This window comes from Pseudomonas protegens, from assembly GCF_013407925.2.
Taxonomy (GTDB): domain Bacteria; phylum Pseudomonadota; class Gammaproteobacteria; order Pseudomonadales; family Pseudomonadaceae; genus Aquipseudomonas; species Aquipseudomonas fluorescens_AP.
In genome coordinates this window covers 3,386,216-3,443,322 of record NZ_CP060201.1, presented here as the reverse complement: position 1 = coordinate 3,443,322, position 57,107 = coordinate 3,386,216, and the positions used below count along the sequence as shown (strand labels likewise).

Below are 57,107 nucleotides of genomic sequence, written 5' to 3'. Positions count from 1 at the left end.
AAGCAGGAACGCCAGCAGGCCCGCCGCATCGTCGGCATGAATGCGATTGCCATACAACGGCGGATCAATCGCCACCCGATACCCGCGACGCACCTGGGTCAGCAGCCATTCACGGCCCGGTCCGTAGATGCCGGTGAGGCGCACCCGCGTTGCAGGCAGCCCACTGTTCAAGGCCACCTGCTCGGCTTCCAGCATCAAACGGCCTGAGTAGCCAGTGGCCAGGGCCGGCGAATGCTCATCGACCCATTCGCCGCCCTGCTGCTGGTAGACACTGCTGCTGGACACGAACAACAGACGCTTGGGCTGCTGGCCATGCTGCTTGAGCCAGCTCAGCACATGCTGCAGGCCCTCGACATAGGCTGCGCGATACCCCGCCTCGTCATGCTCGGTGGCCGCCGCGCAGTACACCAGATAATCCAGGGGCGCCTGCGGCCAGTCCTTCGGGCATTGCTCGCTGAACAGGTCACCGGCGACGCCAATCACTCCCTGAGGCAGGCGCGACACCGTGCGGCGCAAGCCATAAACCCGCCATTGCTCAGCCAGCAGTTGAGTCGCCAGGCGACTCCCGACATCACCGCAACCGGCGATCAAAACAGAGGGGGAGGACATCAGAAAACTCCTTTCAGAAAGACCAAGACTAGCCTCGGCTTTGGATGAACGGCTAGCAATCGAGGAAAAATAGTTACTGTATTACTTTTGTTAACAAGAATTAATTGCAATAATAACCGCCCATTTGTTCTCGGCCCAGCGAGGCCTAGAAGGACATTTAACCCTTTCCTCTTCTCAGGTCCGGCCAGCATGACAAGCAATCCACTCTCCGCCTCGCCAACCAAACGCCCAAGCCCACTGCGCGCCGTAAGCGCGGTTGCTGCGCTGCTGTGCAGCCTGCTGCTGGCTCCGACCGCAGCCTTCGCCGACCAGCACGCCCCGGCCACCGCGCCCGCCGCCAGCGCTCCGACCGCCGAACACCCCCAGACCGAGCCGGCAGCCCCCCTGACCACCGCGCCAGCCGCCGACCCGGCCCAGGCCGAAGGCCTTCCGGCAGCGGGCCAAGACACCCCCGAAGTCCTCGAAGCCGACAACAGCCTGGGCATGGCCCACGACCTGTCGCCCTGGGGCATGTACCAGAACGCCGACATCATCGTGAAACTGGTGATGATCGGCCTGGCCATCGCCTCGATCATCACCTGGACCATCTGGATCGCCAAAGGCTTCGAACTGCTGGGCGCCAAGCGTCGCCTGCGCAGTGAAATCGCCGCCCTGAAAAAGGCCACCACCCTCAAAGAAGCCAGCGCCTCCGCCGCCAAGGAGGGCACCCTCGCCCACCTGCTGGTCCACGACGCCCTGGAAGAAATGCGCCTGTCGGCCAACAGCCGTGAGAAGGAAGGCATCAAGGAACGGGTCAGCTTCCGCCTGGAGCGCCTGGTGGCGGCCTGCGGCCGCAACATGAGCAGCGGCACCGGGGTGCTCGCCACCATCGGTTCCACCGCGCCCTTCGTCGGCCTGTTCGGCACCGTGTGGGGCATCATGAACAGCTTCATCGGCATCGCCAAAACCCAGACCACCAACCTTGCCGTGGTTGCCCCGGGCATCGCCGAAGCCCTGCTGGCAACCGCCCTGGGCCTGGTTGCCGCGATCCCGGCGGTGGTGATCTACAACGTCTTCGCTCGCTCCATCACCGGCTATCGCGCCCAGGTGGCCGACGCCTCGGCAGAAGTCCTGCTGCTGGTCAGCCGCGACCTGGACCACCAGCCAGTCGAGCGCTCCACACAACCGCACATGGTGAAAGTGGGGTAATCAGCCATGGGCTTGCATTTGAAAGAAGGCGCAGGCGACGACCTGGCCGAAAACCACGAAATCAACGTCACGCCGTTCATCGACGTGATGCTGGTATTGCTCATCATCTTCATGGTGGCCGCCCCGCTGGCCACCGTGGACATCAAGGTCGACCTGCCCGCCTCCAGCGCCAAACCGGCGCCGCGCCCGGAAAAACCAGTGTTCCTCAGCGTCAAGGCCGACCAGCGCCTGTTCATCGGCGAAGAGGAAGTCAAGGCCGAAGCCCTGGGCGCCATCCTCGACGCTCGCACTCACGGCAAGAAGGACACGACCATCTTCTTCCAGGCCGACAAGGGCGTGAACTACGGCGATCTGATGAGCGTCATGGACAACCTGCGGGCCGCCGGCTACCTGAAAGTCGGCCTGGTCGGACTTGAGACGGCAGCCAAGAAATGATCACGACGCGCCAAAGACTGACGCGTTACAGCGGTAGCCTGGCGGTGGTGCTGGGCGTCCATGCGCTGGCGATCCTCCTCGCCCTCAACTGGTCCAAGCCACAACCAATACCCATTCCGCCCCAGGCCATGGTGGTGGAACTGGCGCCTGCCCCTGTGCCGCCTCCACCGGCACCACCGAAAGTGGTGCCTACGCCACAACCGCCTGCGCCGGTGGAAGAACTGCCGCTGCCCAAGCTCGCCGAAGCGCCGAAACCAACCATTTCGGTGCCCAAGCCGGCCAAGCCAAAGCCCAAGCCACAGCCGCCAAAGCCCGTGGTCAAGCCCGAGCCGCCCAAGGAAAAGCCTTCCGAGGAAAAGCCCAGCGACGCCCCGGTCACGCCCTCCCCGTCCCAGCAGCCCGCCCCCGCGACCGCTGGTCCGTCACCGGCCCAGGCCGCCGCCAAGGCCAACTGGCAGGGACTGGTGCAGGCGCATCTGGCCAAGCACAAGCGCTATCCGAGCGAGGCTCAACGTCGAGGCAAGGAAGGCACCAACTCCCTGCACTTCGTGGTTGATGCCGAAGGCAAGGTGCTGTCCTACGAGCTGACCAGCCGCTCGGGCAATGCGGATCTGGACCGGGCCACCCTGGACATGATCCGCCGCGCCCAGCCACTGCCCAAACCGCCGGCCGATATGCTCACCAATGGCACCGTGGAAGTCACCGCGCCCTTCAACTACGAAATCGACAGAAGCCGCGGTCGCCGCTGATACCCCGCCAAGGGCACCTGCAAAGGTGCCCTTGGTGTTTGCCCAGCCCGAAGCAGGCATTGGCGGGTGTCGCATTCCACCCTCCGTCTGATAACGTGCGTCTATCGATTGCAGCCGTTATGCTTGGCCGCAACCTCATGGACGCCCGCTATGACCCTCACAGAATTACGCTACATCGTCACCCTCGCCCAAGAGCAGCACTTCGGCCACGCCGCCGAGCGTTGCCATGTCAGCCAGCCGACCCTCTCGGTCGGCGTGAAAAAGCTTGAAGACGAACTCGGTGTGCTGATTTTCGAGCGCAGCAAGAGCGCGGTGCGCCTGACCCCGGTCGGCGAAACCATCGTCGCCCAGGCACAAAAGGTCCTGGAACAGGCCCAGGGCATTCGCGAACTGGCCCAGGCCGGCAAGAACCAGCTGACCGCGCCGCTCAAGGTGGGCGCCATCTATACCGTCGGCCCCTACCTGTTCCCGCACCTGATTCCCCAGCTGCACCGGGTTGCGCCGCAGATGCCGCTGTATATCGAAGAGAACTTCACCCACGTACTGCGCGACAAGCTGCGCAATGGCGAGCTGGACGCGATCATCATCGCCCTGCCGTTCAACGAAGCCGATGTCCTGACCCTGCCGCTGTACGACGAGCCCTTCTACGTGCTGATGCCCAGCGGCCACTCCTGGACCAAGAAGGAAACCATCGACGCCAACCTGCTCAACGACAAGAGCCTGTTGCTGCTGGGCGAAGGCCACTGCTTCCGCGACCAGGTGCTGGAGGCCTGCCCGACCCTGACCAAGGGCAACGACGGCGCCAAGCACACCACCGTGGAATCCAGCTCCCTGGAAACCATCCGCCACATGGTCGCCTCCGGCCTGGGCATCTCGATCCTGCCGCTGTCGGCGGTGGACAGCCACCACTACGCCCCTGGGGTGATCGAAGTCCGTCCCCTGACCCCGCCGGTGCCGTTCCGCACCGTAGCCATCGCCTGGCGCGCCAGCTTCCCGCGGCCCAAGGCCATCGAGATCCTCGCCGACTCGATCCGCCTGTGCTCGGTGGCCAAGCCGCCCGCCGCGAGCTAAGCAAGCGCAATGACTGAGCTGTCGAAAGTGCCGGTCACGGCACTCAAGGGCGTCGGCGAAGCCATGGCCGAGAAGCTGGCCAAGGTCGGCCTGGAAAACCTTCAGGACGTGCTGTTCCACCTGCCCCTGCGCTACCAGGACCGCACCCGCGTGGTGCCGATCGGCGCCCTGCGCCCGGGCCAGGATGCGGTGATCGAGGGCACCGTCAGCGGCGCCGATGTGGTCATGGGCAAGCGCCGCAGCCTGCTGGTGCGCCTGCAGGACGGCACCGGCGGCCTGAGCCTGCGCTTCTACCATTTCAGCAACGCGCAGAAGGACGGCCTGAAACGCGGCACCCGCGTGCGCTGCTACGGCGAAGCCCGGCCCGGCGCCTCGGGCCTGGAGATCTACCACCCGGAATACCGCGCCATCAGTGGCGACGAACCGCCGCCGGTGGACCAGACCCTGACCCCCATCTACCCGCTGACCGAGGGCCTGACCCAGCAGCGCCTGCGCCTGCTCTGCCAGCAGAGCCTGGCCCTGCTCGGCCCGCGCAGCCTGCCGGACTGGCTGCCGGAGGAACTGGCCCGGGACTACCAGCTGGCGCCCCTGGACGATGCGATCCGCTACCTGCATCACCCGCCGGCGGACGCCGATGTCGACGAACTGGCCCTGGGTCACCACTGGGCCCAGCACCGCCTGGCGTTCGAGGAGCTGCTGACCCATCAGCTGTCCCAGCAACGCCTGCGCGACAGCCTGCGCTCCCAGCGCGCCCCGGTGCTGCCCGTGGCCAAGAAGCTGCCGGCCCAGTACCTGAAGAACCTCGGCTTCGCCCCCACCGGCGCGCAACAGCGCGTGGGCAACGAGATCGCCTACGACCTGAGCCAGCCGGAGCCCATGCTGCGGCTGATCCAGGGTGACGTCGGCGCCGGCAAGACCGTGGTCGCCGCCCTCGCCGCCCTGCAGGCCCTGGAAGCCGGTTACCAGGTGGCGCTGATGGCGCCCACCGAGATCCTCGCCGAGCAGCACTTCATCACCTTCAAGCGCTGGCTCGAACCCCTGGGCCTGGAAGTCGCCTGGCTGGCGGGCAAGCTCAAGGGCAAGAACCGCGCAGCGGCCCTGGAACAGATCGCCGGCGGCGCGCCGATGGTGGTGGGCACCCATGCCCTGTTCCAGGACGAGGTGCAGTTCAAGAACCTGGCCCTGGTGATCATCGACGAACAGCACCGCTTCGGCGTCCAGCAGCGCCTGGCCCTGCGCCAGAAAGGCGTCGGCGGCCGCCTCTGCCCGCACCAGCTGATCATGACCGCCACGCCGATTCCGCGAACCCTGGCGATGAGCGCCTACGCCGACCTGGACACCTCGATCCTCGACGAACTGCCCCCCGGCCGGACCCCGGTCAACACCGTGCTGGTCACCGACAGCCGCCGTGTCGAAGTGATCGAGCGAGTGCGCGCCGCCTGCGCCGAAGGGCGCCAGGCCTACTGGGTCTGCACCCTGATCGAAGAATCCGAAGAGCTCACCTGCCAGGCCGCCGAAACCACCTTCGAAGACCTCTCCAGCGCCCTGGGCGAACTGCGCGTGGGACTGATCCACGGCCGCATGAAACCGGCGGAGAAAGCCGCGGTGATGGCCGAGTTCAAGGCCGGCCACCTGCAACTGCTGGTGGCCACCACGGTGATCGAGGTCGGGGTCGACGTGCCCAATGCCAGCCTGATGATCATCGAGAACCCGGAACGCCTGGGCCTGGCTCAGTTGCACCAGCTGCGCGGCCGGGTAGGGCGCGGCAGCGCCGCCAGCCACTGCGTGCTGCTCTACCATCCGCCGCTTTCACAGATCGGGCGGCAGCGCCTGGGCATCATGCGAGAAACCAACGACGGTTTCGTCATCGCCGAGAAGGATCTGGAACTGCGCGGCCCCGGGGAAATGCTCGGCACCCGCCAGACCGGCCTCTTGCAGTTCAAGGTCGCCGACCTGATGCGCGACGCCGATCTGCTGCCCGCGGTACGCGATGCCGCCCAGGCATTGCTGGAACGCTGGCCGGATCACGTCAGCCCGTTGCTGGAACGCTGGCTGCGCCATGGCCAGCAATACGGCCAAGTGTGAACCACCACTCAGTTAGTGAACCCTCGCCATAACCAAGCTGGTTATACTCGACAAATTGTAGAAAAACGGATACCAGACCATGACAGAAGTTGCCCTCGACATTGCAACCCCACACGCTCCGTCTGTTATCCGGTTGCTGCTCGGCAAGCTGGCCATCAGCTACAACGAAGTGCTCGACCAGCCGGGTCTGCCGGCTGCGCGCAAGGTCCAGGCGGTGCTGCTGGACGACGCCGTCGGCGCGCTGATGGTGCTGTTCCCGCAGAGCCAGCTACTGGACCTCAACCGCCTCGCCGAACTCACCGGCCGCCGTCTCACCGCAGTGTCCACCGAACGCCTGGAGCGCATGCTCGGCAAGCACAGCCTGAGCCTGTTGCCCGGCCTGCCGGCGCTCACCAGCTCGCCGTGCCTGTACGAAGAAAGCCTGCTGCGCGAACCCAGCCTGCTGATCAATTCCGGCGAACCCGGGGTGCTCCTGGAAATCACCAACGAAGCCTTCAAGAGCATGCTCAACAAGGCCAGCGCCGGGCATTTCGGCGAGCCCCTGAGCAGCATCCGCCCCAACCTCGACCGCCCGGACGATGACCGCGAGGAAATCACCCAGGCCATGCAGGCCTTCACCGCGCGGCGCATCCAGCAGCGCCTGGAAGCCACCATCGAGATCCCGCCGCTGGCGGAAACCGCGCAGAAGATCATCAAGCTACGGGTCGACCCCAACGCCACCATCGACGACATCACCGGCGTGGTGGAAACCGACCCGGCCCTGGCCGCGCAGGTCGTGAGCTGGGCGGCCTCGCCCTACTACGCCTCGCCGGGCAAGATCCGCTCGGTGGAAGACGCCATCGTCCGCGTGCTGGGCTTCGATCTGGTGATCAACCTGGCGCTGGGCCTGGCCCTGGGCAAGACCCTGAGCCTGCCCAAGGACCAGCCGCAACAGGCCACGCCCTACTGGCAGCAATCAATCTACACCGCGGCGGTGATCGAGGGCCTGACCCGCGCCATGCCTCGCGCCCAGCGTCCGGAAGCCGGCCTGACCTACCTCGCCGGCCTGCTGCACAACTTCGGCTACCTGCTGCTGGCCCACGTGTTCCCGCCGCACTTCTCGCTGATCTGCCGGCACCTGGAGGTCAACCCGCACCTGTGCCACAGCTACGTAGAGCAGCACCTGCTGGGCATCAGCCGCGAACAGATCGGCTCCTGGCTGATGCGCTACTGGGACATGCCGGACGAGCTGTCCACCGCCCTGCGCTTCCAGCACGACCCGAGCTACGACGGCGCCTTCGCCGAGTACCCCAACCTGGTGTGCCTGGCGGTGCGCCTGCTGCGCAGCCGGGGCATCGGCTCCGGCCCCCACGAAGAGATCCCCGACGCCCTGTTCGAGCGCCTGGGCCTGAGCCGCGACAAGGCCGAAGACGTGGTGAGCAAGGTACTGGAAGCAGAAGTGCTGCTGCGCGAACTGGCTTCGCAGTTCAGCCAGGCCTGAGCCCATTCGCCGGCAAGCCGGCTCCTACACCCGACTTGTAGGAGCCGGCTCGCCGGCGAAGCCCCACCCTCAAGCCTTGGGCTTGGCCTTTTTCGGTTTCAAATACTTGGTCAGGCCCTGGAACCAGATCACCAGCGCCGGGTTGCCCTTGATCTGAATCGACTTGTCCTGAATCCCGGTCATGAACGCCAACTGTTTGTTCTTCGCCTGCATCGTGGCGAAGCCGTAGGCGGCGTCCTTGAAGGCAATGGCGAACGCAGGCTCCGGGTAGAACCCCGAACGACTGGTAATGCGCTGGTCCTTGACGAAGAAATGTCGAGCAACCTTGCCGTCGAGGGTCTGCAGCTGGAACACCAGCTCCTTGTCGCCCAACTGTTGCTGGAAAGCGGGATTGTTGCGGCTGGCCTTGCCCATCAACAGGCCAAGCATCCAGAGAAGAAAACGAAATTTCATGCACGGCGCCTCAGTGGAATTGTTAGGTGGCCGGCGCAGTTTAACCTGTAACCCGAAGAGCGCCAGTCGATCTGGCCAATTACTCGGAGATCGACTGGCGTTCAACGCTTATCGCGACATCTTGTCAGACAATCACTGACTCAGACGTTAGGGCAAGGCACCGGTGCCCAGTCACCCAGGTCCGGGTTCTTGCACATGCTGTTGACCTGGGTCTGGCCTGTGCTGGCGACTTTGCTGCTCTCGGCCTGCTTGGTCTTGGCCTGCTGGATCGACTTCTCGGTGCTCACCGCTTCCGCTGGCACCGTCGGCAGCTTGGGTTGCTTGACCTTCTGCACCGGCTGCTTCTTCTTGCCACCGCTGGTGGTGGTCACCGGAGTGGTATCGGCGGTGGCGACTTTCACCACGTCGGTACGCTGCACGCCCACCTGTTGCAGATCCTGCTCGTAGGCCTGGTTGTACTTGTTCAGGTCTTCGCTGGCCCGGCCGTTCACCGCGGCGATCAGGTCGTTGGACTCTTTCAGGCCGCTGACGATTTCCGCCAGGCGCTTGCGCCCTTCCACGTCATTGATGCTGTTGGCCTTGCGCGCGCTGATCAGGCTGTCGAAGGCACGCTGGTAGCAGGTTTGCGAGGCACGGGCGTAGGCCGTGCTGCGGTCGATGTCGGCCGCGCTCTTGTTGACGTCGGTGGCGTAGGACGCGATGCGCTGATTGTCGTCGGCGATCTGTTTCTGGCGCTCGGTGTAGTAACCGGCGGCGCCACCGGCCAGGGCACCGCCTGCGGCGCCGATGGCGGCGTTGCGGCCACGGTGGTCGCCGTCACCGGTCAGGGCACCGAGCAAGGCACCGCCAGCGGCGCCCAGGGCGGCGCCGGTCACCACCGACTTGGTCATGTCCGAATCGGTGGCGCGCAGGTGCTGCACCGGCTCGTAGCAGCTCGGGTAGTACTCGACCTTGGTGGTCGAGGCGACCTTGGACACCGGAGAGGTCGCGCAACCGGTCAATACGGTGCTGAACCCGGCGGCAACCAACAGCAGGTGACGCTTGGATGTTGAAGCAAATGGCTTGCGGGAAAAAAGCATGTTGATGATCTCGATTAGTGTTGACCTACTCGGCGCGACACCAGGTCGCCCGAGCTCCTCCAGGCTCGACAGACAACGGCCGGTCATGACTTCTGACCGGTCGATGCGAGCAGTTCCTTCAAAATCGTCGCCGGGTCGGCTCGCCGTTGCTGGCGATAATCCCCGACATGGCGGACGAATAACGTAGCGCGCGTCACCAGGCTCTTGCCGAGCACCGGCTTGCGATTGAGCTCTTCCTTGATCCGTTGAAATTGCGCCTGGATCACCGCGTCGGTGTAACGGGTGCCCGTGGCCAGGTTGTCGATGTAGATCGCCACCGCCCCGTCCAGCGCGCTGCGGCCGTTGTCGATGGCTTCGGCGAACAGCTTGGCGCTGGGTTCGTCCTTGGCATCGATGGCCTGCTGCTGGCTCTTCTTCAGGTTGGTCAGGCGGATGTTGTAGTTATTGATGGTCTCGGCCACCAAGGCCGACGACTGGATCAGGTTGCCGGCCGCTTCCTCGCGCTGCTGGGCGATCAGCGAGACGTTGCGCTTGAGCTCTTCGTTGACCAGCCCCAGCTCCGCCTGCAGGCGCGGATCGACACTGGCGGCAATGATTGCGTCCAGGCGCTTGGTGGGGTCCTGGGCCTCATCGATGGCATCGGTCAGGGACGCCAGGCGGCCCTCCTTCTGCCACTGGGCGAACAGTTCCTTGTAGCGCGAACGCGGGGCCGACAAGGCGCCGATGGCCACCCGAAAGCCCGTGGTTTCGTTGCTCTGCTCAGTGCCGTCGGCGCCGAACAGCGGGTACTCGCGACGCATCCCGGTGAACAGCGTGCCCTCGCCTTCCAGGTAATTGCCGCCCTTGACCACGAAGCCGCCGTAGGTGCCCTGGCGGCGCCCGGCGCGCACCAGCTGGAAGGATTCCTGGACCATCTCGGCGGCGTTGCCGATCACGTCGAACAGGCCGATGGGGTTGGGCAGCTTGGTGCCGATCGGCATCAAGCGCGCCGCCTGACCGGTGCCGCCGGCCACCTGGTTGAACACCGCCCAATCCGCCAGCGGGCCGTCTTCCTCGCTGCCCTCGACCCGCCGCGGGAACAGCCGCCCTTCCAGCTCCTGGCGACTCACCGCCTGACCGCCACGGGCCGCGTACTCCCACTCCACCTCGGTGGGCAGGCGCACAAAACCCAGGCCGCCGTCGTCGGAGGAACTGCCACGGCCGCTGACCGGCAGCAGGTCACGGTGATGCTTCATCAGCCAGGCGCTGTAGACCGCGGCGAAGCGCTCGGCCTCGAAACGCGACAGCTTGACCTTGGGCAGGCGCCCCTGCAGGCCGTCCGGCGCCTCGCAGGCCGGGGCCGGCTCGCCGCTGGCCAGGGACTGGGCCTGAGCCATGACCTGAGCGTACTGGCGGGCGGTGACCTCGTACTTGCCGATGAAATACAGCATCGGCTTGAGGGGCACCCCGTTGCCGGTTTTCGGCAAGGCCGGGCCGATGGTCTTGCCCCAGGCCGAAGGCAGGTCCTTGAGGGTGAACTGACCGTTGATGTAGTCCCGGCGATAGCCGGAAATGAACGACTGCTGATAGCCGCTTTCACCTTCGCTGAAGGGGTAGCCGAGGTTGACCTCGCGGTCGTCCAGGGTGCCCTGGGCCAGCACGTAGACGTAGCGGAACACCATCTCGCCGTCACAGGGCAAGGGCAGGCTGACGTCGTCGGGCAACGGCTTGGGGTTGTCCATCTTGTTCGCCGGTTCTTCGGCCCACACGGCCCCGGCCAGGGTCATGGCCAGCACGGTGCTGATCAACTTATACATCGCGAATTCCTTCACAGGCTTCAATGCGCGACACCCGCCAGCCGCCCAGCGCGGCGGCCAGGGTGCTGACGCCCAGCGTCGCCAACAGGGCCAGCCCGTAATGGGCCGGCAGCAGGTGGCTGGCGTACTCGCCGGGCACCTGCATGAACAAATGATTCAGCCCGGCCTGGGCCAGGCCATACAGGGCGCCACTCAACAGCGCGGCAAACCCGGCGCTGTACAGCGCCTGGGCCACCACGAACAGCAACAGCGCGCCGGTGGAAAACCCCAGCAGGCGCAGCACCGACAACTCCCGGCGCTTGCGCTCCACCGCCGCCAGGGCCCCGGCGAAGATCGCCGCGAAGGCGCCGGCCAGGGCCAGCCCGGCGATCACCCAGAACACGATGGACAGGTTGCGGCTCAAGGACTGCACCTGGGCGATGGTCTGCGCCTGGGTCGCCACCAGCAGGCCGCGCTCGGCGAAATACAGCCGCAGCGGCTCGACGTCATCCAGATCGCGGGCATACAGGCGAAACGCCGGGTAGACCCGCTGCGCGGAGGCGGCCTGGGCCTCGCCGAGCCAGCCCAGGGCTGCCACGGCGCGACCGTCGCGGTAATCCTCGGCGGCCTCCAGCAACGCCAGCGGAGCGAACAGCGCGTCCCGGGCAAAGGCTTCCAGGGGCAGGATGCCTTCCACCTGGACCCGGGTCCGCTGCACCTCGCTGCGCCCCGCCACCTGCCGGCCAAAGCTCGCCTGCAGCCAGTCCCCCGGCCGCACCCCGAGCTTCTCGGCGGCGGTGCGGCTGAGCAGCACGCCGTTCATGCTCCGGGGGGTGGACAAGCGCCCGAGCAACGGGTCGCCCACGGCGGTCGGCACCATCTCCACGGTCAGGCCGATATCCCCGGTGCCCCGGGACAGGTCTGCGGTGGCGGCAATCTGCCGGGTGCGCGGCAAGGCGAAGGCCACGTCCGGGCGCTGGCCCAGCTCGGCAATGAACTGGGCGCTGAAGCGTCCGCCGCCCAGGGGAATGATCTCGCGCACCGCCGGGTCCTGTTCCAGGCGCTCGGTGAGGCTGGTGACCAGCCCGAACTTGAGCCCGAACAGCACCAGCAGCGGCGCGATCACCGCCACCAGGGCCAGCACCGAACAGGCCGACAGCCAGGCGTCGGCGCGGTAGTCCTGCCAGGCCAGTGCCGCGGTCAGAGAGGCACGCATCAGCAGGCCTCCCCCAGGGTCGCGGTGACCCCGCCGTCGGCATCGCGCCGGCAAGCAATGCGCCGCACCTGCAAACCGTTGGCCCGGGCCAGCACCTCATCGTGGGTGGCGATCACGCAGCACACCCCCTGATCGCGGGATTGCTGCACCAGCAGTTGCATCACTCTTTGCGCGTTCAAGGGGTCCAAAGCCGCCGTCGGCTCATCCGCCAGCAACACCTGCGGGCCGTGGGCCAGGGCTCGGGCGCAACTGACCCGCTGGCGCTGGCCCACCGACAGGGCGGCGGGCTTCTTGTGCAGTTGATCGGCGATCTCCAGGCGCTCGGCCAGGCGCCGGGGAATGCCGTCGTCGGCCAGCCCCAACAGTTTGCGCGGCAGGCCGATATTCCCGCGCACGTCGAGAAAGCCCAGCAGGCCGCCGGTCTGCAGCACATAGCCCAGGTGCCGGCTGCGCAATTGCGCCAGGGCACTGTGGCCCGCGTCGCGCCAGATCCCGAGGATGTCGATGGGGTCTTTGGCCGGGGCGAATTCAAAACGCGCCGCCGAATCCGGCGCCAGCACCAGCGCCAGCAGATCGAGCAGCGTGCTCTTGCCGCAGCCGCTGGGGCCGACCACCGCCAGCTGGTCGCCCGCGCGCAGTTGCAGCCGGGGGATCTCCAGGCTGTAGCGTTGGCGACCCTCGCCGCGGCTCTTGCGTACCTGCGCCAGATCGAGCATCACGGCAGCGTCGACAACGGAACGCGGTACAGGGCATCACCCGGCTCGGCATCGCCGAAGCGCACCCAGTTGGCCAGGTCGTTGTGGAAGGTTTCGTAGAGGCGGATCTTCGAATCCAGCTCGTCGATGAAATCTTCCTGCTCGGCCACGCTCAACGACAGCCACAGGTCCTGGGTCATGTTCAGCGACTTGCTGCGGTACGGCAGGCCTTCCAGGTATTCGCCGAGCACGCCGCCGTCGGCCAGGTTGCCGCCCTTGCGCAGGGCCGAGGGGTCGCGGCTCATGTAGGCGCTGGCGCTGGCGATTTCCTGAAAGAAATCCTTGGGCGAGGTCTGGGTCTTGCGCGCCGCATCGACGATCAGTTTCAGCGACTGCTGCAAGTCGTTGAGCTGCAACTTGGTGAGCATCACGCAGACCTGGAACGCCGGCAGCGCCGGGTTGGTCAGGTCGCGGTCGGCGGTCCAGGCGCTGACCAGCTGCGGCGCCTGACTCGCGGATTTACGACCGAGAAAATCCATGTGCATGGCGTAGCCGATGGCTGCCGATTTCTGCGCGATACTCGGCGCCGCCGCCAGCAGCGGGACTTCCTGGTGCTGGTTGCTGCGCACCTGATGCACCAAGTCGGCGAACACCGTGCCGATCTCGTCGACCCGCTCGCCGAACTTGCGCACATCGCCGCCGGGCACCGGAATGTACAGGTCGCCGATCTTCGGGTTGGCGTCGGCGGTCAGCACCCGGTACTGGGTTTCCGCCTGGGCGTGGTTCTTCTTGCCGGCATCGGTGCGCAGGTGCAGGGCGTAGATCTTGATCTGCTTGCCCAGCGCCGCCTGGCGCACTTCCGCCTCGTTCATCTGGGTACGGCTGTAGGGATCGTTCTTGCGCAGGGCCCCGGCATCGCTGACCAGCAGGATCAGGCGACCGCCATAGCCCTTCCAGTCCATGCCTTCCACCGCCTGCATCACGCCGGCGAAGGCGTCTTCGTTGAACGAGTGGCTGGAGACGTTGGTGGCCTTGACCTGGCTCACCAGCTCCTGGAAGCGCTGCGGGTCGCGGCCCTGGTCCAGGGTCACCAGGGTCTTGGTCACGTACTCCAGGCCCGGGGTCTTGCTGGTGTTGTTGCGAAAGCCCACCAGGCCGAAGCTGACGCTGTCCAGCTCGCCGCGCTCGGCGATCTTGCTCTGCAGCTCGTGCACCACGTCGCGCACCTGATCGATGTACGGCTGCATCGACACCGAGGTGTCCACCACCAGCACCACCGCGGTGCGGAAGGCATCGGCGGCGGCCGGCGGGCTGTTCGCCGGCAACGGCTTGCCGCTGCTGTCGCTGATGCTCTGCGGGCTGTTGCCCGGATCGATCGAGGCGACGTTGAGCAACTGCACCGGCTGGCCGTTCTCGTCGAAGCTTTCCTTGGAATCGAAGATCGGCAGCAGGTAGAACTGCTCCTGGGGCACCGCGCTGGCATTGGGTTCCAGGGCCAGCACCTGCTGCTCGTCCTGGGGATTCTTCTGCGCCCTGAGCAGCAGGTTCTTGGCCGCTGCCGGGTCCGCCAGCAGGCGCTCCAGCTCGCTGGCCTGACGCACGAACATCACCGGCGCGCGGCCAGAACGCTCGGTGAATTTCAGCACCAGGCTCTGCTTCCAGTCGCTGACCTGCTCGGCCGGCAACCAGCCGGCGCTGCGGCCGTCACTGGCGGCGCCCAGGCGCAGCCAGGAGCGGCCGTCGAGGTTCTTGCGCTGGTACACATAGAGCACCGAGAACGCCGGCACCGGCTTGTCCGGCGTGGCCCCCGGGGCGCTGGAAAAACTCGCCCCCGGCTTGCTCAGCACCCGCTGGAACAGGGTCTTCTTGCCCGGCATCAACAACGGCCGCTGGCCGCCATCGACATCCGCCGCCAGCGCCTGCTCCACCGGCGGCGCCACCACCGCAGGCGGGGTGCCGGCCGTCGCAGCGGTCTTGGGCACCGGCGCCGGGCTGTCGCCGGACAACCACCAGTACCCCGCACCCGCCACGGCCAGGGCCACCGCCACGGCAACCCCGGCCAGGGCCAGCACCGGGCCGCGCCGCTGTTCGGAAGCGCCACTGCCGGCGGGCGGCAGATTGGCGGTGCGCGGCGGCGCCGGTGGCTCCTCGGGCGGCTCGCGGCGCGGCGCCTGTTGCGGAATCTCGATCGACACCGGGGTCAGCCCGGCCAGGTCGTTGCCCTGAAGTACAGGCTGAGTTACAGGCTGGGGCGCAGCCTGGGGTGGCAGCGGCAACGGCTGGATCAGCGTCGCCTCCACATCGGCCGTCTCCGGCGGCAGGTTGTCCAGGGCCGCCAGCAAGGCCGCCGCGTCCGGGTAGCGTTCCGCCGGGTCCTTGGCCAGGAGCTTGCGCAGGATGTGCTGGTAGCGCCCGTGGTGCAGCGGCAGCTCCGGCAGCGGCTCGGTGAGGTGGGCCAGGGCCGTGGACAGGGCGTCGGTGCCGTTGTACGGCAACTCGCCGACGAGAATCTCGTACAGCACCACGCCCAGGGCATAGAGGTCGGCGCGACCGTCGATGTCCTGGCCCCGGGCCTGCTCCGGGCTCATGTAGCTCGGCGTGCCCACGGCAAAACCGGCCTGGGTGAACTGGGTGCGGTCGTCCAGCGACTTGGCAATGCCGAAGTCCGAGAGCACCGCCGTGCCATCGGCGCGGAACAGGATGTTGGCCGGCTTCACATCACGGTGCACCAGCCCCTGGGCGTGGGCATAACCCAGGGCCGAGGCGATCTGGCGGATGTAGGTCAGACCCTGCTCCGGGGTCAGCCCGGCGGCGATGCGCTCTTTCAGGGTGCCGTTGGGCAGGTACTCCATGGCCATGTAGTACAGCTCGCCGACATTGCCGATGTCGTGGATGGTCACGGTGTGCGGGTGCGACAGCCGCGCCAGGGTCTTGCCCTCGCGCAAGAAGCGCTCGCAGAAGCTCGGGTCGGCGGCCAGCGCCGCGGCCATCACCTTGAGCGCCACCTTGCGCTCAAGCGAACGCTGGGTCGCCAGGTACACGCTGGCCATGGCGCCTTCGCCAATCTCGCCCTGGATGTCAAAGCCGGGAATCAGAATGTCCATGGTCAGTGTCCTGCGGCCTTGATCACGATGGCGGTGATGTTGTCCGGCGCGCCCCGGGTCAGGCCCAGGTGTATCAGGCTGCGCACCACATCGTTGGGCTCGCTGTGGCTCAGCACGTCGCGCAGTTCGAAGTCTTCGGCGGTCTTGTTCAGGCCGTCGCTGCACAGCAGGAAGGTGTCGCCGTCCTCCACCTGCAGATCGACCTGGGACAGCTGCAACTGGGCTTCGACGCCAATCGCCCGGGTGACGATATTGGCCCGCGGATGCACCCGCGCCTCGGCCTCGCTGAGCAGGCCGCTGTCCTGCAGGTCCTGGACGTAGCTGTGGTCCCGGGAAATGCTTTCCAGTTGCTCGTCCCGCAGCCGGTACAGGCGACTGTCGCCGGCCCACAGGCACACGCCGCGAGCGCCGCGCACCGCCAGCAGGACCACAGTGCTGCCCATCATGGTCACCCCGCGATTGGCGGTTTCCTCGCGCACCGCGGCGTTCACCGCGGCCAGGCCATTGCGCAGCGCGGCAACGTACTGCTCCAGGCTCTCGGCCGCCGGCACCGCCCGCAGGCTGTCGACGATCAGGCTGCTGACATAGTCCCCGGCGGCGTGCCCGCCCATGCCGTCGGCCACCAGCCACAGGCCGGTTTCCGGGGCTTCGAGCCAGGCGTCTTCGTTGATTTTCCGCACCATGCCGACATGGCTGTAGCTGGCGGACTGGTAGGACAGTTGCGGCGCAGAACCCATTTAGACGGCACCCTCTTGTCCGAGCAAAAATTGCGCAAATTCATTGGTCGGCGGCAGGCCCTGGCAGCGCAACAGCATCGGGCTGATGTCCTGCGAACCGCGCCCCCACCAGGCACTCGATCCCGCGCAGGCCTGGGCCGCGAGTACCGCGCCCCGGGCCTGTGGATCGCTGACGTAAAACCGCTGCAGGCCGGCGTAGTGGCTGCCTTCGATCCGGCTGGCCGGGCTTGGCGCGCCCAGGGCCTGCAAGCCCTCTTCCAGGGCCTCGAAACGGGCGCCCTCTTCCAGGGTCGCCAGCAACAGCTCTTCCACCTGTTCGAACCACTGCTGCGGGCCGCTGATCAACGAAGCCAGGTCAGCCTCGGGCGCCAGCAGCGCGGCCACGGTCAGGGGGAAATAACGCCCCACCCGATCGATGCTCGGCATCACCACGCCCACCGCCGCCTGGGGCCCGCAGACCCCGGGGGCCAGGGCAAAACGCCACAGCGGGCTGACCAGGTAGGCGTTGAGCCACTGTTCGCCCAGGGCGTTCTGGCTGGCCAGCAGACCCGCCGCCAGCCAGCTGTCCCAAGGGCCGATAAAACTCTGCGGCAGGCCACGGCTGACAAAATCGCCGCGGCTGGCCAACTTGCCGTACAGGCCGACCACCGTCATAGCCGCTCCGGCAGGCTGAAGCCGCTGAGCACCCGGCTCTTGAACGGGTTGAAGGCACTGCTGGCGCGCAGCTCGTAGGAAATGCTCGCGCCATCCACCCGCAGCCGCAGGTTGAAGCGGTCCGGCGAATTGGTCGCGGTCAGGTCCGATTGCTCCAGCAGGCGGAACCAGGCCCAGGGGCCGTCCAGGGTCACCCCGGAACGCCCGGTGGCCGATGGCGGCATGATCGACAGGCGCACCACGCCGATGCTCCCCGGGTTCGGCCATTGCATGGCCACCGGCCGGCTCGGGCCGTGGTCGTAGCTCAATTGCTGGCCGTCCAGGTCGAGCAGGAACTGGCTGATGTTGGCGTCCATGGCCACCGGCTTGAGCTCGAAACGCACCGCCGGCTGGGTGCCGCCGCTGGAGCGGAAGAACGCATCGCGGATGTTCGCCGCGCGCTGGAAGGTTTGCAGCACGCCGGGGGAGATCCCCAGTTTCTGCGCCGCCCCCGGCTGCCAGCTCCAGGTGCTGGTCGAGGTGTTGACGTAAGGCTGCAGGTATTTGCGGAAGTAGTTGTCCATCACCCCGCCGGTGCCGAAGAACTGCCCGAAGTCTTCCAGGGTCGCGTCCCGCGAGCTGCCCGGCGACAGCGGATAACGCCCGCTCAGGGACTGGCGATAGACGTTCACCACTTCGCTGACCCAGGCCGCATTCAGTTGATTGCGCACCCCGCCCATCATGGTGTTGGTGGTGGAACCGACCACCGACTTGACCAGCCCCTGGACCAGCGGCGGCTGACGCTCGGCGGTCAGGCTGACCCGCGCCGCCGCGGCGCTGGCCTGGTTCTTGGCCTCGCCCAGCAGCGCGTCGCCGCTGGCCCCGACCATGGCGCTGACCTGTACGTACAGGGCGTTCATGTCCGCCAGCAGGCCGTCGATGGCCGCCGGCTCGCCTTCGCCCTTGCTTACCAGGCTGTTGAGCTCGGCAAAGTGCGCGCTGACCGGATCTTCGCTGCTGGCCACGGCCGCCGGATTGCCCGCCTGCTCCTGGCCCAACAGCGAACCCAGGCGCTGCTTGAGCTGATCGACGCCGCCCTCGACCTTCTGGCCCTGGGCCGCCAACAGGCGTTCCTCCTGTTGCAGGTCGGTTTCCTTGGCCACCGCCACCAGCAGTTTCTTCAGCGGCGAAGTGGGCCCGGACAGTACCCGCAGCACGTCGGCGGCCTGGGCCACGCTGGTGATCGGCACAAAGTCGATGTCCGCCAGCAAGGCGTCCCACTGGCGCAGGTAGTCCTGGAAGTACAGGCGGCGCACGTCGGCGGCGAGGCTGGCGACGTTCTGCTGGTCGGCCTGATCGCGACCCAGCACCCACTGCTCTTCGGCCAGGGTGCCGGCCTGGTTGAGGCTGGCCAGGAGGAAGCCCTGGCGGTAGCCCTTGGCGGTGAACAGCCCGCTCAGGGGTTCGCTCAACGGCTTGCCGCTCTTGCGGGTGAACACCAGCGCCGCGTCGCGGCCACCGGCTTCGCTGAGGCGGAAGTCCGGCACACCGTCCGGCAGCTTGGCGCGCTTGACCCGGTCATACACGCGCTGGGCCACCGGCAGCTGTTGCAACTGGCGGCGCAGGTCGTCGATCAGGCGCTGGTCCAGCCGCGCATTGGGTGGCTGTTTTTCGAACAGCGCCTGCAGGTGCCCGGTCAGGGCCTGACGCTGATCCGGCGGCAGATCGCGGGCCAGGGTGCGGTCCCAGTCCAGGGTGATCCAGGCCTTGATGAAGTCCGGGTCGTAATGCTCGCTATCCGCCAGCATCAGGTAGGCCTTGAGCCCCTCGTAGAGGAAGTCCGAGTTGCCGCCGCTGTGCAGCTGCTCCTCGATGCGGGTCATCAGCCGTGGGGCGAACACCGCCACCAGCAGCTTGCGATAGACGCTGGCGGCCTCGGCTTCGAGCATGTCGCCCTGATACAGGCCCAGGCCCTCGGCCCAGCCCGGCGCATCGCCAGCCAGATGACGGGTGGCGTTGAGCAGCGGCAGCACCGCCAGCACATCGCGCTGGGCCGAGCTGAGGTTCTGCACATCCTGGCGCACCGGCGCGACCCGCTGGTCGACCTGGGCGATGTAGGCCTGGTTGGCCCGGTAGCTGATGATCCATAAGGTGCTGACCACCAGCACCAGGGCCACGGTGGCCGCCAGGGCGCCGCGGGCGATCCATTTGCGCCGCCGCTCGACCTTGGGGTTGACCCCCACCAGCCCGCGCTCGGCAAAGGCCACCGCGCTGAACAGTTTTTCGATGAAGTAGCTGCGCCCGGTGCCGGTCTGCCGCGCCAGATGCTGGCGGTCCAGGTTCATGCTCTGGGCCATGGCGCCGATCAGCCGGTCGATGGGGCTGCCTTCCTGGGTGCCGCTGGTGAAATACACCCCGCGCAGCAGCACCCGCTCTTCGAAGGCGTTGGGTTTGAACACGCCTTCGAGGAAGCCCTGCAAGGACTCCTTGAGCGCGGCGAATTGCTGCGGGAAGCCATAGATCAGGTCACGCCGCGCCGGGTCGCGTTCCTGTTGCAGGCGCTCCACCAGACGCTCGTTGAGGCGCTGCTCCAGGGCCGCCAGTTCCGCCGGCAGTTGGGCCAGGGGGCTGTCGCCGCTCTTGCCGTCATCCAGGGCGAAGGTCATGCCCCAGACCTGGGCCCGCTCTTCCTTGCTCAGGGAATCGAAGAACTCCATGAAACCCGGCACCAGATCGAGCTTGGTGAGCATCAGGTAGATCGGGAAGCGCACCCCCAGCTGGGTGTACAGCTCCTGGATCCGCAGGCGGATCGCCGCGGCATGAGCCGCGCGCTCCGCTTCGCTGCCCAGCAGCAGGTCGGAAAGGCTGATGGCAACAAAAGCCCCGTCGATTGGCCGCCGCGAGCGCTGGGTTTTCAGCAGATCGAGGAAACCCAGCCAGGCCGCCTTGTCCACCGTGGCGTGGCTGTCCTGGGTGGTGTAGCGCCCGGCGGTATCGAGCAATACCGCCTGATCGGTGAACCACCAGTCGCAGTTGCGGGTGCCGCCCACGCCGCGCACGGCGCCAGCGCCCAGCTGCGCGGCCAGGGGGAAATGCAGGCCGGAATTGACCAGCGCGGTGGTCTTGCCCGAGCCCGGCGGGCCGATGATCACGTACCACGGCAGCTCGTAGAGGTTGCGCCGCTCGTCACCGCCGAGCTTGGCCTTCTTCAACAGCGCCAGGGCTTCGTCCATGCGCTGGCGCAGGGCCGCCAGTTCTTCGGCGGTGGCCACGCTGTCCGGGTCCGGCGGGGTATCGGCGGCCAGGCTCTGCAACACCTTGGCCGCGTGCCGGCGGGCCTGGATGATGCGAAACACCCGGTAACCGATCCACAGCGCGAAGATCACAATGATCAACGCCCAACGCCGGCCTTCCGGCACCAGGAACTCCAGCAGCGGGCCAATGAACCAGATGATCAGGCTCAGGGCGATCAGCCCCAGCAGCGGGATCACCCAGCGAATCACAAAACTGAAAAACGCCTTCACTCGACCCCCTCCGCCAATACGCTGATTTCGACCCGACGATTACGCGCCCGCCCTTCGGCGGTGGCGTTGCTGGCCAGCGGCTCAGTGTCGCTGCGGCCTTCGGCGCTGAAGCGCTCCGGCTGGCCGGTCTTCGCCGCAAGGATCTGCAGCACCGATTCGGCGCGGGCCTGGGACAGCTTCCAGTTGGACGGGAAGCGCAAGGTGGCGATCGGTCGGTTGTCGCTGTGGCCGGTGATGCGCACCTGGCCCTTGACCTTGCGCACCGCGTCGGCGATGCGCAGCATCAGCGGCTGGTAGTCGTCGAGGATGCTGGCGCTGGCCGAGGCGAACAGCTCGTCGCCACGGATGGTCACCACCGAACGGTCGACGGCGTCTTCCACCGCCACCCGCCCGGCCTTGATGTCTTCGGCAAGAAAGCCCGCCAGGCGCGGACGCTCGACGATCTTCGGCTGGATCACCGGGCGGTCCAGGGTCTGCACCGGGATCTCGCCCAGGGCATGGATGTTCTTGAACACCGGCTCGGCGTCCGCCGCCAGCTTCAGGCGCAGGCCGAACAGCAGCGCCAGCAGCAGCGCCACGCCAATGGCGATGCCGACCCAGGGCGGCATGAACTGGGCCAGCCGGTCACGGGCCACGCTGACCCCGCGCCAATGCGGCGACAGCTCGCGCTCATGCTCGCCACGGGCACTGCGAATGGTCGCCGCGGTGCGCTCGCGCAGGGCTTCGAGCTGGCTGCGGCCGTCGATCATCACCCGATAGCGGCCTTCGAAACCCAGGCACATGCACAGGTACAACAGCTCCAGCAGGTACAGGCGCTCGCGCGGGCTTTGCAGGCAGTGTTCCAGCAACTGGAAGACCTTCTCGCCGCCCCAGGCTTCGTTGTGCACGGTGATCAGCAGGCTCTGCTTGCCCCAATCGCTGGTGCTGCCCCAAGGGGTGCTGAGCACCGCTTCATCCAGGGCGGTGCACAACGCATAGCGGGCCAGCAGCACGTCGTTGCGCGGCACGCCGGCGGCTTCCGCGCGCTCTTCGAACTGGCGCAGGTAGGCCAGCAACTGCGCCCGCAGGCTGGCCGGCGCCGGGTGCGCCAGGGTGCTGCGCAGCCGGGTCAGCAAGGCCAGCAGCGGACCGGCGGCGCTTTCCAGCGGGTTCAGGCCCCGAGCCTGACCGGCCGGCAGCGGCGCCGCCGGCATCGCCAATGAAGGCGCCGGCGCGGTCGCCGGACGCCCGGACTCGGGCGCGCGGCCACCGGGGCGCGGCATGAATTGGGTGCGGTCATTGGCCGGGGACGGCTGCCCTGCCGAATCGTCGAAAGGATGCATCGCGACTTATCCTCGAATGGCCCAGAAGGCCAGGTTCAAGCCCGGGAATTCCCCGGCGACGTGGAACGCGAAGCCGCCGGAATGAACCAGTTGCTTCCAGTGCTCGCTGCCACGGTCCAGCTCGTAGTAGGTGGAGCCCGCGTGATACGGCAGTTGCCGTGGCGCCACCGGCAGCGGCAGCAGGCCGATGCCCGGCAGCTGCAGGTTGACCAGATCGCGGATGTGCTCCACCGAGCCGACCTTGCTCTGCTGGGCGAAACGCCCGCGCAGGGTTTCCCCGGGCACATCGGCGCGCACCACCAGGATGAAGCTGGCGCTCTCCAGCAAGGTGCGGTCGGCCAGCATCGCCACGTGCACGCCGTAGGCTTTCTCGACGATCGGGATCGGCGTCGCCTTGCTGTCGATCAGCATCGACAGCGCTTCGCGCAGGGCCTGCATCACCGGGGCGAAGCTCAGGGCCAGCTCGTCGTGCTGGTACTGCGGGAATTCGGCCGGGCGCCGCGCCGTGATGTTGGAGAAGGTCGAGAACTCACCGGCCAGGCTCACCAGCTCGCTGTACAGGCGCTCGGGGTGCAGCGGGCTGATCTGGTTCAGGTGGCTGACCAGCGGCTGGGCGCGGTTGACCAGTTGCAGGAGCATGAAGTCGGCGATTTCCGAAGCGCCGCCGGCGCCCGACGCCACCACCCGGCCAGCCAGGGCCTCGCCACGCTGGTGCAGCAGGCCCAGCAGCTCGCTGCGAAAGGCGCTCAAGGGTTTGGACGCGGCCACATCCAGCAGCGGCGGTATGTAGCCGTCATCCAGCACCAGGGCCCGGTCGGCGCGCTTTTCCTTGATCCGCACCACGCCGATGGCGGCGTAGTCGCTCAGGCCGTCCGCAGCCGTGAGCAGGCGCAGGGCCCGGGAGCCCACGGTCACCGGCGCACGGTTTTCGAACGGCGCGTTGTCGTCGCGCACTTCGCGCACCTGGCTCAGGTAGCGGGCGCCGCCCAGCTCCTCGCCTTCGCCCACGGTATCCCGGGCACCGGCGCGCTTGAGCGGCAGCGCCAGGTACACCAGGCCGTCGCGCAGGTGGTCGTCGATGCTCAGCGGGCTCGGTGCGAGGTCGTCATGGGGGATGTTGAACGGCGTGCCGTCGGGCAGCAGGCCACGGGCGCTGACGATGGCCAGCTTGCCCTGGGCCAGCAGGCCCTGATCGATCCGCAGTTCGGAAAAGCCCCAGGCCCCCGCCGACAACGGACGGCTGCGGGCGTCGATGAGGTTTTCCAGGTAACGGTCATGCTGCTGGAAGTGCTGGGTTCCAATGAACATGCCTTCCGACCAGACCACGCGATTGTTCCAGGACATGGTTGCTCCGATTGCCTATTGGGCAGGGCTGGATGGGGACGCCGCGAGCTCGGCGCTGACTGCGCGGACATCGAGGCCAATCTGATAGCTGTTGTTCAGGTGCGAGGCGGTATTGACGCTGACCCGCCACAGGGCCTGGTCCACTTCGCGATAGCCCACCAGCAGGCCGACCTGACGGGTGGCCGGGTCCAGGGTGCGCTTGAGGCTGAACTGGTCGCCGGGCTTGACCAGCACTTCGTCCTGGTCGATCAGGTCCGGGCCGAGGGTGGCCGGGGCCCGCTCCGCCAGGGCGAAGTAGTCGGCGCGCATGAAGGTGGCCGGGTTCTTCAGTTCGAAGATCCGCACCCGCACCGGCGTGCCCTGGCCGTCAGGGCCGGGGTTGAGTCCGGCCACCGCCTGGAAATGCAGCTCCACGGTGGTGGCGCCCGGCTGGGCTTCCTTGGCCGGCTCGGCAGGCGCCGGGGCGTCCTTGGCACAGGCCGCCAGTACCAGCATGGCGACCAATGTCAGCAATCGTTGAATCATCCTGCGTCCTCAATGACGTATCAGCTGTCCGTGTATCCGTGGGTTCGGGGGGGTTCCAGGCGCGCTCAGGAGCGGCGCAGGCGCTGGGTGTGTTCTTCGTAGGCGCGACTGAACTCGCGACCGAAAAGGTCCTGGAAGTCGTCCTGGGCCTCTTGGGAAATCTGCTTGTAGAGCGCGGTGAACTGCTGCCAGTTCTGCGCCTGGCGCGAACCGCTGAACAGGTTGCCCAGGCCACCGGGACGGGCCATGCGCGCTTCCAGTTCGGCCGGTTCGAAACGCCCCAGCAAGTGCTTGATGGCCGCTTCCACGCCGGCCATCACGGCCAGCTGGTGGGCCCGCAGGTCGTCGAAGCTGTCCTGCACCGCCTGGTCCGGTGCCATGAACGCCTGGTTGCTGTGGCGCAACAGCAGGAGCATGGCTTCGTCGACATTGGGGGCGAACTTCAGCGGGTTGTTTTCCACCGGGCGGATCATGGTCTGCTGCATGCGGAACTCGCCCTTGAGGCTGCTGCGGGCGCGCAACACATCGATCAGGCCCTCGACCATCAAGCGGTAGCTGCGCCCCAGGCTCTCCATCTGTGCCTGGGCCTGCTGCGGGTCGATGCGCAACTGGTCCAGCCCGGCGCCGCGCAGAAAGGCTTGCAACAGGTCGGCCTGCGGCGCGACCGGCGCCGGGGCGGGTGCCGCGACCGGGGCTTGCGGTGCCGCGGCCGTGGGCAGCGGAGCAACCGGAGCAGCAGGCACCTGCGGCGCCACGACCTCGAACGGCTGCGGCTGCGGCTGCGGCGGTTCTGCACTGAACATGCCGATGCCGGCAAACGGGTCCGGCGCGGCCTGCGGCACGGGCGTCGAAACCGGAATCGGAGCCGGCGCTGGAGCTGCAGCCGGGCGCGCCGGCGTGTCGCCGAACAGGTCCCAGTCTTCCGGAATCAGGGCCCCACCCTGGGGAGCCAGAGGCGCTGGCGCTTGCACGGGCTGGGGCGCGGCGGTGGGCGTCGGCGGGCGAAAATCGTGCTGCTCGGCGGGCACATGGTCCGGCTGAGTGGCCGGAGGCGTGGCGCTCGGCGTCAGGAAGTCGAACAGGTCGGGAAAGGTGTCCTGGGCCGAGGCGCCCTGGAAATGCGCCACGGGCGCCATGGCGAGCGGCTCGATCGGGGTCGGGGCTGCCGCCTGTCGGCCCATCAACGCTTCGAAACTGTTGGAGCTGTCCCCGGAAAAGGCCTCAGCCTGCGCACGATTGAGGCTGAAATCGATCCGCGCGCTGATCTCGTAATCGCCAATGCGAATAACCTCGCCATCTTCCAGCGGCTCGCTGTTACCCCGGCGCATGCGAATACCGGCACGGACTAACTCCACACCGTTAGTACTGTTATCGGTCAAGTAATAACGGCCATTCTTGTATTGGATGACACAATGTCGCGCCGAAACTAAGCGCTCGGGATCAGGAAGTACCCAGTCATTATCGGAACTGCGGCCAATTGCCATCACACCCTGATCCATTAGTTTCTCAGGGCATTGACCAGGGGTGATCTTGTGATAACTAGTGATAGTCAAACACAGCGACATCTCGCCTCCTTGCTGTACTTCCGCGTGCGAACCGGTGCCGGGAAAAAAGTTCCGTAAAAAAATGAAAAGTCCGCAAAAAATCCTTTAAACAGCACCGTTCACAGCATGATCGCTCAACTTAAACCACACAGATGACAAACACACCGCGCCCCGCCTCATTCTGACTCACCGGTCAAGGAACTAAGTAAGTCGACATAACAGTGTCACGCGGGGCGAATAGCTTACCTTGACAAGCCACAACTACTACACCAAAAATGCACAACTTCTTGAACACGGATGATGGCTCAGCAATATCAATGAGTCCATGTTTACCAAGAAATGTGCACGAGTTCACAAACAACTAGTGCATTAATTGCCTGACTGTCCTGCAGGCTGATAGGGAGATCGAACCAGGTGGATGTACCGATGTTGCTCGCCGCGATTTCAGCAACTTCGCCTTGTGGCGAAGATCTGGAATATGACGCGGATTTCTTGCACTTGGAGCGGGCCGCGCAAGGTCAGCCCGAGCGCAGCATGGGCGACTCGATCCTCCCGGCCGAACCGCCGGACTGGCGCAGCATCCAGCAGCAGAGCCTGGACTTGCTGGCCCGCAGCAAAGACCTGCGCATCACCCATTTTCTCGTGCAGAGCACCCTGGCCCTCGAAGGCCTGCCGGGCCTGGCCACCTGCCTCGAACTGATCAACGGCCTGCTCCGCGATTACTGGGCGGACCTGCACCCGCGCCTGGACGCCGATGACGACAACGACCCCACGGTGCGCATCAACGCCCTGGCCGGCCTCGCCGCCGACACCACCATCGGCCTGCTGCGCGAAGCCCAGCTGACCCGCTCGCGGACCTTCGGCCCGGTGACCGTGCGGGCCGCGCTGAACGCCGCCGGCCTGCAGCATTTCTCCGGTGAGAGCCTGGGCTCCGATCACCTGGCCGGCGCCCTGCAAGACAGCGACCCCGAACACCTGGAGGCCATTCGCACCGCCTTGAGCAACGCCCGCTCGGCCGTCGAAGCCATCGAAAAGCAGGTCAGCGAACAAGTGGGTTCCGCCAGCGGCGTCGACCTCAGCGCCCTCAAGCAACCGCTGCGCCTGGCGCTGCAGGTGCTGAGCCAGCACGCCCCGCAAACCAGCGAAAGCCCGGTCGACGAGCCCGCCGACGCCCCCGTCAGCGAGGCCGGCAACGCGCCCGTGGCACCAGCCGCAGCGCGGATTTCCGGCGAGATCAACAGCCGCGACGACGTGCTGCGCAGCCTCGACCGGCTGTTGGCCTACTACAGCCGTCACGAGCCTTCGAGCCCGCTGCCGGTGTTGCTCAACCGGGCCAAGAATCTGGTCAACGCCGACTTCGCGGCCATCGTGCGCAATCTGATCCCCGATGGCATGTCCCAATTTGAAAACCTGCGCGGCCCCGAATCCGACTAACCCCGAAGCGGCCGAACAGTATCGTCAGCGGCAATCACCGACCGACGCCAACACCGTCGCAGCAGCGACCAGGAGCACAACGTGGCGAAGCAAAGTTCTCAAAAGTTCATCGCGCGCAACCGCGCGCCCCGGGTGCAGATCGAGTACGACGTCGAACTCTACGGCGCCGAGAAAAAGGTCCAGCTGCCCTTCGTCATGGGCGTGATGGCTGACCTGGCCGGCAAGCCCGCCGAGCCCCTGGCGCCGGTGGCCGATCGCAAGTTCCTGGAAATCGACGTCGACAACTTCGACTCGCGCCTCAAGGCCATGCAGCCTCGGGTGGCCTTCCACGTGCCCAACGAGCTGACCGGCGAAGGCAACCTGAGCCTGGACATCACCTTCGAGAGCATGGACGACTTCAGCCCTGCCGCGGTGGCGCGCAAGGTCGATTCGCTGAACCAGCTGCTGGAGGCCCGCACCCAGCTGGCCAACCTGCTGACCTACATGGACGGCAAGACCGGCGCCGAAGAAATCATCATGAAAGCCATCAAGGATCCGGCGTTGCTCCAGGCCCTGGCCAGTGCGCCAAAGCCTGCTGACTCCGAGCCGAACGCGTAACTCAGGACCAACGATCATGACCGAATTGATGCGTGACAATCAGGCCCAACCCGGCGCCACCGAGCAGGCCAGCGAATTCGCCTCGCTGCTGCTGCAGGAATTCAAGCCCAAGACCGAGCGCGCTCGCGAAGCCGTGGAAACCGCCGTGCGGACCCTGGCCGAGCAGGCCCTGGCGCAGACCGACCTGGTGTCCAACGACGCCATCAAGTCGATCGAATCGATCATCGCCGCCATCGACGCCAAGCTCACCGCCCAGGTCAACCAGGTGATCCATCACCCGGAATTCCAGAAACTGGAAAGCGCCTGGCGTGGCCTGCACTACCTGGTCAACAACACCGAGACCGACGAGCAACTGAAGATCCGCGTGCTCAACATCTCCAAGCCGGAGCTGCACAAGACCCTGAAGAAGTTCAAGGGCACGGCCTGGGACCAGAGCCCGATCTTCAAGAAGATGTACGAAGAGGAATACGGCCAGTTCGGCGGCGAGCCTTACGGCTGCCTGGTGGGCGACTACTACTTCGACCAGTCGCCACCGGACGTGGAACTGCTGGGCGAGCTGTCCAAGGTCTGCGCGGCCATGCACGCCCCGTTCATCGCCGCGGCCTCGCCGACCGTGATGGGCATGGGCTCGTGGCAGGAACTGTCCAACCCGCGCGACCTGACCAAGATCTTCACCACCCCGGAATACGCCGGCTGGCGCTCCCTGCGTGAATCGGAAGACTCGCGCTACATCGGCCTGACCATGCCGCGCTTCCTGGCGCGCCTGCCGTATGGCGCCAAGACCGACCCGGTGGAAGCCTTCGCCTTCGAAGAGAACACCGACGGCGCCGACAGCTCCAAGTACACCTGGGCCAACGCCGCCTACGCCATGGCGGTGAACATCAACCGCTCGTTCAAGCATTTCGGCTGGTGCTCGCGGATCCGCGGCGTGGAATCCGGTGGCGAGGTGGAAAACCTCCCGGCCCACACCTTCCCCACCGACGACGGTGGCGTGGACATGAAGTGCCCGACCGAGATCGCTATCTCCGACCGCCGTGAAGCGGAACTGGCGAAGAACGGCTTCATGCCGCTGCTGCACAAGAAGAACACCGACTTCGCCGCCTTCATCGGCGCCCAGTCGCTGCAGAAACCGGCCGAGTACGACGACCCGGACGCCACCGCCAACGCCAACCTGGCCGCGCGCCTGCCGTACCTGTTCGCCACCTGCCGCTTCGCCCATTACCTGAAGTGCATCGTGCGCGACAAGATCGGCTCCTTCAAAGAGAAGGACGAAATGCAGCGCTGGTTGCAGGACTGGATCCTCAACTACGTCGACGGTGACCCGGCGCACTCCACCGAAACCACCAAGGCCCAGCACCCGCTGGCCGCGGCGGAAGTGGTGGTCGAGGAAGTCGAAGGCAACCCGGGCTACTACAACTCGAAGTTCTTCCTGCGCCCGCACTACCAGCTCGAAGGGCTGACCGTGTCGTTGCGCCTGGTATCCAAACTGCCGTCCGCCAAGGGCGCCTGACCCATAACCGACTCAAACCTGGCGCCGCGACCATAGTCGCACGAGGTCCCCAGGGCCTCGCGCAGCGGCGCCAGACGCTGAATCAACATCGTGGCAAGTGCCACACAGGGAGAAAACATGGCTGTTGATATTTTCATCAAGATCGGTGACATCAAGGGCGAGTCCATGGACAAAGCCCACAAGGACGAGATCGACGTGCTGAACTGGAGCTGGGGCATGTCCCAGTCCGGCAACATGCACGTCGGCGGTGGCGGCGGCGCGGGCAAGGTGAACATCCAGGACCTGTCGCTGACCAAGTACGTCGACAAGGCCTCGCCGAACCTGATGATGCATTGCTCCAGCGGCAAGCACATCGACAAGGTGCGCCTGACCGTGCGCAAGGCCGGCGGCGAAAGCCAGGTCGAGTACATGATCATCGACCTGGAAGAAGTGCTGATCACCTCCCTGAGCACCGGCGGCTCGGGCAGCGATGACCGCCTGACCGAAAACATCACCCTGAACTTCGCCCAGGTGATGGTCGAGTACCAGCCACAGAAAGCCGACGGCACCAAGGACGGCGGCCCGATCAAGTACGGCTGGAACATCCGCTCGAACACCAAGCGCTGATCCGCTGCGGTCGCGCCGCGGCGGCGAAAGATCCGGGCCATGCTGCATGCGTAGCCCGGGTTGCGAGGACGCTGTCCTCGTTCGCAGCCTGCGGCAGCGGCTACAGGGGTGAGCGCCTGCGCCCCTTTTCGTGACGTCATGCCTGCGCCATCCGATCCTGGAGCGAACCCTTTGGTAACCGACATCGCCGCCCGCGATCGCTTGCAACCCTCTTTGCTGGATCGTCTGACCGACGATGAGCCCGGCAACCTGAAAGAAAGCCCGGACAAACGCGTGCTGTCCCTGAGCCAGCTCAAGGCCTCGGTGCTGCGCGACCTGGCCTGGCTGCTCAATACCACGTCGCTGCTGGAAGCCGATGCCACCCTGCACACCCCCGCCGGTACTTCGGTGGTCAACTACGGCCTGCCGGCCCTGGCCGGGTACAGCGCATCGAGCATCGACATCCCGGCCCTGGAGGCGCTGATCCACCAGGCCATCGCCACTTTCGAACCGCGCATCCTACGCAGCACCCTGCGAGTCCGCGCGCGCACCGCGCCCGGCGAGATGAACCACAACGCCCTGAGCTTCGAGATCGAGGGCGATCTGTGGGCCCAGCCGATGCCCCTGCGCCTGCTGCTGCAAACCGACATGGACCTGGAATCCGGCCATGTGCGAGTGGTGCACGCCGATTCCCGGAGGCGCCCATGAATCCGCGCCTGTTGGAGCTGTACAACCAGGAACTGCACCACGTGCGCGAAAGCGCCGCGGAGTTCGCCAAGGAATACCCGAAGATCGCCAGCCGCCTGACCCTGTCGGGCATGGACTGCGCCGACCCCTATGTCGAGCGCCTGCTGGAAGGCTTCGCCTACCTGACGGCCCGGGTGCAGCTCAAGCTCGATGCCGAGTACCCGACCTTCACCCACAACCTGCTGGAGATCGCCTACCCGCACTACCTGGCGCCGACCCCGTCGATGACCGTGGTGCAATTGCAGGCCGATCCCGACGAAGGCTCCCTGAGCAGCGGCTTCACCCTGGAGCGCAACACCAGCCTGCGCGCCGCCCTGGGCCGCGACACCCAGACCTGCTGCGAATACCGCACCGCGCACCCGGTGACCCTGTGGCCGCTGCAAGTCACCCAGGCCGAGTACTTCGGCAACCCGGTGGCGGTGCTCGGGCGCCTGGCCGCCAGCGAGCCCAAGGCCAAGGCCGGGCTGCGCCTGACCCTGCGCACCGGCGCCGAGCTGCCGTTCAACAGCCTGGCCCTGGACAGCTTGCCGCTGTACCTCAACGGCAACGACGAATTGCCGTTCCGCCTCTACGAACAACTCTTGGGCAACGCCTGCGCGGTGTACGCCCGGGCTCCGGGTGGCGACTGGGTCGAGCGCCTGCCCCAGGACGCCCTGCGCTCTCGCGGTTTCGACGACCGCGACGCGGCGCTGCCGGTGGTGCCCCAGGCGTTCCAGGGCTACCGCCTGCTGCAGGAATACTTCGCCCTGCCCAACCGCTTCCTGTTCGTCGAGTTCGCCCAGCTGGGCCGCGCGGTGCAACGTTGCGCCGGCCAGGAGCTGGAACTGATCGTGCTCTTCGAGCGTTTCGAGCAGAGCCTGGAAGGCAGCGTCGGCGCCGCCCAGTTCGTGCCCTTCTGCACCCCGGCGATCAACCTGTTTCCCAAGCGCCTGGACCGCATCCACCTGTCCGATCGGGTCAACGAGCACCATGTGATCGCCGACCGCACCCGGCCGATGGATTTCGAAGTGCACTCGCTGACCGCCATCAGCGGCCACGGCACCGGGCCGGAACAGCCATTCCTGCCGTTCTACGCGGTGCGCGACCCGTCCCGCTACGGCCGCGACCAGGCTTACTACATCGTGCGCCGCGAGCCGCGGGTGCTGTCCAGCGACCAGCGCCGCAACGGTCCCCGCTCGACCTACATCGGCAGCGAGTCGTTCGTCAGCCTGGTGGACAGCCGACAGGCGCCCTATCGCCACGACCTGCGCCAGCTCGGGGTCAGTGCCCTGTGCACCAACCGCGACCTGCCGCTGTTCATGAACGTGGGCAGCGGCAAGACCGACTTCACCCTGGCCGACAGCGCCCCGGTGCAGGCCATCCGCTGCCTGGCCGGCCCGAGCCGGCCCCGCCCCAGCCATGCCCACGACGGCAAGGCCTGGCGCCTGATCAGCCAGCTGTCGCTGAACTACCTGTCTCTGGCCGAACAGGGCCAAGGCGCGGCGGCCCTGCGCGAGCTGCTGCGGCTGTATGGCGACAGCAACGACGCGGCCCTGCAATTGCAGATCGAGGGCCTGCGGGACGTCAGCAGCAAGGCGGTGACAAGACGCCTGCCGATGCCCGGGCCGATCGTCTTTGGCCGGGGCCTGGAGATCACCCTGGAATTCGATGAAAACGCGTTTCGCGGCACCGGGGTGTTCCTCCTCGGTGCGGTCTTCGAGCGCTTCCTGGCACGTTACGTGTCGATCAACAGTTTTACCGAGACGGTGATCCGTACCACCGAACGCGGCGAGATCATGCGATGGAAAGCCCAGCCCGGACGGCGTCCGACTCTTTGAATACGCTGACGGCGATGCACGCCGAGCCCTGGGAGTACGACTTCTTCCAGGCCTTGCGGCGTATCGAATGCCTGTCGCCGCAACTGCCGCGCTTCGGCCACTCCCTGCGCCTGGCGGACGATCCGCTGCGCCTGGGCCAGCAGGCCGACTGCACCTTCGCGCCCTCGACCCTGGCTTCGGTCACCCCCGGCAGCGAGGGCGCGGCGACGCGCCTGGAGCAGTTCTTCTTCGGCCTGGGCGGGCCCAACGGCCCGCTGCCGCTGCACATCACCGAGTACGTGCGCGAGCGCCAGCGCAACAACGCCGACAGCACCAGCAAGCGCTTTCTCGATGTGTTCCACCACCGCCTGCTGAGCCTGTTCTACCGGGCCTGGGCCGAAGCCCGGCCGACGGTGAGCCACGACCGCCCGGACGACGACTACTGGTCCGCGCGCCTGGCCGCCCTGAGTGGCCGGGGCATGCCCAGCCTGCTCAAGCAGGGGCTGATCCCCGACACCGCCAAGCTGCACTACAGCGGCCACCTGGCGGCCCAGACCCGCTACCCGGATGGCCTGCGGGCAATCATCGGCGAGTACTTCGGCCTGCCGGTGGCAATCGAGGAATACGTCGGCCAGTGGCTGGAGCTGCCGGATCGCAGCCGGCTCGGGGTGCAGTCCCACCAGCTGGGCGTGGACTTCTGCCTGGGCAGCCACGTCTGGGACCGCCAGCACAAATTCCGCATCCGCCTGGGTCCGCTCAAGCTCGACGAGTACCTGGGGATGCTGCCCGACGGCCAGCAGTTCAAGGAACTGGTGGCCTGGGTCGCCGAATACCTGGGGCATGAACTGGACTGGGACCTGAACCTGGTCCTGCAGAAGGACCAAGTGCCCAAGCTGCAACTCAACGGCCGCCAGCGCCTGGGGTTCAACACCTGGCTCGGTCAACCCGGCAGTGATGCCAAGGATCTCATACTGGCCCGGCACTACGCCGATCAGGCCACTACCTCACGTACACCAAGGAGCACAGAGCATGGGTGAAATCAGTCGCGCGGCGCTGTTCGGCAAACTCAACAGCGTTGCCTACAAAGCCATCGAAGCCGCCACGGTCTTCTGCAAACTGCGGGGCAATCCCTATGTGGAACTGGCCCACTGGCTACACCAGCTGCTGCAGCTGACGGACTCGGACCTGCACCGCATCATCCGCCAGTTCAACCTGGAGCCGGCACGCCTGGCCAAGGACCTGACCGAAGCCCTGGACCGCCTGCCTCGCGGCTCGACCTCGATCACCGACCTGTCGTCCCACGTCGAGGAGGCGGTGGAGCGCGGCTGGGTCTACGGCAGCCTGATGTTCGGCGAAAGCCAGGTGCGCACCGGCTACCTGGTGATCGGCATCCTCAAGACCCCGAGCCTGCGCCACGCGCTGCTGGGGCTGTCCCGGGAGTTCGACAAGATCAAGGTCGAAACCCTGTGCGAGCGCTTTGACGAATACATCGGCGACTCGCCGGAAAACGCCCTGAGCGCCAGCGACGGCTTCAATGCCGGCGCGGTGCCCGGTGAAGCCAGCGGCGCCATGGCCCCCAGCGCCCTGGGCAAGCAGGAAGCCTTGAAGCGCTTCACCGTCGACCTCACCGAGCAGGCCCGCAGCGGCAAGCTCGACCCGATCGTCGGCCGTGACGAAGAGATCCGCCAACTGGTGGACATCCTCATGCGCCGCCGCCAGAACAACCCGATCCTCACCGGTGAAGCCGGGGTCGGCAAGACTGCGGTGGTGGAAGGTTTCGCCCTGCGCATCGTTGCCGGCGACGTGCCGCCGGCGCTCAAGGATGTCGAGCTGCGCAGCCTGGATGTCGGCCTGCTGCAGGCCGGCGCCAGCATGAAGGGCGAGTTCGAACAGCGCCTGCGCCAGGTCATCGAAGACGTCCAGGCCTCGCCCAAGCCGATCATCCTGTTCATCGACGAAGCCCACACCCTGGTGGGCGCCGGTGGCGCCGCCGGCACCGGCGACGCGGCCAACCTGCTCAAACCGGCCCTGGCCCGCGGCACCCTGCGCACCGTGGCCGCCACCACCTGGGCCGAGTACAAGAAGCACATCGAGAAAGACCCGGCCCTGACCCGGCGCTTCCAGGTGGTGCAAGTGGCCGAGCCGTCGGAAGACAAGGCGCTGCTGATGATGCGCGGCGTGGCCTCGACCATGGAGCAGCACCATCAGGTGCAGATCCTCGATGAAGCCCTGGAAGCCTCGGTCAAGCTGTCCCATCGCTACATTCCGGCGCGCCAATTGCCGGACAAATCCGTGAGCCTGCTGGACACCGCCTGCGCCCGCGTCGCCATCAGCCTGCACGCGGTGCCGGCCGAGGTGGACGATAGCCGCCGACGCATCGAGGCCCTGGAAACCGAGCTGCAGATCATCGCCCGGGAACAGGCGATCGGCGTGGCCATCGGCAACCGCCAGGTCAACAGCGAAAACCTCCTGGCCGCCGAGCGCGAGCGCCTGGCCGAGCTGGAAAGCCGCTGGGCGCAAGAGAAGACCCTGGTCGACGAACTGCTGGCGACCCGTGCCCAACTGCGGGAGAACGTCGGCCTGGTGGACAGCGACGTCGGCGACGACAGCCACGGCCTGCGCGAGAAGCTGGTGGACCTGCAGCAACGCCTGAGCGCCTTGCAAGGCGAGAGCCCGCTGATCCTGCCGACCGTGGATTACCAGGCGGTGGCCTCGGTGGTCGCCGACTGGACCGGGATTCCCGTGGGGCGCATGGCCCGCAACGAACTGGAAACCGTGCTCAACCTCGACCAGCACCTGAAGAAACGCATCATCGGCCAGGACCACGCCCTGCAGATGATCGCCAAGCGCATCCAGACCTCCCGCGCCGGCCTCGACAACCCCAACAAGCCGATTGGCGTGTTCATGCTGGCCGGCACCTCCGGGGTGGGCAAGACCGAAACCGCCCTGGCCCTGGCCGAGGCCATGTATGGCGGTGAGCAGAACGTCATCACCATCAACATGAGCGAGTTCCAGGAAGCCCACACCGTCTCCACCCTCAAGGGCGCCCCGCCGGGCTACGTCGGCTACGGCGAAGGCGGCGTGCTCACCGAAGCGGTACGGCGCAAGCCCTACAGCGTGGTGCTGCTGGACGAAGTGGAAAAGGCCCACCCGGACGTGCACGAGATCTTCTTCCAGGTGTTCGACAAGGGCGTCATGGAAGACGGCGAAGGCCGCATGATCGACTTCAAGAACACCCTGATCCTGCTCACCACCAACGCCGGCACCGAGCTGATCGCCAACGTCTGCAAGAACCCGCAGGCGGTGCCCGAGCCCGAGGAAATCGCCAAGGCCCTGCGCCAGCCATTGCTGGAGATCTTCCCGCCGGCGCTGCTCGGGCGCCTGGTGACCATCCCCTACTACCCGCTCAGCGACGAGATGCTCAAGGCCATCACCCGCCTGCAACTGGGGCGGATCAAGAAGCGCGTGGAAAGCACCCACAAGGTGGATTTCGACTTCGACGACGACGTCATCGACCTGATCGTCTCGCGCTGCACCGAGACCGAAAGCGGCGGGCGGATGATCGACGCCATCCTCACCAACAGCCTGTTGCCGGACATGAGTCGCGAGTTCCTCACCCGCCTGCTCGAAGGCCGCGCCCTGGCCGGGGTGCGCATCCGCCAGCGCGACAACGAACTGCACTACGACTTCAGCGAGCCGACCTGAGAGCCAGAAGCCAGCGGCAAGCTAGCCACTTGCAGCTTGCCGCTGCTTTCACCATTCAACGAGACCGACGATGTTATTTCAGCAATCCACACGACTGGCACAGGTCAACTGCCCGCTGGGACCGGACGTCCTGCTGCTCAAGAGCATGGGCGGCGGCGAGGAGCTGGGGCGCCTGTTCGACTACCAGCTGCAACTGACCTCCAGCGACGCCAACATCGACCTCAACCAGCTGCTGGGCAAACCCATGGGCCTCAGCGTGCAGCTGGACGGCGGTGGCCAGCGGCACTTCCACGGCATCGTCGCGCGCTGCAGCCAGAACATCGACAGCGGCCAGTTCGCCAGCTATCAGGTGACCCTGCGGCCCTGGCTGTGGCTGCTCAGCCGCACCTCCGACTGCCGGATTTTCCAGCACCTGAGCATCCCGCAGATCATCAAGCAGGTGTTCCGCGACCTGGGCTTTTCCGATTTCGAAGACGCCCTGAGCCGCCCCTACCGGGAGTGGGAGTACTGCGTTCAGTACCGCGAGACCAGCTTCGACTTCGTCAGCCGGCTCATGGAACAAGAAGGCATCTACTACTTCTTCCGCCACGAAAAGGACCGCCATGTGCTGGTGCTGGCCGACGCCTACGGCGCCCACAGCAGCGTGCCCGGCTATGCCACGGTGCCCTACTACCCGCGGGACGAGCAGCAGCGCGAGCGCGACCACCTGTTCGACTGGCACCTGGCCCAGGAAGTACAACCCGGCTCGCTGGAACTCAACGACTACGATTTCCAGCGCCCCAGCGCCCGGATCGACGTGCGCTCGGCCATGCCCCGGCCCCACGCCGCCGGCGACTACCCGTTGTATGACTACCCGGGCACCTACGTACAAAGCAGCGACGGCGAGCACTACGCACAGACCCGCATCGAAGCCCTGCAAAGCCTGCACGAGCGCATCGAGCTCAGCGGCAACGCGCGGGGCCTGGGGGTGGGCAACCTGTTCACCCTCAGCGGCTTCAGCCGCCAGGACCAGAACCGCGAATACCTGATCGTCGGCATCCGCTACTACCTGGTCCAGGAGAGCCTGGAAACCGGCGGTGGCGGCGGCTCGGCGCAGTTCGAAAGCCACCTGACCTGCATCGATGCCCAGCAGAGCTTCCGGCCCCTGGCCAGCACCCACAAGCCGATGGTCCAGGGCCCGCAGACCGCGCGAGTGGTGGGCCCGGCCGGGGAAGAGATCTGGACCGACCAGTACGGCCGGGTCAAGGTGCACTTCCACTGGGACCGCCACGACCAGTCCAACGAAAACAGCTCATGCTGGATTCGCGTGTCCCAGGCCTGGGCCGGGAAGAACTGGGGCTCGATGCAGATCCCGCGGATCGGCCAGGAAGTGATCGTCAGCTTCCTCGAAGGCGACCCCGACCGCCCGATCATCACCGGCCGGGTGTACAACGCCGAGCAGACCGTGCCCTACGACCTGCCGGCCAACGCCACCCAGAGCGGCATGAAGAGTCGTTCGAGCAAGGGCGGCAGCCCGGCCAACTTCAACGAAATCCGCATGGAAGACAAAAAAGGCGCCGAGCAGCTGTACATCCACGCCGAGCGCAACCAGGACATCGTGGTCGAGGTCAATGAAAGCCACTCGGTGGGCAACAACCGCAACAAGAGCATCGGCCACGACGAGTACGTGACCATCGGCAACAAGCGCACGCGCATCGTCCAGCACGTGGATGAGCTGACGGTGGGCGAGAAGAAGCTCGACAGCATCGGCCAGAGCTACGTGATCGAGGTCGGCGAACGCCTGCGCCTGGTGTGCGGGGCCAGCATCCTGGAGCTCAATGCCAGCGGCCAGATCAACCTGTGCGGGGTCAACATCAGCGTGCATGCCTCGGCCGATGCCGAGATCAATACCGGTGGCGTGCTGCACCTGAACAACGGCGGCGGCCCGGGCACCACCACCGAGGGCCAGGGTGTGCAGGGTGCCATCAGCGCCAAGGCCAAAGCCCCCTTTTCCGCCCCCAAAGGCTAATGAACGGATGCCCATGCCATGACCTATCGCCTCAATGAATTGCAGTTCCAGCTGCCTGCCAGCGAATTGCAGGACGCCTCGATCAACATCCTCAAGTTCCCGGCCCTGGGCACTTCGCTGATCGTCAGCCGCAGCCTGCTGGGCGACGGCGAAACCTTGGAGAGCAGCCTGGCCAGCCAGTTGCAGCGGCTGGAACAGCAAGTGCAGGAACTGCGGGTCAAGGGTCCGCAGCCGGTGCTGCTGGGCCCGGCCCAGGACATTCCGGGCCTGGAGCTGCGCAGCCAGTTCAGCAAGGGCAGCGAGCAGGTGTTCCAGTACCAGCTGGCCCTGGTGCTGCCCGGCACCCGGCAGATGCTCGCCATGAGCTACGTCAAGGCACAGAAGCTCGGCGACGTCGAAGCCGCCCATTGGGCGCAGATCAAGAACACCCTGGTGCTGGGCTGAGGCGGGCCCATGTCTGACGCGCTGTGGGCCGCCCGACTGGGCGACGGGCTGGAACACACCTCGGTGATGGCCGACATCCTCGGCGGCGTGCTGGAGGTAGCGGCCAACGTCGCCATCGGCGCCCTGGCGACCATGGCGGTGGCCGCGGCGGCGGGCATCACCGTGGCCACCGGCGGCCTCGGCGCCTGCGTGCTGGGGCTGGTGGTGGGCGTGGTGGTCGGCGTGGTCATGAGCAAGACCGGGGCCGACAAGGGCCTGAGCAATTTATGCGAGGGCTTCGCCAATGCCCTGTTCCCGCCCTCGATCCAGGCCACCATCGCCAGCGGCTCGAAAAAGGTCCTGACCAACAACAAACCGGCGGCCCGCGCGGCCGGTATCGCCCCGCCGTCGCAGATCAGCGGCGACGGCGCCGAGGAAGGCGAAGCCACCGACACCCCTTCGGCCACCCCGGAGGAAGGCCCGGGCTTTCTCGACATGGCCAAGGAATTCTTCTCGCAGATGTGGCGGCCCACCGTGGCCTCCCCGGCCCCTGGCTCGCAGACCAAGGAACTGGACCTGGTGACCTGCACCAAGCACCCGCCGATGCCCGTGCAGTACCTGGCCGAAGGCTCGGAAAAGGTCAGCATCGACGGCCAGCCGGCGGTGCGCAGCGGCGACCGCAGCACCTGCGACGCCAAGGTGGTGTCCGCCGGACCGATCTCCCCCGACGTGACCATCGGCGGCGGCTCGGTGGTGGTGCGCGAGATCCGCAGCGGCAAGACCCCGGGCGTGGGCCTGGCGGTGACCGTGCTGATGATGCTCAAGGGCGGCAAGGGCAAGTTCCTCAGCAACCTGCCGTGCATGCTGATGGCCGGGGTCAATTCCTTTGTCGTCAGCCAGGCGACCAATGCGCTGACCCAGGCCGTCGTCGCCTCGACCCATCCGGTGCATGCAGCAACCGGGGCCAAGGTGCTCGGGGCCGACGACGATCTGGACTTCACCCTGCCAGGGCTGGTGCCCATCGAATGGCAACGCTTCTACAACAGCCGCGACGAACGCCGTGACGGCCTGCTCGGGGCCGGCTGGAGCCTGCCTTACGAGGTCAGCATCCAGATCGAGCCCCATCCCGAGGGCGGCGAACGCCTGCTCTACATTGATGAGCAGGGACGCCGCATCGACATGGGTGCCATTGCCCTGGGCGGTGGAGCCTTCAGCCCCGGTGAAGGCTTGAGCGTGCGACGCAACGACAACGGGCAGTTGCTGATCGAAAGCAGCGACGGCCTCTACCGTCTGTTCGAGCCGCTGGCGAGCGATCCTTCGCGGTTGCGCCTGAGCCAGCTGGGGGACCGCAACGACAATCGCCTGCACCTGGAATACGACTCGTCCGGGCGGCTCTGGCTGCTGCGCGATACTTTTGAACAGGCGCAGCTCGAACTGGGCTACAGCACGCGCTGGCCCGGTCGGATTGCCCAGGTCGAACGGCTGTACCCTGACCAGCAACGGGAAGTGCTGGTCAGCTATGACTACGATGCCGCAGGGAACCTGGCACAGGTCCGCGATGGCGAAAGGCAGGTACAGCGGCGCTTCGCCTATGACGCCGGCCACCGGATGACCGAGCACCAGTTGGCCACCGGGCTGCGCTGCTTCTACCAGTGGACACTGTTCGCCGACCAGCAGTGGCGAGTGACGCGTCACTGGACCGACGAAGGCGATAGCTATCAGTACGACTATGATCTGGAGGCCGGAATCACCCAGGTCACCGACAGCCTGCAACGCATCAGCCGCCGTCGCTGGAACAGCCAGTTGCAGATCGTCGAGTACACCGACAACCTCAACCAGACATGGGCCTTCGAGTGGAACGACGAACGCCAACTGCTCAGCGCCACTGACCCCTTGGGAGGGCGCTATGCCTATAGCTACGACGAAACCGGCAACCTGATCGCCGAGACCGATCCTCTGGGGCACAGCCACTCGACCTTGTGGCTGGAGCACTGGTCGCTGCCACAGACCCTGACCGATCCTGCCGGCAAAAGCTGGCACTTGCGCTATGACCCCCGAGGCAATTGCATCGCCGAAACAGACCCGCTAGGCCAAGTGACTCAGTACCGCCACGACGCACACGGGCAGGTGGTGGAGATCATCGATGCCACGGGAAGAAGCCGGAAGATGCGCTGGAACTCGTCCGGGCAATTGCTTGAACACCTGGATTGCTCGGGCTATCCGACCCGCTTCGAATACGATCGACGTGGCAACGTGAAAGCCATCATCGATGCCCTTGGCGAGCACACCCGGTTCCATTACGACGGCCAGGGACGGTTGCTCAGCAGCCAACTGGCCGATGGCCGCGCCGAGCATTTTCAACGCGGCGGCAACGGCCAGCTGCAGGGCTACACCGACCCGTCCGGCTACACCACGCTCTACCAGTACAACCGGCGCGGGCAGATAAGCCAGCGCACCGACGCCCATGGCCGGCAGGTCCGATTCGACTATGACGCGTTCGGACGGCTGCTGGCGCTCACCAACGAAAACGGCGAAAGCTATCGCTTTGCCTGGGATGCCGGCAACCGTCTGAGCGAACAGCAGGACCTCGACGGCAGTGCCAAGCGCTATGGCTATGACCCACTGAACAACGTCGTCGAACTCCAGGCCCATGCCGCGCCTTATGGCTCCGGATTGAGCGCCGTGCCCGCGCAACCAATCGCACCAATCATCCACAAGTTCGAGCGCGATGCCGTGGGGCGGCTGCTGGCCAAGACCACGGACGATGGGCGCAGTCAATACACCTACGATCCCTTGAACCAACTGATCGCAGCCAGCTTTACCGACAACCTCGGCAACCAGCAGGCAGTGAGTTTCAGCTACGACGCCCTGGGCCAATTACTCGAAGAACACACAGCGGCCGGCAGCCTGAAACACCGATACGACGAACTGGGCAATCTGATTCAGACCCAGCTACCGGACACGCGCTGGCTCAATCGGCTCTATTACGGCAGCGGCCATCTGCACCAGATCAATCTCGATGGCCAGGTAATCAGCGATTTTCAACGTGATCGCCTGCACCGTGAAGTGCTGCGCACCCAGGGTCAGATCAGCACCCGCAGCGAATACGACCGTTGTGGCCGCCTGCGCGCACGCCTGCGGCATTCCAGCCTGCTGGCAAACACCTTGCCGACAGCCCCGGAACGGCACCTCGAGTACGACGACAGCGATAACCTGGTGGGCCTGGCCGAGCGGCATGTCAACGGCCAATATCGGCAACTGTTCCATTACGACGCGACCGGGCGAATCATCGCCAGCCAGGACGGCCTGCAGGGCCAGAAGGAAACCTTCGCCTACGACGCCGCCGCCAATTTGCTTGACGGCCCGAAAGCGGGCGCCGGGCTGGTGGTGCACAACAAGTTGCTGACCTACCAGGACAAGCGCTACCGCTACGATGCCTTTGGCCGAATGATTGAAAAACGCAGTGGTCGGCGAGGCGTGCAACGGTTTGCCTACGATGCCGAACACCGCTTGATCGAAGTGCGCAATCAGACCGCCAGCGGCGAAACCCTGGTCAGGATGAGTTACGACGTCCTGGGTCGACGCATCAGCAAGCGTGAGTACGACAGCCAGGGCAACCTTCTGGGTGAAACCCGATTCATCTGGGATGGCCTGCGGCTGCTGCAGGAACAGCGTAATCAACAGACCAGCCTCTATGTCTATGAAGACCTGGGCCACGCGCCCCTGGCGCGGGTCGATGGCCTCGGCGCGCAGCAGAAGATCCGCTACTACCACAACGACCTGAATGGCCTGCCCCACCAGCTTTGCGAGCCTGACGGCCACAGCGTCTGGCAGGCCCGCTATCAGGTCTGGGGCAACACCATCGAAGAAATACGCGAGCCCTACTACATCGAGGAGCAGAATCTCAGGTTCCAGGGCCAGTACCTGGACCGCGAGACCGGGCTGCACTTCAACACGTTCCGTTTTTACGACCCGGATATCGGGCGCTTCACCACGCCGGACCCCATCGGCCTGGCCGGAGGCTTGAACCTCTATCACTATGCTCCCAACCCGATCGGCTGGATCGACCCGCTGGGCTGGATCTGCAAATCGGCCTACAGCGGCAGAAGGGGCACTACAAAGGCCAAGGCCGACCTCGAGAGGAACGGTTTCACTGTGGTAGCTGAAGAACTGACCATGAAGGTCAAGCATCCTGTCACTCAGAAGTCCTACCGCATCAGGGCAGATATCATCGCCCAGGACAAAGCCGGCAACTACCACGTGTTCGAAGTCAAAAATGGCAGCGGCAAACTGACCAAGAACCAACAGGGATCGGGGATGTTCGACATGAGCAATACGGCCAATACCAACGGTGGCCTGGGTGGCGGCCTGATCAAACCGTCGGGCGCCACCCAAGGCCAGTTCGAAGTTGCGACCAAAAGCGGCAAAGGCACACCGTTCGGTGGAAATGGCGCACAGCATACGGCCAACTTCTGGCTTCTTCGCTATTGAACGAGTAATCGAGAAATGAAAGCAGACACCAAGGAATTGCGCAGCAACTTCGAAAAGGCACTCCAGCTTTTCTTGAAGAGCGAGCTCTCGGCTTATCCCGGAGTCAAAGTCACCCGGAACAAAGTGGTGATTGCCCATAAAGAGTCGGGCGCCGTGGCGACCTTGCATTTCGAGTACCTGGCCAACACCCGCGCCTACGAAATCATCATCTTCGTCGAACACCCGGCCCTGCAGGCGGAGATCGAGCGGATAAGCCCGCCCTACCCATCCAACCTGGCCAATCCGAAACTGGTCTACTGCATGTCGACGGTCAGCGAAAAAGACGGCTGTCCACTGCTGCCCGTGACCGAACAAGGCATTGAAAATACCTGCCAGGTGATGCTGCGCCGGCTCCAGGATGTTCACCTGCCTATCCTGTACAACCTCCTCAATGTCAGCCCCGCACTGGTGAGCGATGTCATCGAGAGGCCAAAGTATTACGCCTATCCGGTCCCGCTGATTGTTATCGCCTTGAAAACCAACGCAATCCAACCGGACGACGCAACGCTGGCGAAGATTCTGAGCGAGCAGACCCTGGGCTACACCAACAACCAGGAACTGAAAGAGTCGTTCAACAAGCAACTCCTGACGGCGCTGAACTGAGCAATTGCCGGAGTGCCGGGGCAGATCGCCGGACCGCGCTTTCTGGCGCGGCTGACGAGCGCCAGCACGGCCTGCAGCCCCTTATAGAACCGCGCCAAAGTCGCGGTTTTTTCAGTGCACGGCGAAAGAGCTGCTGGAGCACGATTGCCTGTGGCAGCTGAGGGAAATAACCCAATGAATGTCATGCACAACCCGGAGCTTGAAAGCCGGCGCAACACCCTCGGCAAGCTGTTCAAGCGTTATGAGCCGCAAGTTCACCAGCACTATCAGGCGATCAGGCAAGCCGTGATCCGCTGGGAGTATTCCCTAGGCCCGACCCTGGAGCTCATCCCCTTTGAACGCTTGATACCCAGCGTCAGCAGGGAGGGACAACCCCTGGCGTCGCTGAGCAAGGCCAGCCGTGAATCGAAGAATCTGCAGGCCTATGGTTTCGATGCCGACGGACAACTGATCCTGAGCATCAGCCGCTTTGACAAGGACGTGACCACCTACGGTGAAAACGTCCGCTATCGCCATCTGTTCGATGGCAAGGCCCTGATCGTCAACGCGCACATTTATGAAGCACGACCGGCGGAGTCGCGCCTGCTGTCCCTGTGCTGGACCTTTAGCGCCGACAACCTGAACCACTACCTGTCCGTCACGCCACCCAACAACTGGTACGTCCGCGTCGACCAGTTGCAAGCCGGGCGTGTCGCCAGGGCCTCGACCTTCGCCACCAGTTGGTTCAAGCAGCTCGACTATGACCTCGGCTATGACCCGGATCAGAGCCTGTCGACGGTCATGATCGGTGAGCACCTGCATTGGCAGCGCGGCAGCTGACAGGGTTCAAGGCTGGCCGGGAGTCTATTACCAGTAGGAACAGATGATGATCTTGAGCTGGAAACCTCCGATCCAATACAACCCGAAGCTGATCGGCTCCTACGACGTCGAGAGCGGTGCCTATCAAACCCCGGGCTCCAGTTTCGACTACCTGGCCCTGCTCGCCGGGCAGCCGTATCCAAAAGCGATGGATACGCCGCCGGTGTTTTTCCAGTGCAAGGCGAAAAAGCTGCTGGAGCATGATTGCCTGTGGCTGCTGGGGGGCATTCCCCTGGTGTCGGCGCGCCTGGCGGACTTTCTCCGCCAGCAGGCGCCGGCCGATGTCGAGCTGATCCAGCCCTTGCGCCTGGTGGCCGAGCATCAGGAGATCAGCCAGCCGTACTACATCGTCAACGCCATCCAGGCCGTGAAGGCCATCGACCACGCGCGTTCCGAAGCGGAGCGCGACGAAGACGGCACCCTGCTCTACTTCAACAAGACCTGGTTTCTCGAAAGCGCCCCGGGCATGGGCCAGATCGCCCGGGAGCCGGAGTCCGGCGACTTGTTGATCAGCGCAACCCTGGCCGACCGCTTGATCGACACTGGCTTCAAGGGTGACAAGGGACTGGGGCTGTACAGCGCCGAACGGCGTTTCGTGCCTTATCGGAACAATGCCTGAGGCCTGAAGGAGGCTGGATCAGATCGCCGAGCCGCGATGACTGCCCGGCTGGATGATCAGCAACCGTCTGGCGCGGGTGACCAATGCCAGCGCGGCGGGCAGGTCCTGTTCGAACCGCTCGAAGGTCGCGCGATCGATGGCGTAGAACTCCTCGTAGTCGACCACGCCGAGGCTGACCGGGAAGGAGACGTAGTGCTGGCCGCTGAGTGCTTCGATGCCCATGGAGAACATCTCCTCGCGATTGACCGACAGATCGATGAATTTCATCTCGGTCCCGTGTAAGACCGCCACTGAACAAGGGTGGTCCTTCGAGGCGGACGATCAGACCTCGACCAGGTGATAGCGTCCGGGCTCGCGCCAGGAAACCCGGGTGAAGGTGCCGCTGAGCAGGTTCATGTCGCGCAGGTATTCAAAAACCTCGGCCGGGCACCACTCCTTGCCATCGGCGAAGGCCACGCCGAGCGTGCGCAGGGCATCGAAGAGCTGCGCCTTGCGCCCGTCGTCCGCTACGTCCAGGGCATACACCCCCGGTTCGATCGTTGCGCCAAACCCCAGGGCCACCAGGGCCGCGTCCAGCGAGGCGTCCATGACCCGAACACGTACTGTGTCGGCATCCGCCTTTTCCACATAGGCCTGCAATTCTTGCTCAGTCACTTACAAACACCTCAGTTAAGGTTTTGACCTCACTCAGATACTGGCGCGGGGCCTGGCATAACGTTGCATGTGGCTACCGGGGCAATTTCTCTGATGTGGGATGGTCTGGCGCCCCAGCGACCAGCGGCTCGATCTCAACGAGATCAGGCTTCTTGAGGACTCCCAGAGGATGGATCAGATCGCCGAGCCGCGATTCTTGCCCGGCTGGATGATCAGCAGCTGATCCAGCTCGCGCCGTCTGGCGCGGGTGACAAATGCCAGCGCGGCTTGCAGGTCCTGTTCGAACCGCTCGAAGGTCGCGCGATCGATGGCGTAGAACTCCTCGTAGTCGACCACGCCGAGGCTGACCGGGAAGGAAACGTAGTACTGGCCGCTGAGTGCTTCGATGCCCATCGAGAACATCTCCTCGCGATTGACCGACAGATCCTTGAACAGCATGGCGCCCTCCGGCGGCATCACGGATAACCAAAGACGTGCCTCAGGGCAGGTCGACCTTCAAGCCACGCCCGGTCTGTACCGCCACGTAATATGCGTCTTTCAACGCCCGGGCCAGCTCCGGGTCGGTTTCGTCGAACTCCTTCACGGCAATGGCGCCAATGCTGATCTGGTGTAGCCCGGAGCGGTCCAGGCTGCGGTCCAGCAGCACCGCGCGAACGTACTGCAGCTGTTTTTGCAGGCTGTCGAAGACTTCGTAACCCGGCAGGACCAGGGCCCGCTTGGCCACCAGCGCCAGTGCGTGATCAATGTAGTCGATTGGTTTCATGGTCCACCGGAAGGAAGCGCGCCGAAGGCGCCTTTGTCATTGGAGAACAACTGCTGCGCCCCGCCCTTGGCGGGATAGGACTGCCCCTTGACCGACCAGAAGTCGTTGGTCGGCGCAGCCGTGCTGCGCAGGACCTGCACCTTGCGCGTTGTTCCATAGGAGTTGAGAACCTTGGGTTCAATGGTGTTGGCGGCGCGGTTGGTGCCCATGGGGTTGATCCCCAGCTCGGTCGGCTGTACCCGCGGGCTGAGAGTATACCAGTTGCCCTGGGGCGCTCCGGGGGACTGGTATTGCCACAGGTTCTTGCCGGGGGCCAGGGTCTCCACGCGCACCGGATGATTGAAATCCAGGCCGTTCATGTAGGACTGTGCATCGACCTTGGAATAGCCCTGGGACTCGAAGAAGTTCGCCGCCACTTCACGGTTGCCACGGTAGTTGATGTCGCCGTGCATGTCGCCGGAGCGGCCGAACTTCTGATTCAGGTAGGCACGCCGCGAGGTCAGCTCGGGCACCGCGGTCGCCGGTTTGCGCGCCGCCAGCTTCGGCCCCAGGCCCAGCAGGGCCATGCCGGCCACCCCTTGCAGCAGATCGCGATAACCCGGCCCCAGGCGGTCGCCCAGGTCCCCCAGCAGGGCCATGCCGCCATACACCGCGGCGCCCACTGCCAGGGCACCGGCCAATGCCGCTACGCCCGCCATGGCCGCCACTACCAGCCCGGCGCCGAGCGCCGCCAGCCCCAGCGCCTCCAACCCGGTGTGCATCCAGCCTTCGATATCCAGGACGAACGCCACCTGCACCGTGGGCCCGCCAATGAAGGTGTTTTCGCTGCCGGTCTTGATGTGGGCGCCGCAGACCATCTTGCTTTGCAGGCGCGCCGCCGGCTTGCCGTTGATGGTGACCTTGGCGCTGCCCTCGGCGATCAGTACCGGGAACGGCCAGATCGGGTGGTTCAGCGGCAGGCCGCTGCACGAGGACGAGTGATCCTGGCCCGCGCGCATGGCGTTGCGCAGGTTGATGCGGACATTGAAGCTGCCCTCCACCAGCACCCCCGTGCCGGGTTCGGGCAGGTTGAAGATCGTGCTCAGGCCCTTGGCGATCTGGAACATCGACAGGCCGCCGGCGGCGACCGAACCGGCGATGATGGCGATCGCCACACCACCGGTGGCCACGGTCGCCGCCACCACCGCGGCGCCGATCAGGGCGCCGACAACGGCTCCCGCCACCATCGCCGCCACGCCAAAACCGTGGGCGATTTCATCGCCCAGGCGCGCTGCTGCCAACATATCCATGGTGCGCTACTCAGCGAAGGGATCAGGCCCGCGAAGGCTGAGGCTTGAGGCTCTGCATGGCCTGTTTCCAGGCCGGCTCGTGGTGCACCAAGTCTTGCCGCGTGGTGGTCAGGGTGGTGATCAGCACTGCCGGCTTACGCTCGATGAACACCTGGCGCAGCATCAGCTCGCGGCCTTCGCGTTGCCAGCTGTAGTCCAGCAGGACCGAGGCGTGGCCGTGCATGTCGAAGTCCCAGCGCTTGATCAGGGTGAAACCCGGCAGTTGCTGCTCGGCGCTGCTCAGTTGCTGGGCCACGTAATCGGCGAATGAGGCCTCGCCCTGGCTCGGGTCGCGGCTGATGACGAAGCTGGCTTCCTGGGCGCCGCCCACGGCCGGCAGCTTGAAGATGTTGATGCTCTGGTCCTGCCAGGCGTCAGGAATATCGAGATCGGCTTCTTGAATGCGGTAGGAGGACAAGAGATTCGCGTTCCATGCTGAAAGGGTGATTCGGATGACGGCGAATTTTCAAGCAATGACTGGCAACAATCAAGGAACCACTCGGCAACTCTGCACTGCGCCAGTGGCGGCTGGCCAAGGCCTAGCGCGACTCCAGGCAGGACGCATAGGCCCGGGCAAAACGCGGGTCGAACTTGAGCGCCTGGGGCTCTTGCGGGTCGATGCTGACATTCCACAGTGCCTGCTGCGGCACGTCGTAACGGACCCAGCCGATGATTCCGCTGCCGGAGGTTTCGTAGAACAACTGCAGGCTCAACTGGTCACCATCATCACGGTCGATCAACAGCTTGAGGTGCTCCGGGGTGGTGAAGTCGCGGTAGGGAAAATCGCTGCTGCGCACCAGTTCGGTGAGGTGGCCATAGCAGCCCTGGCCCGGGTTGGCCTCATCGGCCAGGGCCGGCAGGCTGACGCCTGCGAGCAGCAGGCTCAGGCCCAGGGAGTTCAAGTACCGCATGATTGCCCCTTGAGGGTGAGGGTTTCGACCTGGTCGTTGATCTCGATGCGCGCCAGTACCTGGCGGTCGTGCGACTCCTGGTACTCGCTGAAGTTGTTGCGCTTGAGGATGTTCAGGGTGACGCGGATGTGGGCGCTGGCGTTCTGGTACTCGCTGCGCTCGGGGCCCTGGGCGGCGCCGGTCAGTTCCACCAGTTGGCCGGCGGACTTGAGGTAGAGAAAACGCTGGTCCACTTCCACCAGCAGACGCGGAGCCTTGGGCGCCACGCTGTAGTCCTCGCGGGCCAGGGAATAGCCGCACAGCCAGGCGCCGGAGCTGTCGTATTGCTGGCTGTGGAACCAGCTGAGCGCTTCGCGATAACCGATCTGCCCCAGTTGCGAGCCGTTACCGGCAGAGGCCGATGACAGGCCAAGGGCGAGCAGGCAGCCCAGTATCAGGGTCGCTGGACCGGGGCTTCCCAGGCAGCGCAACAACACTGTCCATGAAACGGATCTGTCAGTGGGGCGGGTCATCCTTGGCCTTAGATCACAATTCAAACAAGCGCGCATCCTAGCCACGCCATTGCCGCTTCGCAAGCGGATGCACGGGCAATCGACAGGCAAAAAAAATAGGCACCCGATGCGCTCGGCGTGCCTATTTTCCCCTGCGCGCTCCCGCTGTGGGAGCCCGCGCAATGCTTATGGGTTGACGCTGTCTTTCAGCGACTTGCCCGGCTTGAATGCCACGGTGTTGCTGGCCTTGATCTTTACCGGCTCGCCGGTTTGCGGGTTCTTGCCGGTACGGGCGCCACGGTGGCGTTGCAGGAACGTACCAAAACCGACCAGGGTGACGCTGTCTTTACGGTGCAGAGCCCCGGTGATTTCCTCAAGGATGGCGTTGAGCACGCGATTGGCCTGCTCTTTGGTCAGGTCCGCTTTCTCGGCAATGGCTGCGGCGAGTTCTGGTTTACGCATAGTGTGAAGCCTCTTTGACGGTTTTTTGTTGTTATGTCCGTGCTGTTCACGGGAACAGCGCCCAAGGCGCCGCAGGCTCTACGCTGCGGCAGACGGGTGTGAGGATGGCACGCGCTTGAAAGTGGCGCCAGTCTTGGCGCGACCTTTGTAGGGGCAAAATCCCGGTTATTCCGACAGAACGACCGGTATTTAAGCCAGCAGGGCCGGGAGTTCCTTGTTCAGGGCCAGTTTTTCCATCACCGCCGCCCCGGTCAGGGCGTAGCCCAGCAAGCGGCCGCTGGCGTCACGGCACAGGACCTTGATGTCGGCGCCCTGCCCTTCGACGCTCCAGACACCTTCGGCGCCCCGTGGCGGCGGCGACACCACCAGCGGGCAGACCGGGGTCTTCACGGTGATCGGCATCGGCCCGTAGCTGACTGCCGTCGGCTTGCCGGCCAGGGTCTGCGCCAGGGCCCGGGCGCAGCTCATCAGCGGCATCACGTATAGCAGGTTGAGGCCATCGACCTCGGCGCAATCGCCCAGGGCGTAGATGTTGGCGTGGGAGGTTTTCAGCTCGCGGTCCACCACCACGCCGCGATTGACCACCAGCCCGGCCGCCGCGGCCAGATCGATGCGCGGGCGCAGGCCAATGGCCGAAACCACCAGGTCGCAGGCGATCACCTGGCCATCGGACAGATGGGCCTCCAGGCCGTCATCGCCGCGTTGCAGGCGGTTGAGTACAGGGCCCAGGTGGAAGCGCGCGCCCAGGCTTTCCAGCCCGGCCTGCACCGCCGCCGCGGCGGCCGGGTGCAGCAGGGTCGGCATCACCTGCTCGCAAGGCGCCACCAGGTCCACGCTGTAGCCGCCGAGGATCAGGTCGTTGGCGAATTCGCAGCCGATCAGCCCGGCGCCCAGCAATAGCACCCGGCGCTTGCCGGCCGCCGCAGCGCGAAAGCGGGCGTAGTCTTCCAGGTCGTTGATGGGAAAAATCAGCTCAGAGGCGTCGCCCTGCACCGGCACGCGCACGGTTTCCGCGCCCCAGGCCAGGATCAGGTCGCGATAGGCCACCGCCTCTTCACCGATCCACAAGCGTTTGTGGCCCGGGTCGATGCCGCTGATGCGCGTGTGGGTGCGAACCTCGGCCTTGAGCTGCTCGGCCATGGCGCCGGGCTCGGCCATGCTCAGGCCGTCGGCATCCTTGTTCTTGCCGAAGCCGGTCGAAAGCATCGGCTTGGAATAGGAACGGCCGTCATCGGCGGTGATCAGCAGCAACGGCGTTTCACCGTCGAGCTTGCGAAATTCCCGGGCCAGGTTGTAACCCGCCAGGCCCGTACCCACGATCACCACCGGTGCGCTCATGTCCTAATCCTTGTTATGGGTTGTTCAGGCTAAAAAGAGTCGATCAAGCGATCTCGATCATTTCGAAATCCGCCTTGCCCACGCCGCAATCCGGGCAGAGCCAGTCTTCGGGCACATCTTCCCAACGGGTCCCCGGCAAAATGCCGTCATCCGGCCAACCTTCCGCTTCGTTATAAATCAGGCCGCAGACCACACATTGCCACTTTTTCATTGCTGCATTTCCTCGGGAGTTCAGGCTCGGTCGATGAATCGACTCTAAAGGCCACGCTGATCAGCGTTCGGCACTGGGGTTTTTTACTGATCACTACCGGCAGATGCAAGCAGGTTCGTGTCGCCGGACGTCCTGGATCAATCAAAATCGCCGGTCGTCATGCTAAGCTCGCCGCCTCATTTGCTGCCAATACTGACCCACTGTGCCGCACTCAATGCCCCCCGCTCCGGCCCCGACCTGGCTGGTGCAAAGCCGTTTGTCCCCGTTCCCTGGCGCACCTGTTGCGAACTGGCTGTTCGACGAAGGATCGCTGACCCGGCGCCTGACCCGACTTTCGCAAAACGGCTTCAGCGTCACGCCGCTGGTGGAAGAGTGGCAGACCCTGCGCCACGACGAATGCGCGGCCCTGGGCCTGCCCGCACAGAGCGAAGGCTGGGTCCGCGAGGTGTACCTGCGGGGCCACGGCGAAGCCTGGGTCTTCGCCCGCAGCGTGGCCGCCCGCAGTGCCCTGCTCGAAGGCGGCCTGAATATCGACGAACTGGGCAGCCGCTCGCTGGGCGAGTTGCTGTTCTGCGACCAGGCCTTCACCCGCCAGCCGATTGAAGTCTGCCGCTATCCTCAAGACTGGCTGCCCGCCGCCGTTGCCAACAGCGGCCTGTGGGGCCGGCGCTCACGCTTCGATCGCGGGCCCCTGAGCCTGCTGGTGGCGGAAGTCTTCCTGCCCAGCCTGTGGACCGCCATAGACGCCCGACCGGAGGCCTGCTGATGTACCTGAGCCTGCTCAAATCCCTCAATCGCCTGCACCCGCGGGCCTGGGACTTCCTGCAACTGGCGCGCATGGACAAGCCCATCGGCATCTACCTGCTGCTGTGGCCGACCCTGGTGGCGCTGTGGATCGCCGCCGAGGGCCAGCCGTCCCTGAGCCATGTGCTGATCTTCACCTTCGGCGTGGTGCTGACCCGCGCCGGCGGCTGCGCCATCAACGATTTCGCCGACCGCAAGGTCGACGGCCAGGTCAAGCGCACCGACCAGCGGCCCCTGGCCACCGGCAAGGTCAGCGCCAAGGAAGCCCTGGCGCTGTTCGCCATCCTCATGGGCGCGGCCTTCCTGCTGGTGCTGTGCACCAACGCCACCACGGTCTGGCTGTCGTTCGGTGCCCTGGCCCTGGCCGCCTGCTACCCCTTCATGAAGCGCTACACCTATTACCCGCAGGTGGTGCTGGGCGCGGCGTATTCCTGGGGCATCCTGATGACCTTCACCGCGCAGAACGGCGAATTGCCGGCCACTGCCTGGCTGCTGTACATCGCCAACCTGCTGTGGACCGTGGGCTACGACACCTACTACGCCATGACCGACCGCGACGACGACCTGAAGATCGGGGTCAAGTCCACGGCGATCCTGTTCGGCGATGCCGACCGGGTGATCATTCTCACCCTGCAGGGCCTGTCCCTGGGCTGCCTGCTGCTGGCCGGGGCACGCTTTAACCTGGGGGGCTGGTTCCATCTGGGGCTGGCGGTGGCGGCGGGATGTTTTGCCTGGGAGTTCTGGTACACCCGGGATCGCGACCGGATGAAATGCTTCAAGGCCTTCCTGCACAACCACTGGGCGGGCATGGCGATCTTTATCGGCGTGGTGCTGGATTACGCGTTGCGCTAGAGCGTCAAGCAAGGCCCTGCGGGCCTTTTCGCAGCTTCGCAGGCTCAGCAGCGGCTACAGGTGTAGCCGCTGTCAGGCAGGGTCAGTCGGACTTGGCGACCTTCCAGGCGCCGTCCATCTTGCCTTCGCCGGTCATGTCACCGGCCTTCTTGTCCATCACGAAGCCATACAGCGGCTTGCCGTCATAGGCCCATTGCATCTTGCCGTCGTCGCGCTTGATCACCGTCCACTTGCCCATGGCCTTGTCACTGCCCTCGGCCATCAGCGGCGGCCAGTTGGCGGCGCATTTGTCGTTGCACATGGACTTGCCACCGGCATCCTTGGCAAAGGTGTAGAGGGTCATGCCCTTGTGATCCACCAGCACGCCGTCCTTGCTCATCGCCGGGTCGGCGGCCAGGGCGAATGTCGGCAGGGCCAGGACCGCGCCCACCAGCAGGACTTTCAACGATTGCTTGAACAGAGTCATGGAAACCTTCTTTTGTGGTTGTCAGGAATCGGACTCAAAGCTTAGTCGAGGAAGCTGAAGTGCGTTGCGCCACCTGAAATACTGTCACACGACTGCAATAATTCCGTTATCTAATGCGGCGCAAGACAGTTAAATGACAAGAGGTTCCAGCATGGTTGGCAGAAGCATTCTGATCGTTGACGACGAAGCGCCGATTCGCGAAATGATCGCCGTCGCGTTGGAAATGGCCGGCTATGACTGCATGGAGGCAGAGAACTCCCAGCAAGCCCATGCCATCATCGTCGACCGCAAGCCGGACCTGATCCTGCTGGACTGGATGCTCCCCGGCACCTCCGGCATCGAGCTGGCGCGGCGCCTCAAGCGCGACGAACTGACCGGGGACATCCCGATCATCATGCTCACCGCCAAGGGCGAAGAGGACAACAAGATCCAGGGCCTGGAAGTCGGCGCCGACGACTACATCACCAAGCCGTTCTCCCCCCGCGAGCTGGTGGCCCGCCTCAAGGCCGTGCTGCGCCGCGCCGGCCCCACCGATGGCGAGGCGCCGATCGAAGTCGGCGGCCTGCTGCTGGACCCCATCAGCCACCGGGTGACCATCGACGGCAAACCGGCGGAGATGGGCCCCACCGAATACCGCCTGCTGCAGTTCTTCATGACCCACCAGGAGCGCGCCTACACCCGCGGCCAGCTGCTGGATCAGGTCTGGGGCGGCAACGTGTACGTCGAAGAACGCACCGTGGACGTGCACATCCGCCGGCTGCGCAAAGCCCTGGGTGACGCCTACGAGAATCTGGTACAAACCGTGCGCGGCACCGGCTATCGTTTTTCCACCAAGGCCTAACCACAGCGGCAAGCTCCAAGCCACAAGCGGCACGTTGATCACCGACGGCCTCTGAACTTGCAGCTTGCGGCGTACAGCATGGAGCTGCTCCCCAAAGTGAATCAAAACTGGCATGGCACCCTGATTCGCCACTTGTTGCTGTTGATCACCGGCTGTTTGCTGGTGGGCCTGATCAGCGGCTACTACGGCTGGAGCCTGGCCGCCGGCCTGGGCCTCTACCTGGCCTGGACCCTCAAGCAGCTGCTGCGCCTGCATGAATGGCTGCGCCTGCATCAACCCGACGAAGCGCCGCCCGATGGCTATGGCCTGTGGGGCGAAGTGTTCGACAGCATCTATCACCTGCAACGCCGCGATCAGCGGGTACGCGGGCGCCTGCAAGCGGTGATCGACCGGGTCCAGGAGTCCACCGCGGCCCTGAAAGACGCGGTGATCATGCTCGACAGCGACGGCAACCTGGAGTGGTGGAACCGCGCCGCCGAAACCCTGCTGGGGCTCAAGACACCCCAGGACAGCGGCCAGCCGGTGACCAACCTGGTGCGTCATCCGCGCTTCAAGGAGTACTTCGAGCAGGACAACTACGCCGAGCCGCTGGAGATCCCTTCCCCGGCCAACGACCGGGTGCGCATCCAGCTGTACATCACCCGCTACGGCAACAACGAGCACCTGATGCTGGTGCGCGACGTGACCCGCATCCACCAGCTGGAACAGATGCGCAAGGACTTCATCGCCAACGTCTCCCATGAGCTGCGCACGCCGTTGACGGTGATCTGCGGCTACCTGGAAACCCTGCTGGACAACGTCGAGGAAGTGAACCCGCGCTGGAACCGCGCCCTGCAGCAGATGCAGCAGCAAGGCGGGCGCATGCAGACCCTGCTCAACGACCTGCTGTTGCTGGCCAAGCTGGAGGCCACCGACTACCCGTCGGACAACCAGCCGGTGCCCATCGACGTGCTGCTGCAATCGATCAAGAGCGACGCCCAGGCGCTGTCCGGGGAGCGCAACCAGCGCATCAGCCTGGAAGCCGATGCCTCGGTGCAACTCAAGGGTAGCGAGGCGGAACTGCGCAGCGCCTTCTCCAACCTGGTGTTCAACGCGGTGAAATACACCCCGGCCGAAGGCAACATCCGCATCCGCTGGTGGGGCGACGACCAGGGCGCGCACCTGAGCGTGCAGGATTCGGGGATCGGCATCGACAACAAGCACCTGCCGCGCCTCACCGAGCGTTTCTACCGGGTGGATTCAAGCCGCAACTCCAACACCGGCGGCACCGGCCTGGGCCTGGCCATCGTCAAGCACGTGCTGCTGCGCCACCGCGCGCGCCTGGAAATCAGCAGCGTGCTGGGCCACGGCAGCACCTTTACCTGCCATTTCGCCCCGGCCCAGGTGAAAAAAACCACCGCCGCCGGCCTGACCGAACAGCGCTGACCGTGGCGTGCCCCTAGGCAATCGCCCTGTCAGCCGCTACATTGCGTCACTTGTGCCTGCCTTTCAGGCACCGCCTTTCCTTCTTTTTCGAATACACGGAACCCGCAAAACTCCATCATGGACCCGTCCCCTGGTTTTACCCTCGCGTCTCTGTTCGCCGACTTCGGCATGATTCTTTTTGCTCTGATCCTGGTCCTGCTCAACGGTTTTTTCGTTGCGGCGGAGTTCGCCATGGTCAAGCTGCGCTCGACCCGGGTCGAAGCCATCGCCCACAAGAACGGCTGGCGCGGACAGATCCTGCGTACCGTGCACAGCCAGCTCGATGCCTACCTCTCGGCCTGCCAGCTGGGCATCACCCTGGCCTCCCTGGGCCTGGGCTGGGTTGGTGAGCCGGCGTTCGCCCACCTGCTGGAGCCGCTGCTGGGCGCGGTGGGCGTGAACTCCCCGGAAGTGATCCGCGGCGTGTCGTTCTTCACCGCGTTCTTCATCATTTCCTACCTGCACATCGTGGTCGGCGAGCTGGCGCCCAAATCCTGGGCGATCCGCAAGCCGGAGCTGCTGTCGCTGTGGACCGCGGTGCCGCTGTACCTGTTCTACTGGCTGATGTACCCGGCCATCTACCTGCTCAACGCCAGCGCCAACACCATCCTGCGCATCGCCGGCCAGGGCGAGCCCGGCCCGCACCACGAGCACCACTACAGCCGTGAAGAGCTCAAGCTGATCCTGCACTCCAGCCGCGGCCAGGACCCCAGCGACCAGGGCATGCGCGTACTGGCCTCGGCGGTGGAAATGGGCGAACTGGAAGTGGTGGACTGGGCCAACTCCCGGGAAGACCTGATCAGCGTCGAGTTCAACGCGCCGCTCAAGGAAATCCTCGCCCTGTTCCGTCGTCACAAGTTCAGCCGCTACCCGGTCTACGACAGCGAGCGCAACGAGTTCGTCGGCCTGCTGCACATCAAGGACCTGCTGCTGGAACTGGCGGCCCTGGACCACATTCCCGAGTCGTTCAACCTGGCCGAGCTGACCCGCCCGCTGGAGCGCGTGTCGCGGCACATGCCGCTGTCGCAACTGCTGGAACAGTTCCGCAAGGGCGGCTCGCACTTCGCCCTGGTGGAAGAAGCCGACGGCAAGGTCATTGGCTACCTGACCATGGAAGACGTGCTGGAAGTGCTGGTGGGCGACATCCAGGACGAACACCGCAAGACCGAGCGCGGCATCCTCGCCTACCAGCCGGGCAAGCTGCTGGTGCGCGGTGACACGCCGCTGTTCAAGGTCGAGCGCCTGCTGGGCATCGACCTGGACCATATCGAAGCCGAAACCCTCGCCGGCCTGGTCTACGAAACCCTGAAACGGGTGCCGGAAGAGGAAGAAGTGCTGGAAGTCGAAGGCCTGCGCATCATCATCAAGAAGATGAAAGGACCGAAGATCATCCTGGCCAAGGTGCTGATGCTGGATTGACGGGCCGTTCGGGCCGTTCGCCGGCAAGCCGGCTCCTGCAGGCAAAGATCATTTTTTGCCCAGGGCAAAATTCGGCAGATCCCCCAGCGGCTGGTTGAACTGATAGGGAATCGACACCAG

52 protein-coding genes (2 of these 52 running past the window's edge) are annotated in these 57,107 nt (G+C 65.4%); 25 read left to right on the top strand and 27 right to left on the bottom strand.

The window, feature by feature from the left end; genetic code table 11:
- A protein-coding gene (locus GGI48_RS15855; RefSeq protein ID WP_047306622.1) for an NAD-dependent epimerase/dehydratase family protein crosses the window boundary here: on the bottom strand, nt 1-609 show its 5' portion. The gene continues 249 nt to the left of window position 1, outside the view; only the first 609 of its 858 coding nucleotides appear in the window; the start codon lies at nt 607-609; its stop codon lies beyond the left edge, outside the window.
- A 189-nt stretch (nt 610-798) separates the two neighbouring features.
- Here GGI48_RS15855 and exbB point away from each other — a divergent pair, with 189 nt between their 5' ends.
- From exbB to GGI48_RS15825, 6 genes are all read left to right on the top strand, one after another.
- The gene (gene exbB / locus GGI48_RS15850; RefSeq protein WP_179599106.1) at nt 799-1,797 is read left to right on the top strand and encodes a tonB-system energizer ExbB; all 999 of its coding nucleotides are present in this window, start codon (nt 799-801) and stop codon (nt 1,795-1,797) included.
- 6 nt (nt 1,798-1,803) lie between these two features.
- A complete protein-coding gene (gene exbD / locus GGI48_RS15845; protein WP_179599104.1) occupies nt 1,804-2,232 on the top strand; it encodes a TonB system transport protein ExbD in 429 nt (142 codons plus the stop codon).
- Nucleotides 2,229-2,981 (top strand): energy transducer TonB, encoded by a 753-nt coding sequence (locus tag GGI48_RS15840; protein ID WP_016963704.1) that lies wholly within the window; start codon nt 2,229-2,231, stop codon nt 2,979-2,981. Before exbD ends, GGI48_RS15840 begins: the two co-directional genes overlap by 4 nt.
- Nucleotides 2,982-3,131: 150 nt before the next feature.
- A complete protein-coding gene (locus GGI48_RS15835) occupies nt 3,132-4,052 on the top strand; it encodes a hydrogen peroxide-inducible genes activator (protein ID WP_016963703.1) in 921 nt (306 codons plus the stop codon).
- A 9-nt stretch (nt 4,053-4,061) separates the two neighbouring features.
- The gene (recG, locus tag GGI48_RS15830) at nt 4,062-6,137 is read left to right on the top strand and encodes an ATP-dependent DNA helicase RecG (RefSeq protein WP_016963702.1); all 2,076 of its coding nucleotides are present in this window, start codon (nt 4,062-4,064) and stop codon (nt 6,135-6,137) included.
- A 79-nt stretch (nt 6,138-6,216) separates the two neighbouring features.
- A complete protein-coding gene (locus GGI48_RS15825) occupies nt 6,217-7,617 on the top strand; it encodes an aminoacyl-tRNA deacylase and HDOD domain-containing protein (RefSeq protein ID WP_016963701.1) in 1,401 nt (466 codons plus the stop codon).
- Nucleotides 7,618-7,686: 69 nt separating this feature from the next.
- On the opposite strand, the gene GGI48_RS15820 is transcribed toward GGI48_RS15825, so the two are convergent.
- The 13 genes from GGI48_RS15820 to tagH form a co-directional block, all read right to left on the bottom strand.
- Nucleotides 7,687-8,070 (bottom strand): hypothetical protein, encoded by a 384-nt coding sequence (locus GGI48_RS15820; RefSeq protein WP_042940722.1) that lies wholly within the window; start codon nt 8,068-8,070, stop codon nt 7,687-7,689.
- Between the two features lie 140 nt (nt 8,071-8,210).
- A complete protein-coding gene (tagQ, locus tag GGI48_RS15815; RefSeq protein ID WP_016963699.1) occupies nt 8,211-9,149 on the bottom strand; it encodes a type VI secretion system-associated lipoprotein TagQ in 939 nt (312 codons plus the stop codon).
- An 83-nt stretch (nt 9,150-9,232) separates the two neighbouring features.
- Complete coding sequence (locus tag GGI48_RS15810; protein WP_233172481.1) at nt 9,233-10,915, bottom strand: formylglycine-generating enzyme family protein; 1,683 nt, start codon at nt 10,913-10,915, stop codon at nt 9,233-9,235.
- Between the two features lie 22 nt (nt 10,916-10,937).
- Complete coding sequence (locus tag GGI48_RS15805; RefSeq protein ID WP_103741883.1) at nt 10,938-12,140, bottom strand: ABC transporter permease; 1,203 nt, start codon at nt 12,138-12,140, stop codon at nt 10,938-10,940.
- On the bottom strand, nt 12,140-12,856 hold the full coding sequence (locus GGI48_RS15800) for an ABC transporter ATP-binding protein (protein WP_179599102.1): 717 nt from the start codon (nt 12,854-12,856) through the stop codon (nt 12,140-12,142). Before GGI48_RS15800 ends, GGI48_RS15805 begins: the two co-directional genes overlap by 1 nt.
- Nucleotides 12,856-15,939, bottom strand: coding sequence for a serine/threonine-protein kinase (locus GGI48_RS15795; RefSeq protein WP_179599100.1), 3,084 nt, complete (start codon nt 15,937-15,939; stop codon nt 12,856-12,858). Before GGI48_RS15795 ends, GGI48_RS15800 begins: the two co-directional genes overlap by 1 nt.
- Before the next feature lie 2 nt (nt 15,940-15,941).
- Nucleotides 15,942-16,676, bottom strand: a complete 735-nt coding sequence (locus GGI48_RS15790) for a PP2C family serine/threonine-protein phosphatase (RefSeq protein WP_179599098.1) — start codon at nt 16,674-16,676, stop codon at nt 15,942-15,944.
- Nucleotides 16,677-17,330, bottom strand: coding sequence for a type VI secretion system-associated protein TagF (gene tagF, locus GGI48_RS15785; RefSeq protein ID WP_047306634.1), 654 nt, complete (start codon nt 17,328-17,330; stop codon nt 16,677-16,679). It abuts the gene before it with no gap.
- Nucleotides 17,327-20,833, bottom strand: a complete 3,507-nt coding sequence (gene tssM / locus GGI48_RS15780) for a type VI secretion system membrane subunit TssM (RefSeq protein ID WP_179599096.1) — start codon at nt 20,831-20,833, stop codon at nt 17,327-17,329. The genes tagF and tssM overlap by 4 nt, the downstream gene beginning before the upstream one ends.
- Nucleotides 20,830-22,155: a DotU family type VI secretion system protein gene (locus GGI48_RS15775; protein ID WP_016963870.1), complete on the bottom strand. Its 1,326-nt coding sequence runs from the start codon at nt 22,153-22,155 to the stop codon at nt 20,830-20,832. The genes tssM and GGI48_RS15775 overlap by 4 nt, the downstream gene beginning before the upstream one ends.
- 6 nt (nt 22,156-22,161) lie before the next feature.
- A complete protein-coding gene (gene tssK / locus GGI48_RS15770) occupies nt 22,162-23,499 on the bottom strand; it encodes a type VI secretion system baseplate subunit TssK (RefSeq protein ID WP_047306637.1) in 1,338 nt (445 codons plus the stop codon).
- A 15-nt stretch (nt 23,500-23,514) separates the two neighbouring features.
- A complete protein-coding gene (gene tssJ, locus GGI48_RS15765; protein ID WP_016963868.1) occupies nt 23,515-24,024 on the bottom strand; it encodes a type VI secretion system lipoprotein TssJ in 510 nt (169 codons plus the stop codon).
- Between the two features lie 65 nt (nt 24,025-24,089).
- Nucleotides 24,090-25,589, bottom strand: a complete 1,500-nt coding sequence (tagH, locus tag GGI48_RS15760; protein WP_179599094.1) for a type VI secretion system-associated FHA domain protein TagH — start codon at nt 25,587-25,589, stop codon at nt 24,090-24,092.
- Between the two features lie 393 nt (nt 25,590-25,982).
- Between tagH and tssA the strand changes: the two genes are divergently transcribed.
- The 14 genes from tssA to GGI48_RS15690 all read left to right on the top strand — a co-directional run bounded on the left by tssA (nt 25,983) and on the right by GGI48_RS15690 (nt 44,983).
- A complete protein-coding gene (tssA, locus tag GGI48_RS15755) occupies nt 25,983-27,002 on the top strand; it encodes a type VI secretion system protein TssA (protein WP_179599092.1) in 1,020 nt (339 codons plus the stop codon).
- A gap of 81 nt (nt 27,003-27,083) precedes the next feature.
- Nucleotides 27,084-27,599, top strand: coding sequence for a type VI secretion system contractile sheath small subunit (gene tssB, locus GGI48_RS15750; RefSeq protein WP_016963865.1), 516 nt, complete (start codon nt 27,084-27,086; stop codon nt 27,597-27,599).
- Nucleotides 27,600-27,615: 16 nt separating this feature from the next.
- On the top strand, nt 27,616-29,109 hold the full coding sequence (gene tssC, locus GGI48_RS15745; RefSeq protein WP_016963864.1) for a type VI secretion system contractile sheath large subunit: 1,494 nt from the start codon (nt 27,616-27,618) through the stop codon (nt 29,107-29,109).
- Nucleotides 29,110-29,226: 117 nt separating this feature from the next.
- A complete protein-coding gene (locus GGI48_RS15740) occupies nt 29,227-29,715 on the top strand; it encodes an Hcp family type VI secretion system effector (protein ID WP_011064257.1) in 489 nt (162 codons plus the stop codon).
- Nucleotides 29,716-29,886: 171 nt separating this feature from the next.
- The gene (gene tssE, locus GGI48_RS15735; protein WP_016963863.1) at nt 29,887-30,402 is read left to right on the top strand and encodes a type VI secretion system baseplate subunit TssE; all 516 of its coding nucleotides are present in this window, start codon (nt 29,887-29,889) and stop codon (nt 30,400-30,402) included.
- A complete protein-coding gene (gene tssF / locus GGI48_RS15730; protein WP_179599090.1) occupies nt 30,399-32,258 on the top strand; it encodes a type VI secretion system baseplate subunit TssF in 1,860 nt (619 codons plus the stop codon). Before tssE ends, tssF begins: the two co-directional genes overlap by 4 nt.
- A complete protein-coding gene (gene tssG, locus GGI48_RS15725; protein WP_179599088.1) occupies nt 32,222-33,274 on the top strand; it encodes a type VI secretion system baseplate subunit TssG in 1,053 nt (350 codons plus the stop codon). The genes tssF and tssG overlap by 37 nt, the downstream gene beginning before the upstream one ends.
- Nucleotides 33,267-35,942, top strand: a complete 2,676-nt coding sequence (gene tssH / locus GGI48_RS15720; protein ID WP_047306641.1) for a type VI secretion system ATPase TssH — start codon at nt 33,267-33,269, stop codon at nt 35,940-35,942. Before tssG ends, tssH begins: the two co-directional genes overlap by 8 nt.
- A gap of 70 nt (nt 35,943-36,012) precedes the next feature.
- Nucleotides 36,013-37,950, top strand: coding sequence for a type VI secretion system Vgr family protein (locus GGI48_RS15715; RefSeq protein ID WP_047306642.1), 1,938 nt, complete (start codon nt 36,013-36,015; stop codon nt 37,948-37,950).
- A gap of 18 nt (nt 37,951-37,968) precedes the next feature.
- A complete protein-coding gene (locus GGI48_RS15710; protein ID WP_179599086.1) occupies nt 37,969-38,394 on the top strand; it encodes a DcrB-related protein in 426 nt (141 codons plus the stop codon).
- 9 nt (nt 38,395-38,403) lie between these two features.
- A complete protein-coding gene (locus tag GGI48_RS15705) occupies nt 38,404-42,864 on the top strand; it encodes an RHS repeat-associated core domain-containing protein (protein WP_179599085.1) in 4,461 nt (1,486 codons plus the stop codon).
- 15 nt (nt 42,865-42,879) lie between these two features.
- On the top strand, nt 42,880-43,506 hold the full coding sequence (locus tag GGI48_RS15700) for a hypothetical protein (RefSeq protein ID WP_179599084.1): 627 nt from the start codon (nt 42,880-42,882) through the stop codon (nt 43,504-43,506).
- A 174-nt stretch (nt 43,507-43,680) separates the two neighbouring features.
- Nucleotides 43,681-44,325, top strand: a complete 645-nt coding sequence (locus GGI48_RS15695; protein WP_179599082.1) for a hypothetical protein — start codon at nt 43,681-43,683, stop codon at nt 44,323-44,325.
- Nucleotides 44,326-44,377: 52 nt separating this feature from the next.
- The gene (locus GGI48_RS15690; RefSeq protein WP_179599080.1) at nt 44,378-44,983 is read left to right on the top strand and encodes an imm11 family protein; all 606 of its coding nucleotides are present in this window, start codon (nt 44,378-44,380) and stop codon (nt 44,981-44,983) included.
- Between the two features lie 18 nt (nt 44,984-45,001).
- On the opposite strand, the gene GGI48_RS15685 is transcribed toward GGI48_RS15690, so the two are convergent.
- The 11 genes from GGI48_RS15685 to GGI48_RS15635 all read right to left on the bottom strand — a co-directional run bounded on the left by GGI48_RS15685 (nt 45,002) and on the right by GGI48_RS15635 (nt 51,141).
- Nucleotides 45,002-45,250, bottom strand: coding sequence for a hypothetical protein (locus GGI48_RS15685; protein ID WP_179599078.1), 249 nt, complete (start codon nt 45,248-45,250; stop codon nt 45,002-45,004).
- Between the two features lie 54 nt (nt 45,251-45,304).
- Nucleotides 45,305-45,637, bottom strand: coding sequence for a hypothetical protein (locus GGI48_RS15680; RefSeq protein WP_042940740.1), 333 nt, complete (start codon nt 45,635-45,637; stop codon nt 45,305-45,307).
- Between the two features lie 174 nt (nt 45,638-45,811).
- Nucleotides 45,812-46,075 (bottom strand): hypothetical protein, encoded by a 264-nt coding sequence (locus tag GGI48_RS15675; protein WP_179599076.1) that lies wholly within the window; start codon nt 46,073-46,075, stop codon nt 45,812-45,814.
- Between the two features lie 40 nt (nt 46,076-46,115).
- The gene (locus GGI48_RS15670; protein ID WP_047306647.1) at nt 46,116-46,400 is read right to left on the bottom strand and encodes an immunity protein Tsi6 family protein; all 285 of its coding nucleotides are present in this window, start codon (nt 46,398-46,400) and stop codon (nt 46,116-46,118) included.
- Nucleotides 46,397-47,689 (bottom strand): polymorphic toxin type 46 domain-containing protein, encoded by a 1,293-nt coding sequence (locus GGI48_RS15665; protein ID WP_047306648.1) that lies wholly within the window; start codon nt 47,687-47,689, stop codon nt 46,397-46,399. Before GGI48_RS15665 ends, GGI48_RS15670 begins: the two co-directional genes overlap by 4 nt.
- A gap of 22 nt (nt 47,690-47,711) precedes the next feature.
- A complete protein-coding gene (locus GGI48_RS15660) occupies nt 47,712-48,146 on the bottom strand; it encodes a DcrB-related protein (RefSeq protein ID WP_016963851.1) in 435 nt (144 codons plus the stop codon).
- A 121-nt stretch (nt 48,147-48,267) separates the two neighbouring features.
- Nucleotides 48,268-48,639: a hypothetical protein gene (locus tag GGI48_RS15655; protein ID WP_179599075.1), complete on the bottom strand. Its 372-nt coding sequence runs from the start codon at nt 48,637-48,639 to the stop codon at nt 48,268-48,270.
- Nucleotides 48,627-49,115, bottom strand: coding sequence for a hypothetical protein (locus GGI48_RS15650; RefSeq protein ID WP_235437050.1), 489 nt, complete (start codon nt 49,113-49,115; stop codon nt 48,627-48,629). The genes GGI48_RS15655 and GGI48_RS15650 overlap by 13 nt, the downstream gene beginning before the upstream one ends.
- A gap of 201 nt (nt 49,116-49,316) precedes the next feature.
- On the bottom strand, nt 49,317-49,592 hold the full coding sequence (locus tag GGI48_RS15645) for an HU family DNA-binding protein (protein WP_011064269.1): 276 nt from the start codon (nt 49,590-49,592) through the stop codon (nt 49,317-49,319).
- Nucleotides 49,593-49,781: 189 nt separating this feature from the next.
- Nucleotides 49,782-50,930, bottom strand: coding sequence for an NAD(P)/FAD-dependent oxidoreductase (locus tag GGI48_RS15640; RefSeq protein WP_016964947.1), 1,149 nt, complete (start codon nt 50,928-50,930; stop codon nt 49,782-49,784).
- Nucleotides 50,931-50,973: 43 nt separating this feature from the next.
- Complete coding sequence (locus tag GGI48_RS15635) at nt 50,974-51,141, bottom strand: rubredoxin (protein WP_016964948.1); 168 nt, start codon at nt 51,139-51,141, stop codon at nt 50,974-50,976.
- A gap of 202 nt (nt 51,142-51,343) precedes the next feature.
- Here GGI48_RS15635 and GGI48_RS15630 point away from each other — a divergent pair, with 202 nt between their 5' ends.
- Both GGI48_RS15630 and ubiA read left to right on the top strand, forming a co-directional pair.
- Nucleotides 51,344-51,907: a chorismate--pyruvate lyase family protein gene (locus GGI48_RS15630; RefSeq protein ID WP_016964949.1), complete on the top strand. Its 564-nt coding sequence runs from the start codon at nt 51,344-51,346 to the stop codon at nt 51,905-51,907.
- Complete coding sequence (gene ubiA / locus GGI48_RS15625) at nt 51,907-52,797, top strand: 4-hydroxybenzoate octaprenyltransferase (protein ID WP_016964950.1); 891 nt, start codon at nt 51,907-51,909, stop codon at nt 52,795-52,797. Before GGI48_RS15630 ends, ubiA begins: the two co-directional genes overlap by 1 nt.
- 82 nt (nt 52,798-52,879) lie before the next feature.
- On the opposite strand, the gene GGI48_RS15620 is transcribed toward ubiA, so the two are convergent.
- Complete coding sequence (locus tag GGI48_RS15620; RefSeq protein ID WP_103740612.1) at nt 52,880-53,263, bottom strand: hypothetical protein; 384 nt, start codon at nt 53,261-53,263, stop codon at nt 52,880-52,882.
- A 151-nt stretch (nt 53,264-53,414) separates the two neighbouring features.
- On the opposite strand from GGI48_RS15620, the gene phoB reads away from it, so the two are divergent.
- From phoB to GGI48_RS15605, 3 genes are all read left to right on the top strand, one after another.
- Nucleotides 53,415-54,104, top strand: coding sequence for a phosphate regulon transcriptional regulator PhoB (gene phoB, locus GGI48_RS15615; protein ID WP_003177195.1), 690 nt, complete (start codon nt 53,415-53,417; stop codon nt 54,102-54,104).
- Between the two features lie 96 nt (nt 54,105-54,200).
- A complete protein-coding gene (gene phoR, locus GGI48_RS15610; RefSeq protein ID WP_409565391.1) occupies nt 54,201-55,529 on the top strand; it encodes a phosphate regulon sensor histidine kinase PhoR in 1,329 nt (442 codons plus the stop codon).
- A 117-nt stretch (nt 55,530-55,646) separates the two neighbouring features.
- Nucleotides 55,647-56,987, top strand: a complete 1,341-nt coding sequence (locus GGI48_RS15605) for a hemolysin family protein (protein WP_016964953.1) — start codon at nt 55,647-55,649, stop codon at nt 56,985-56,987.
- 48 nt (nt 56,988-57,035) lie between these two features.
- Here GGI48_RS15605 and GGI48_RS15600 read toward each other — a convergent pair whose 3' ends face one another.
- Nucleotides 57,036-57,107 carry the end of a peptidoglycan DD-metalloendopeptidase family protein gene (locus GGI48_RS15600; protein ID WP_103740613.1) on the bottom strand. 825 nt of this gene lie beyond the right edge of the window, so only the last 72 of its 897 coding nucleotides appear in the window; its start codon lies off the right edge, out of view — the gene reads right to left on this strand; it ends in the stop codon at nt 57,036-57,038.

Bases quoted from the DNA above. Each gene is read 5' to 3' on its own strand.
- exbB (WP_179599106.1), top strand. From the start codon at position 799: ATGACAAGCAATCCACTCTCCGCCTCGCCAACCAAACGCCCAAGCCCA.
- exbD (WP_179599104.1), top strand. From the start codon at position 1,804: ATGGGCTTGCATTTGAAAGAAGGCGCAGGCGACGACCTGGCCGAAAAC.
- GGI48_RS15840 (WP_016963704.1), top strand. From the start codon at position 2,229: ATGATCACGACGCGCCAAAGACTGACGCGTTACAGCGGTAGCCTGGCG.
- GGI48_RS15835 (WP_016963703.1), top strand. From the start codon at position 3,132: ATGACCCTCACAGAATTACGCTACATCGTCACCCTCGCCCAAGAGCAG.
- recG (WP_016963702.1), top strand. From the start codon at position 4,062: ATGACTGAGCTGTCGAAAGTGCCGGTCACGGCACTCAAGGGCGTCGGC.
- GGI48_RS15825 (WP_016963701.1), top strand. From the start codon at position 6,217: ATGACAGAAGTTGCCCTCGACATTGCAACCCCACACGCTCCGTCTGTT.
- GGI48_RS15820 (WP_042940722.1), bottom strand. From the start codon at position 8,070: ATGAAATTTCGTTTTCTTCTCTGGATGCTTGGCCTGTTGATGGGCAAG.
- tagQ (WP_016963699.1), bottom strand. From the start codon at position 9,149: ATGCTTTTTTCCCGCAAGCCATTTGCTTCAACATCCAAGCGTCACCTG.
- GGI48_RS15810 (WP_233172481.1), bottom strand. From the start codon at position 10,915: ATGACCCTGGCCGGGGCCGTGTGGGCCGAAGAACCGGCGAACAAGATG.
- GGI48_RS15805 (WP_103741883.1), bottom strand. From the start codon at position 12,140: ATGCGTGCCTCTCTGACCGCGGCACTGGCCTGGCAGGACTACCGCGCC.
- GGI48_RS15800 (WP_179599102.1), bottom strand. From the start codon at position 12,856: ATGCTCGATCTGGCGCAGGTACGCAAGAGCCGCGGCGAGGGTCGCCAA.
- GGI48_RS15795 (WP_179599100.1), bottom strand. From the start codon at position 15,939: ATGGACATTCTGATTCCCGGCTTTGACATCCAGGGCGAGATTGGCGAA.
- GGI48_RS15790 (WP_179599098.1), bottom strand. From the start codon at position 16,676: ATGGGTTCTGCGCCGCAACTGTCCTACCAGTCCGCCAGCTACAGCCAT.
- tagF (WP_047306634.1), bottom strand. From the start codon at position 17,330: ATGACGGTGGTCGGCCTGTACGGCAAGTTGGCCAGCCGCGGCGATTTT.
- GGI48_RS15775 (WP_016963870.1), bottom strand. From the start codon at position 22,155: ATGCATCCTTTCGACGATTCGGCAGGGCAGCCGTCCCCGGCCAATGAC.
- tssK (WP_047306637.1), bottom strand. From the start codon at position 23,499: ATGTCCTGGAACAATCGCGTGGTCTGGTCGGAAGGCATGTTCATTGGA.
- tssJ (WP_016963868.1), bottom strand. From the start codon at position 24,024: ATGATTCAACGATTGCTGACATTGGTCGCCATGCTGGTACTGGCGGCC.
- tagH (WP_179599094.1), bottom strand. From the start codon at position 25,589: ATGTCGCTGTGTTTGACTATCACTAGTTATCACAAGATCACCCCTGGT.
- tssC (WP_016963864.1), top strand. From the start codon at position 27,616: ATGACCGAATTGATGCGTGACAATCAGGCCCAACCCGGCGCCACCGAG.
- GGI48_RS15740 (WP_011064257.1), top strand. From the start codon at position 29,227: ATGGCTGTTGATATTTTCATCAAGATCGGTGACATCAAGGGCGAGTCC.
- tssF (WP_179599090.1), top strand. From the start codon at position 30,399: ATGAATCCGCGCCTGTTGGAGCTGTACAACCAGGAACTGCACCACGTG.
- tssG (WP_179599088.1), top strand. From the start codon at position 32,222: ATGGAAAGCCCAGCCCGGACGGCGTCCGACTCTTTGAATACGCTGACG.
- tssH (WP_047306641.1), top strand. From the start codon at position 33,267: ATGGGTGAAATCAGTCGCGCGGCGCTGTTCGGCAAACTCAACAGCGTT.
- GGI48_RS15715 (WP_047306642.1), top strand. From the start codon at position 36,013: ATGTTATTTCAGCAATCCACACGACTGGCACAGGTCAACTGCCCGCTG.
- GGI48_RS15710 (WP_179599086.1), top strand. From the start codon at position 37,969: ATGACCTATCGCCTCAATGAATTGCAGTTCCAGCTGCCTGCCAGCGAA.
- GGI48_RS15705 (WP_179599085.1), top strand. From the start codon at position 38,404: ATGTCTGACGCGCTGTGGGCCGCCCGACTGGGCGACGGGCTGGAACAC.
- GGI48_RS15700 (WP_179599084.1), top strand. From the start codon at position 42,880: ATGAAAGCAGACACCAAGGAATTGCGCAGCAACTTCGAAAAGGCACTC.
- GGI48_RS15695 (WP_179599082.1), top strand. From the start codon at position 43,681: ATGAATGTCATGCACAACCCGGAGCTTGAAAGCCGGCGCAACACCCTC.
- GGI48_RS15685 (WP_179599078.1), bottom strand. From the start codon at position 45,250: ATGAAATTCATCGATCTGTCGGTCAATCGCGAGGAGATGTTCTCCATG.
- GGI48_RS15675 (WP_179599076.1), bottom strand. From the start codon at position 46,075: ATGCTGTTCAAGGATCTGTCGGTCAATCGCGAGGAGATGTTCTCGATG.
- GGI48_RS15670 (WP_047306647.1), bottom strand. From the start codon at position 46,400: ATGAAACCAATCGACTACATTGATCACGCACTGGCGCTGGTGGCCAAG.
- GGI48_RS15665 (WP_047306648.1), bottom strand. From the start codon at position 47,689: ATGGATATGTTGGCAGCAGCGCGCCTGGGCGATGAAATCGCCCACGGT.
- GGI48_RS15655 (WP_179599075.1), bottom strand. From the start codon at position 48,639: ATGCGGTACTTGAACTCCCTGGGCCTGAGCCTGCTGCTCGCAGGCGTC.
- GGI48_RS15645 (WP_011064269.1), bottom strand. From the start codon at position 49,592: ATGCGTAAACCAGAACTCGCCGCAGCCATTGCCGAGAAAGCGGACCTG.
- GGI48_RS15640 (WP_016964947.1), bottom strand. From the start codon at position 50,930: ATGAGCGCACCGGTGGTGATCGTGGGTACGGGCCTGGCGGGTTACAAC.
- GGI48_RS15635 (WP_016964948.1), bottom strand. From the start codon at position 51,141: ATGAAAAAGTGGCAATGTGTGGTCTGCGGCCTGATTTATAACGAAGCG.
- ubiA (WP_016964950.1), top strand. From the start codon at position 51,907: ATGTACCTGAGCCTGCTCAAATCCCTCAATCGCCTGCACCCGCGGGCC.
- GGI48_RS15620 (WP_103740612.1), bottom strand. From the start codon at position 53,263: ATGACTCTGTTCAAGCAATCGTTGAAAGTCCTGCTGGTGGGCGCGGTC.
- phoB (WP_003177195.1), top strand. From the start codon at position 53,415: ATGGTTGGCAGAAGCATTCTGATCGTTGACGACGAAGCGCCGATTCGC.
- GGI48_RS15605 (WP_016964953.1), top strand. From the start codon at position 55,647: ATGGACCCGTCCCCTGGTTTTACCCTCGCGTCTCTGTTCGCCGACTTC.